The organism is Bacillus sp. REN3 (assembly GCF_017912555.1).
Lineage (GTDB): Bacteria > Bacillota > Bacilli > Bacillales > Cytobacillaceae > Mesobacillus.
In genome coordinates, this window is the sequence record NZ_JAERSD010000020.1 from 1 (window position 1) to 57,671 (window position 57,671).

A 57,671-nucleotide genomic window follows, 5' to 3' on the forward strand; every position below is an offset into this window, starting at 1 on the left:
TAATCGTTAAAAAGGGATGTTGGCAAGTAGCTACATTTTTAACTGCCAAATCATACATTTCCCGCTTGCCAAATACAATGATATGCAGGTTTGTTAAGATAAGCCAAATTATTACATGATCAATTCACTCCTCATAGGCGTGCTTACCAATTTAATAGCGGTGAATAATATTGTTTATCAAGCATCTGATCGGTATTCCAGAACTCCAATCCGTTACATTGATGGCGATGATGGAGTTATTTTCGCGAAAGATAAATAGGGTGTTAATCAGCATTTTTCCAAAGTCACCTATATATAGATATAAATGTTTAAAACCCAATAATAAATGGATACACAAGGAATGGAGGGATGAAGATGAAAATACTTATTATTGGTGGAGATGCGGCGGGTATGAGTGCTGCGATGCAAATGGTACGGAACAGCTCTGGGCATGAGATCACTGTGTTAGAAAAGGGTGGCGTGTATTCGTACGGACAATGCGGCCTGCCTTATGTGATCAGTGGGAAGGTTGAGTCTACAGATCGGTTAATCGCGCGATCTCAGTCTACTTTTAAAGAGAAGTATGGCATTGATGCACGTGTATTTCATGAAGTCCAGAAGGTAGACGTAGAAAATAAGATGGTAAGCGGAATGAACCATAGTAATGGTGAAACGTTCAATCTTCCATATGACCGCCTTCTGATTGCGACTGGTGTAAGCCCTGTCATTCCGAAGTGGGAGGGTGTGACACTTCCTGGTGTTTTTTCATTAAAGACCATCCCTGACGCTAAAGCAATCATGGATTACCTGGAAAAGGATGTAAAGAATGTGACGGTGATTGGCGGCGGATACATTGGGCTTGAGATGGCCGAAAGTTTTGCGGAGCTCGGCAAGAAGGTAACGATCATTGAAAGAAATGAGCAATTGGCCAAGATATTTGATAGAGACATGGCAGAACTGATTCATGATGAAGCAGAAAAGCATAACATTGTGTTGAAAATGGGTGAATCCGTGGAGTCATTCGGTGGAAGTGACCATGTGGAATCTGTGAAGACCGATAGAGGAGAGTATGAAACGGATTTGATGCTGGTCGCTGTAGGTGTGAAGCCGAATACTTCTTTTATAGAAGGAACAGGGATTGAAACCATTGCAAATGGTGCGATCAAAGTAAATGCCTATATGCAAACCAATGTGGAGGATATTTACGCGGCGGGGGATTGTGCCACGCAATATCACCGGGTAAAAGAAAAGGATGATCATGTCCCGCTGGGAACTCATGCCAATAAGCAAGGGCAAATCGCCGGATTGAACATGGTGGATGTACATAGGACCTTTAAAGGAATTGTGGGCACATCCATTATTAAGTTTTTCAATTTAACCCTGGGGAGAACAGGGGTATCAGAAACAGAGGCAGACAGGCTGAACATCCCCTGCGGCTCTGTAACCATTACAGCAACTGATATCGCAGGTTATTATCCCGATGATAAAAAAATGAAATTGAAACTGCTCTATCATAAAGAGACACATAAAGTCCTTGGCGGGCAAATTATCGGGGAAAATGGAGTAGATAAACGAATCGATGTCCTAGCGACAGCCATCTTCCATTCCATGACGACCGAAGAACTGCTTGACTTAGACCTGGCATATGCACCCCCGTATAATGGAGTATGGGACCCGATTCAGCAGGCGGCTAGGAGAGTGTAGAAACAGAGGGGCGGTTCTGGTGTTTAGGTGAAATAGTAGACCTCTGTTTTGTCTGTTTCTAAGCTTCCAGGAAATTTTTCTGGCATTTTAGAAAGCATTGGCTCTAGAATGGTGGTATATAGAGCTGCAAGGGAGTGTGCAATGGTGGAAATGCCTTTTAAGCGTGTGGTGGAGGCTACGTATTTGTCGACGGAAAAGAGTGATAAGTACCGGGCTATTCTTCGGTTTTTTTATACGCAGCATGAACGGCTGCGGGAGTTTTTGTTTCCTGAGGAAGTGTATGCTCATTTGAAAGAGTATCCGTTTTTTTCGGACTATGAGTTGGATGAGCTGCATAATGACTTGTCTTCTCTGGTTAAATGGGGGAATCTGCGCGCCCAGCAGGAGAGCGGGAAGGTGAGGACGGTCGAGGAGTTTAAGAAGCGTCGATACCGATATCAAATCACTCCTTACACCGTCGAATTTGAACGGATGCTGATCCATTTTGAGCAGGAGAGCGAAACGTTTGGAGGCTCTCTGGAGAAAACTCAATTTGAAAGACTGTACCAGGCGCTCGAGAGAATCAATGGTTCAACGGACGAATCACCAGAGGAGTGCGCGCAACATTGGGATGACTTGCTTACATATTTCAAGAAAATCACGCAAAACACGTCTGATTATTTCGCCTACTTAAGGAGTGAAGAAGCTTCTGAACAAATGAAGTCGGAAGCTTTCCTGCTATATAAGGATCAATTCACTCTATATTTGCGAGAGTTCATTATTGCTCTGCAGCGGACCGCAACAGGCATCCAGGATGCAATGCTTTCATTAAGCCGCGATAAAATGAGGGAGTTTTTCAAAAAGGTGGCCGAACATCAGGAAAAAGTGTTCCGATTCGAAAAACTAATCCAGGATGAGGACCAGCTTACCGAGCTTGAAGAAACATGGTTTAACGTGAAGGCGTGGTTTCTTGGTGACAGGAACGGTGAGAGCCAGTACGAAAATGTGCAGAGGCAAACGAATGATGCAATTAGGAGAATTACCCGGCTGGTTCAGCGGCTTGGAGAAAGAAGCCAGCTCCATCGCAGCAGGAAGGCGGATTATTTGCATCTTGCCAATTGGTTTTTGACCCTGCCTTCCCTTGAGGAAGCCCACAAACTGTCATCCGTCGTTTTCGGTGTGACCCATACAAAGCACATTTATTCTGATGACATTCCCACAGATGACATTTATACCGATGTTTGGGATGAAGCCCCGATGAGCCATGAGCGGGTTCCTAAAATCAGGGAATACCGCGAAAAGACAAAGGCATCTGCCCTTGAGGATCATACTGAGCTGAAAGAACAAGCAATGCGCGAACACCTGGAGCAGCGCTTAATGGAACGGAAAGTGATCAACAGCTACCGAACTGGAAGGGATATTGTTTTAGAAAATTTGCCAGTGGTCGATTCATTTGTTCGGAAAGTATTTTTATCCTGGATTGGCAAAGCGATGGCACGGGCCGATCATACAATCAAGACTGAATATGGCGATCAAGTTCAAGTGCTGCTTGATCCTTCAAAACGAATTACCCTGAAATCGCAGGACGGCGAATTGTCGATGCCTGCCGTGACATTCCGCTACTTGGGAAAGGAGGATGAGCATGAGCGAACGGGAACTGGAGTTTGATGAAAACACCGTTGAAGCCCTCGGAAGGCTTTTTGAGCAATTTTGGATCTTGCGTGATGAGGAGCCCGAGGCCTACCTTCTTGTCCGGAATAGGGAACAGATTTTGAAAAGATATTTGCAGGAAAAGTTCGGGCTCGAATTGATTATCCACCAGCATTTTGCCAAGCTTGAGAAAATACCAGTGGAGCCGGAAAGCTGGATGGGAATCGAATCGTTCCAGGGACCGATGGATTATGCGATTTTTTGCTGTGCCCTGGCCTATATGGAACAAAAGGGGATTGACGAACAGTTTTTACTGTCTGACCTGGCTGAAAAAATCCAGGAACTGTACCCAGGTGAAATGCCGCTTGACTGGAAAAATTACCAGCATCGGCGGGCACTTGTCAGAGCTTTAAAGCAGGTGCTTGAGCTGCGCCTGATTAAAACCATAGATGGAAACCTGGAGCAATTCCAGTTGAACGACGACGAAGAAGTGCTCTACGAGGTGACCATCTATTCCCGATACTTCATGAGGTCTTACCCGGATGATTTATACCAATTTGACTCAATGGAAGAGTTGCTCATGCAGGAGTGGAACAGGCAGCCGGACGACCAAAGGCGGAAACGGGTATACCGTAAATTGATTTTGACCCCATTTGTGTATCGGAAAAATGAAGAGGACCAGGACTTTGCTTACATCAGGAATTACCGGAACAGGCTCAGGGACGATTTTGAACAACATACTCCCTTCCGGCTTGAGGTGTTTAAAAACGCAGCAATGCTCTCGCTTCCTGATCCGAAAAAAAGATATACCTTGTTCCCTGATACAAAAGGAATCACGGATGCTGCTCTTCATACGATGGCAGTGATTCGGGAAAATAAGGAAGCACTCGACATTACAGAGTTTGGTACAGTCAGGATTCCGCGCGCTTCTTTTGACATGCTGGTCAGGCAAACAAAAGAAAAGTACGGTCATGGCTGGAGCAAAAAGCATCGGGAGGAAACACCAGAGGAGACGGCAGGCCAAATTATTAAGGTATGGGAAGAATGGAATATGGCTGTATGGGATGACGAAGCAAGGATGCTGACCATCCTTCCTGGAGCAGCAAGGCTGACTGCGTTTTACCCGGCGGATTATGAAAAGTAATGGAGGAGCAAACGGCATGGCAGAAAAGTGGAAAATGAACAGGGCGGGCCTGTTGAATTTTTGGTACTACGATGATGAAGTATTTGATTTTGAAGACGGAAAGCTGCTGCTCCGCGGAACGAATGGTTCAGGGAAGTCTGTCACGATGCAAAGCTTTCTTCCGGTTCTGTTAGACGGAAAGAAATCACCCGACAGGCTCGATCCGTTCGGTTCTAAATCCCGGAGGATGGCCGACTACCTTTTGGGCGAAAAGGAAATTTCAAATCGTGATGAACGGACAGGTTATTTGTATATTGAATATAAAAAAGAGGACACAGAACAATATCTGACCACAGGGATTGGCATGCAGGCAAAGCGGAACCAGCCTTTAAAGTCATGGGGGTTTGCGTTGACTGATAACCGGAGAATCGGCAAAGGTCTCCAACTGTTTAAATGGGTAAACCGGGAAGGGAAAAAAGAGAAATTCCCGCTTTCCCAGACAGAACTTGAAACCGTTATCGGATCAGGTGGCGAAGTGGTCAGCTCCAACAAAGAATATATGGCACTCGTCAATAAGCATATATTTGGGTTTGAAACGCTAGAAGCCTATGACGACTTGATCAAACTGCTGATCCAGCTGCGCAGCCCTAAACTTTCAAAGGACTTTAAACCAACCGTTATTTACGAGATTCTTGAGGAGGCCTTGCCACCGCTTACTGATGAAGATCTCCGTTATCTCTCCGATTCTATTGAACAGATGGACGAGACGAAGCAGCAAATAGAGCAGCTGGAGCGGGAAGTAAAGGCGCTGGCAAAGCTGAAGGATGCTTATGATCAATACAATATAAGGATACTTGCTGATCTATTTACCGAGTGGGCGCAGGCAAGAGAAAGAAGGAATAAAGACGAACAAGAGGTTCTTCGGCTTGAGGAAGAAATCCGGAATCTTTTAATGGAAATAGAAGACCAGGTGGATCAGCAACGAAAATTGTCCATTAATGAGGAAACCCTGGCCGAAAGTAAGGACAGGCTTTCCAGCCACGAAGCTTTTCGGTTGGAAAAGGAATTAAAGGAGAAGAAAAGTTCGCTTTCAGATTTGAAAACGGAAGTGGACAGACGTCAAAGTAGACTGGATGGACTTTTGAAAAAGGAGCGGGAAACAAGGCGCAGTCTGGATGAACTGGACCAGGCTATTTCCGAGCAGGAAAAAAACTTAAGAGAGTCGGCTGAAGATTTGTTTTTTGAAGCGGAAGAAAGTGCTTTTAGCCAACACGACCAGAATGTGGCGGACTTTTATCGCAATCTGGGTAGCGACTTCTCTTTTGGCCTTTGGAAACAGGAGATTCAGAAGCACGCTAAGAAATTGGATTTGGCATTGAAAGAAATCCAAAAAAGAGATGCTATAAAACAGAAGATCCAGGAGAAGAATTTCGAACTTGCCAATATGGAAAAAGACCGGGATCTGGCCCAGGATGAGGAACAGAAGTGGCAGGAGACGATGGAAGAGGACAAGCGGAAATTGATTCATGATATTCATCTGTGGTCGGAAACCCATTCGTATTACGATATTCAATCAAATACGCTCCAGGAAATGGCGAGACACATTGATGAGTTGTTTTCCGTGGTTGAGTACGAGCAAGTAAAGGACCTTTTTGCTCCATATGTCCATCGGTATGAGGACGGAATCAGGTTTGAACAGTCAACCGTCAAGTCCCGTGAAAAAATGATAGAGGAAGAGTTGACCAAGCTAAAAGAAGAGTGGATGAGGATGAAAGCCCAACAGGATCCAGAACCTGAGCGGGATGTTGCCACCATTGAGGCAAGAAAGCTTCTCGATGAGCAATCCATTCCATATGCCCCTTTTTATGAAGTCGTTGAGTTCTTGCCTGATGTAGAGCCGGAAATGCAAAAACGAATAGAAAGTGCATTGACGGAAATGGGAGTGCTCGACGCCCTGATTGTCAATGGGGAAGCAGAGCTTAAGCATGACCGTATTTTAACGGCTGACCCAAAGTTTCTGTCATACACTCTGGCAGATTATTTGCGTCCGGATTCTGCGCAGGACAAGATTCCCCCAAAGCACGTGCAGGATATATTGCAAAGTATTGAGATGGACGGTGAAGCACAGGTAAATCTCAAGGAAGATGGTTCTTATCAGCTAGGCAATCTCAGCGGCCATGCAGTTCCACTTGAGGAAATCCGATTCATTGGAAGGGAAGCACGGAAGCGTTACCGGGAAGAGTTGCTTCAAAACCTGGTTCAGAACATGGATTTGCTAAGGATTGAACTTGCGAACAGGCAAATGGACTATCGCCGTCTTGAAGATCAATTGAGGCAATCAAGGGAGAGGTGGTCTGCTTTCCCGGCCAGTACGGATGTAAGGTTTTCTTTTAATGAAATGCAAACAGCAGGGGAGAAGGTGAAATTTTTCCTTGAGAGGATTAAAGCCATTTCCGGGCAAGTTCAAGTGTTGGATCGGGAGTTGCAGCAGCTAAAGACCGCTTTGTTCCACCTGACTGAAGAGCTGGCTCTTCCGCAAACAGCAGAAGCATACTCAAAGGCAATAGAGCAAGGACGCAATTATGAGAACCAGCTTAATGATCTGCATCGGAAACATGATGGATTCATTCGCTCGATCCATGAGCTTGCCTCTCAAAAAGACCGACTGCAGGATCTTGAGGCAGAGATTGAAGTATACAGCGGAGAATTGAACGTTAAAAGGGATCAGCAGGAAAAGGTAGAAAAAGATATTTTTCATATTGAGGACCAACTAAAGCTGGTTGGTGCTGAGGAGGTACGGCGCGCTATTCGCGAGGTTACGGAAGAGTTGGAAAGAGTAAAACTTTCATTGAAGAAAGTAAATGAGAGTTTGCCTGCGTTAAAGGAGAAAAACCGCAATCACGCCGAAAAATTGGCTGAGCAAAAAGAATCGCTCAAATTCTGGACCCAAATCGAGCAAGAGTGGGACGAGGCACTCAGGAAGGAATGGAAGCGTGGAACTCATGGTGGCGAGATGGGGGCTTTTGACTACGCTCTTGTTAAGGAATTTTTAAAAGGGAAACCACAGAAAGAAAGATCTCCACTTGAAGGGCATTTAACCAACCAATTCCATACCCTCCAACCTGATCTGATTGAACACAAGATGCGGATGTTTTCCTATGTGCCGGATACCCCGGTATGGATGGGCCAGGTTCTTAAGGAAGAATGGAAGCCAGTGGTGGACCAATGGAAGACCAAGAATACCCGGAATATCGTCGAGTTCGACCAGCGGGGAGTGAAGATTTCACCGGCTGACTTGCATGACACTGTCTCCAGGGAATGGTCCTTGCAAGAGAACAGGCTTGATGAAATGGACAAAAAGCTTTACGAAGAAATTCTTTTGAACTCAGTTGGCCATAAACTTCGCGGCAGGATTCATAGGGCTGAGAAGTGGACTGAACAGATGAAGGAATTGATGGAGAGCCGGGACACATCTTCGGGATTGAAGTTTTCAATTAAATGGAGGCCGAGGACAGCTGATGCTGAACAAGAAATCGATACAAAGGAATTAATCGAGTTGCTTAAAAGTGATGCGAAGCTTTTAAGTGACCATGATCTTGAACGAATCACCAATCATTTCCGTTCCAAAATCAAAGCAGCTAAAACATGGCTTGAGGAGAAAGGGGAAGGCCAGACACTGCTTCAGGTATTAAAAATGGTATTGGATTACCGGAAGTGGTTTTCCTTCGTGCTTTATTTTGAAAGGCCGAATGAACCAAGGCGTGAATTGACAAACCATAATTTTTTCAAATTCAGTGGCGGGGAAAAGGCGATGGCCATGTATATTCCACTTTTTACAGCGTGCTATTCCAGGTACAAGGAAGCAGCAGCTCATGCGCCGTTCATTATTTCTCTGGATGAAGCCTTCGCGGGTGTCGATGAGAATAATATAAATGAAATGTTCGAGATTGTGGAACAGCTTCATTTTAATTACATCATGAATTCCCAGGTGCTTTGGGGAGACTATGAAACTGTTAAGTCTTTGTCAGTCTGTGAGCTGGTGAGGCCGAAAAATGCCAATTATGTCACGGTCATTCGCTACAAATGGGATGGACTGGCTATGCAGGTCAAATTGCCGGAAGGGAGCGTGACAGGTTGAGTGTTGAGTTGAAGGAGGCGATGGATTACTTTAAGTCGAAAAAAGGGTTTAAAGTCCTTTTTCAGCTATTTCGCTCAAAATACGAGTCCTTGGGCCGCATTGCCGGGAATGTGAAACTGGACGGTTTTTCATCGGAGGAGGTGGAGGAGATTGCGCTTTTTATGGGTGTCTCCCCCCATCATCTTGCCAGAAAAGGGACTGTTTCGCTTAAAGAATTTGAATCCCGCCTTTTTAAGACCCGTTTTTCGACATTCTCATTGATCGAATTGCTCGAAGCGTTTTTCAGAGAACCGATCCGGTCCAAGCGCGAAGTGAAGGAAGAACTGGAGTTTTTGCAAAGAAACTTGTTTGCACGTTTTAAGATCGAGTATGAAGGCATCTCGGCCTGGTTTGATTATTTGGAAAAGAAAACGCCAGATACGTTATGGATTTGGCGGATGTTAATTGATCCGGGATTTGAGGAAGATGTTCATCTGTTATGCAAGGCATATACGTCTTTGCCTGACAAAGTGGAACGATATCCGGTGTTCAGCCAGCGGGTAAGCGGGAATCCGCATACCCTGGATTTGTCTACGGTTAAGGGGAAGCTCTGGATTCATTTGCTGCATGTCATGAAGGGAGGGGAAGGGCCTCCTCCTTCACAAACGGAAGCGATTAATGATCTTTTGCTCTCCTATCAATTGCTGAGGGATGACATCGCCAATTTTGTCACAGCCGCCAATCTTATTGCCTATTCGGGAGGCGTGCCTCATCCAGTATTCCAGGCTGCAGCCGAGACTGGGTCGGTTTTAAATGTCCCGCTTCGAGAATTGTTAAAAATGGATAAGGTGAAAACCTTTTCAGGGGTGAAGAAAGTTTATATCGTGGAAAACTCGGGAGTTTTTTCGGCACTGATGGATGCAGTGGCCGATGCGCCATTAATTTGCACCCATGGGCAATTTAAACTGGCGGGACTGAAGCTGATGGACTTGCTGTCAGCTTCCGGCCATCACCTGTACTACAGCGGGGATTTCGACCCGGAAGGAATCGGCATGGCTGTAAGATTTAAAGAACGCTATGGAGAACAAGGACATTTGTGGAGAATGACGGCGCTTGATTACGAAGCTTCCAAGCCAACGGGAGGAATAGAAGACAGACATGGAAAACTTCTAACCTTGCAAAACTCCATTTTAGGGGAGCTGGTAACAGTAGTCATGCAACATAAAAAATTTGGCTACCAGGAAGGCATTCTTCAACTTCTTATACAAGATTTGAAGAATTAAGGGGGTATGGCTCTAGCAAAGCACAGAGCGATGGTTTTTAAAAGGGTTCAATCGGAAGTTTTGTGCTTTTTACTTTCTCGTATTTAGGCCAGACAGCGCAAAATTTTTGATTGCCCGAGAAAAATGAAGTTGCGGCCCTGGCCTATGGCAAACGTGTAGAACACACGGATTCCTGAAATGTAGTTATTGATCGTACCTGTCGAAAGACAGCGTTCATTTTTAAGGTATAAGATATATTGCTGGATATCCTTTTCACTCATCTCATAAAATAAAAGTATGTTTCTATGGATTTGTTTTCTTTGGCGATTAAACAATACCATATGAAACATACTTTTTCTTCGTTTATGCACTATTTTTGTCTGGGTGGGCTGTTTTTGAGCCATCGCGTAGCGATTTCGTTTTCCTGCTGGCAACCTTTGTATTGCGGTTGCTAAAGGGAACTGCCGGGTTGTCACGAGGACCGTCTTCTTTTATCAATAAGAATTGTATTTCCATTCCCTTTGTTTTTACAACTTCTTGCTATCTTCTCTCTTTTCTGCAAGTAATAAAAGTAATGTTGCTAAAGGACCTAATAGAAGAGAGAGCAAAAACCAATTTAATCCGGTTCTATTCTTACCTTGTGCAAGTCCAGCATTAATTAATGCCAAGGTGCCCCAACCAACAAAATATTGATTATCCATTATCTTCTGCCTCCATTCCACTACCATTTATAAAAATGCAGCGAAATAATTAGTCGTAATTAAATATTCTTCTTTATATATAACAATTATACTATCAATCATTTAATAATTGAGAATAAAAGCGGGAAATGTTGAAAAGTAAGGTGAACGTGGGGGAGGTTCTGCTGACAACCTTGGTATTGAGGTTGCTAAAAAGAACTGCTGGTTGTCACGAGTACCGTCCATATGAAAACTAAATGTGAACTTTTTGTAGACAAGCTGTCCAGATGGCCACAATTTTATTTCATTATTGGATATTGTTTCTTCAATATTCTGATATAATGAATTTGCCTCCTTTGTGTATCCTTCATAATAATCCTCGAAAGTATCCTCTAATAGAAAAGGTGATGTATGGATGAAGAAGCTTGTTTTATGTGAGTGTGGAAGCGGAAAATTCAAGGAAGAGTGCTGTCCGACTAGTATTCGGGCATGGGCTCAGCCAATTGCTGGTCCGGAAGATCGTAAAAAGATTCTTGAAATGCTTTTGATAGGCTCCGAGTTTGAAATGAGGAACCGCGGCTTGATGCATTATTATGGAAAGGATTTCATCGACTACAAACGGGAGCGGCCTAAGGATCAGCGGCGCAACTATTTCTTGATGGTCATCTCCAAATACATGACAGATTATCTTGAAGATGATTTTCCCCCTTCCTGGCAGGAATGTGATCAGTACTTTTGGGAGGAATTCCTGTTAGCACAGTATCCATATCACCTCCAAATCTCCAGGGAACAAAATGAACTCGAAAAATTTTCAAAAGAACTGAAGAAATTCACCAGTTGGCTGGATTCCCGTTATCAGACTCGCCACACCGACATCGTAAAAGAACTCATTGACACACATTTCGATGAGCTGAAGACTTGCGAATCCACACTTAATGTCCTCTTCGAACACACATTTCCCAATATACTGGACAGGAAAGCAAATCTCCAGGCTGACATGCTCGAAAACCTCAGCTCACTGGATCAATTCGATGAAACAACCTTTACACTGCTAAAAGTGATAAATATAAATGGCCCGATTGTCCACGCAACAGACATGGTCACGAATCAATCGATCCAAATCATTGATGTGCCAATGAAGGCGATTTTGCCAGGAGTGATCCTCGGCGGCACAATTGGCAAGACCAAAGGCAGTTGGCTTTGGACATGGCACTCTCCGTCAGTCGTATTTCCTTCCAAAGCGGAAAAACACCTGGAAAATGTGCTGTTTTATTGTTGATTCTTCATGGGTGAGCATAAGGACGGTTCTCGTGGCAACCTTGCTTTTACGCTTGGTTGTAGAGAGTTTTAGGTGTGAACAGGACCATCCCTGTGACACATAAGAAGTCATCGGCAATGTATTTACTGATTTTGGTATACTTAAGGTAAGATATTACTTTAGGGAGTGATCAATAATTGAACCCTAATCAGGAAGATACCATCAATTCAAAACTCTCCTCCAAACAACGCCTAATAAAATTGCAGGAACTCCTAAGAAAACACACAGATGAAGATAACCAACTAAAACTGGATGAAATCCTTGATCTTTTTTACGAGGAATACAAAATTCATGCGGGTAAGAAAGCGATTCGGGATGATTTGAAGGCGCTGGAGGAGTCGGGGATATTTGATGTGATGGTCAACCAGGAAAAGGATGGGGTGGAGAAGTATTATAGCCACCAGCAGCGGGTTTTTGAGATTCATGAGCTTCGCTTGCTGATTGATGCGGTTTCGTCTGCCAAGTTTATTTCCACGAAGGAAACGGAGGATCTAGTGGACAAGATCAAGCAGCTGGCGAGTATCCATCAGGCGAAGCAGCTGGGGAACCGGATGATCCTATCCGAAAGTTCGAAGAATGAAAACACCAAAATCAAGTATTCCATCCATACGCTTCATACGGCGATCCTCTCCAGCCAGTATATCCAGTTCAAGTATGGCCGGTATAACTTGCAGAAGAAGTTTAAGTTGAGCAACAATGGCGATTTTTATCAGCTGAAGCCGTATGCGTTGGTGTGGCATAATAACTTCTATTATTTGATTGGTGAATACCTGCCGACGGAGGAAATCCGCCATTATCGGGTTGACCGGATGAGGGATGTTGCGGCTCTTGACGAAACTTTTGTCCGTGATCCAGGGTTTGATGTCTCCAAGTATACTGAAAAATTATTTCACATGTATTCGGGAGAAGAAGCGCTGGTTGAAATTGAATTTAACGCAGATTTAATCAATGTCGTGATTGACCGGTTCGGACGGGGAGTGAACATCCGTCCAATTGGGGAAGAAAAGTTTGGGATTTCCACGCAGGCCATCCTTAGTGACGGGCTTGTCAGATGGCTGATGACCTGGGGCAGTGATGCCAAAGTGTTGACCCCTCCGTCATTAGTGGAAAGGATTAAAGAAGAAGCTGAGAAGTTTTATAGAGTTTACGAGTAACACCTGCGCTTATGCAGGTGTTTTTCTGTATGCTTCATACCCTTCCCATTTTTGGAAAGGATGAGAAAAAGAAACGATGTACAATGGTCCTATAAAATAATAAACGATTTTAATCAAGGAGGGCATAACAATGAAAAAAATGCTATTGGTTTTGGGATCAATTTTCCTGATGGTGCTGTTAGCTGCCTGCGGGGCTGATTCGGCAACGGAAGAGCTGGAAAAGAATGATACGAACAAGGCAGAAGCCAAGACAGGGGACAAGGCAGCAAAAGCTGAAGAGGATTCTAAGCCGGAGGAAGAAGAGAAGCCGGAAGATATTTGGACGTATTACGACAATGCCAAGTGGTCGGACAATTATAATGGGTTGAAACTTGAGGTTCAGAAGGTTGTTGTGAGTGATAAAGCTCCAACGATGGAAGATGAGAATGCTAAAGCTTCTGCTGTCGGAGTGAAGTTTAAAATGGAAAATACGACAGAGGGCAAGTTTACATTTTATCCGGACCAGGCGGTGCTGGTCACAAGTACTGGTGAACAGATCGATATGCCAGATATGTGGGTGTCTGATGATCTTGGTGGAGAAATCGACAAAGGTGTCATCAAGGAAGGAAATATTATTTGGTTACTGGAACGAGGAAATGCTGAAGCGATTGAATGGATCAAGATGAGTTTCACCGGTCATCAGGGTGACGAAGACAATTTTGACGCCGAGACTAAGGAATACGAATTCGAAATTAAATTGAAGTAAGAAATTCCATCAGGAGGGGATCCGCATGAAAAAACTAGTCGTTGTTTTACTTATAACCTTAATGGCGTTGCTTACTGCCTGTTCATCAGACGAAAAAGCGGGTAATAATGCAAATAAAAAAGCAGAGAGTAGCCAAGAGGATCAAAGCAAATCAAAAGATGAAGGTTCGGTGGAAGTGGATAAAGGCCTTTTTAACGTGGAAGTGACGCTGCCAGCATCCTTATTTGAGGGGGGAGACATTGATAAAGCGATTGAAGAGGCAAAAGCTGAAGGCGTTAAGGAAGTGATCAAAAATGATGATGGTTCAGTCACTTACAAGATGTCCAAGTCTGACCATAAAAAAATGATGAAGGAGCTCGAAACAAGCATCCAGGAATCACTTGAAGAAATGAAGACAAGTGGGGACTTTGCCTCGATTAAGGATATAACCCACAACAAGTCCTTTACAGAGTTTACTTTGGGAGTGGATCAACAAGCCTATGAAAATAGCATGGATGGCTTTGCTGTATTTGGCCTGGGAATTTCAGGCGCTTATTATCAGCTATTCAATGGTGCTGACAAGGATGATTATAAAGTGACGATCTTTATAAAGGATCAGGCGACCGGTAAGGAAATCGAACAGATTGTTTTCCCGGATGATATGGAGGAGAATGAGTGAATTCATAAAATCTCGTTCGCTGTTTTCTGAATACTTCATTTGTACTGCATTTTTGAATGGAGGTGCCATGTATGAAGCAATATTTGAAGATTTTAGTCCATACAGAGATGAATCGGGTGAACCGGCTCCTTGAGGAGGGCTGGGAGCTGATCGAAACCAGTAAAGTCCTTTTTTCAGTTGGAGGTGAAGTGGTGGAATACCATCTCGGCCTTCCTGCGGAAACGAGGATCAAGCAGTTAGAGGAGATTATCCGGACTTACGAAAAATACCATCTTAAGACCACTCTGATCCACGACTTAGCCGAAGCCAACAAGGAAGACATTCTCGAATATACAACAGAACCGGGGCTTCCCCTGTCGGAAACCACTGTCACTAAGTTCCTTAAGATGTACGAAGAGGCGGTCAACGGGAAAACAGTGAATTATTATAAAAGGGAAGTCCATCCGTTTGAGGATCCGGATTTGAATCGGTATGATACCGATTTGGATTATGAATAATAGTTTTTGCCCCTAACTGGGTACAAGCGATGAACCCGAACAATGCTTTGGTATCTCTTTAGTTCTGTTTTGATGAAGTGCCTGCTGTCCCTAAAGGATAGCGGGCGTTTTTGAGTCTTTTTACTCTGAAAATCCTAAAAGGAATATTTGGATATTTGTGGAATTATATAATAGTTATGTCTAAATATGTAGGAGTGGTTATGAATAGACTGAGAGTACTTCATTTGATGACTTGTTTCTTGCGGCAATTGAGGAGCCTTCAAACCGGTTTCTTTTTTATAAAAAGTTGATTGAACTTGAACTGTACGCCATCGGAACGGTTGAAGATGATGAGACTTTGAACTTATAGTACATCGAAGAGGATGGGGAGCCTGTGCTGCCGGTTTTTACGAGCTAAGAGAAGTTCGATGAAATCAACAGGTCAGAGTATCCATATGTAAAAAATATCGGTGGAACCGCTGTTAGAGATGGCGGGGACGGACAATCCCTGGGTTTTGAACCCATTTACCGGCTTGAGCAAGAAAATAATCCGGGAAGAGCTTGAAACTTTGAGGGATGGCCGGATTTTGCGAACAGCTTAAAGACGAGGAGAAAGAACGAATCTTGACTGAACAACTGGAAGAACTTCCTGGAGAGGCAATGGATGTGCTGCGTACATGTCTAAAGAAGTTCCTTTCTGTTAAAAAAGCCTACCTGGTAAACTTGTTTAATCCTGCGGCTGCTGGTCCGGCTTTCCCGCTGATGGCAGTGGAAGTGGATGCCGTGGAAGAAGGTCTGGACGGAGAACTGTTCGGCACTATCGATCATCAGGCAAAGCCGCAAATCGAAGTAATGATACTCGCTGAGACGTTCCCGCTGGCCAACTCTATTGTCGAGCAGGCCACGCCCTTTTATTTTCGTGAATCGGTTGATGAGTTAAGGACAATGTTTGATTAGGAGGTCAACGGGTGTCAAAGATTGAAATTAAAATAAATCAGGTAAAGGCGGCGAACCGGGATTTAGTCCATCTGTCCTCACGCGTGGAGAATGAGGAGAACCGGATTTCTTCCCTTAGGGGGCAGGTTGATGGCAGGATCGCAAGCCGGCGGAACATCGGAAGGAACTTGAGTGAGGCAGCCGCAAAGGCAAGGGTGATTGAGAGAAAGCTGAATAAACTGAATCAATTCGTTGATGCCTCGATGGATTTGTATGTGAAGGCCGATAAGAAGGCGGACCGATTCCGAGAGCCCGAAAAGAAATCGATCTGGGAGAAGACCGCAGGGGGTTTTAAGACAGCGAATGATATAAGGAAAGGGTTCCGCAAGGGAGTGGCAGGGGCCCTTTTTTCAACCGTTGAAGGAATTTGGAACGCCGTCACCCATCCAATCAAGACCGCAAATGGGATCGTCTATGCCATCGGCCATCCCGTGGAAACCGCCAAAAGCATATGGAAATCCATATCCGACTCCTGGAAGAACGACGTCATAAACGGCGATGCCAAAAGCCGTTCTGAATGGTTTGGCCGCGCCGTCGGGGAAGCCGCCCTTGCGATTGTCGGGACCAAAGGCGTCGACAAGGCCGTGAAGGTGGCCAAAGGTGCCAGGGTTGTGAAGGAGGATGGGGGAGCTAGGGTTGTTAGGCCGGAGACTATTGAGAAGAAGGAAAGCGAGAGCAGGGATGGAAAACCTGTGACTCCTGAGAGGAGAGACAGCGGAGCTAGGGTTGAAAAGCGGGAGGTTCCTCAGAGGATAGACGGGAATGGGGGAATTGGGGATAATAGTGGTAAGGATACGGGTAAAAATTCAGAAATTGTGAAATTTACAGAAGAACAACTATCTACCAAACCATCATATTCTAGAGATCCTGAAAAGTGGCAGAAAAAAGGTGGGAAAATCGAAATTAGCGAGGATGGAATATGGACTTATATTGATTGGGAAGTTCCTCCGAATCGAGTTTCTTATCCTGGAGGTTTTCCTGATTTTAAATCTGCGGGGTTGGTAAGACAAGAAGTTCCGATAGGTGAATTTAAAAGATATGACATTGACTTTGCTAAGGCTGACGAATTAGCTCCAAATGGGCCGAAATTAGATGAAAATACGTGGCACCATTATCAAGATTTAACAACAATGCAAGAAATAAATAAAGAGATGCACAGAAGATTTCGACATATGGGTGGAATGTCATTAACTAAGAAGATTAAATAGGAGTGAAAAATATGAATTTAGATGCTTTTGGTAGGGCAACTGAGGAATCGATTGAAGAATTAGAAGAATTAATAGGATTCCCACTTCCAGATGAATATAAAAAGTTTTTGAGTGAATATAACGGAGGAACTTCGAAAGTTAGATATAGTAAATTTTTTGTTGAAGAATTGAATCAGGAAATTCCTTTAGATGTTTTGTATGGTATAGATGTTAAAAGGACTTTTGATTTGAGTGTATGTTTTGAAGAGTTTGAAGAAGATTTATTACCAAATAGTTTAATAATAGGAGATGATCCTGGTTCAGGATTAATTGTACTTATTACAGATGCTGAAAACTATGGTGTATATTATTGGGACCACTCTTTTTATTTTCCGCAATCTAGTGAAGAAGAAAATACGTATAAAATAGCTGATAGTTTTAAGGATTTTATTAATGGATTGAACAATCCGTAATATGCTAAATTTAGTATATTTAAGATAAAAATACAGGGTATAAGAAAATACAAAAAACGTTGGTTAAAGAATAATATTTGCATGTTCAAGATACCCTAAAGCTAAAATTGCCAGAAAGTTAAGAGTGTTTTTTATATAATTATGGGCTGGTTTATATGGTGTAGATATTTTAGGAGTGGCTAAGTCTGATATTGCTACTGTTGTTATTGAAACGGAGAGTTATAGGGATTTAGGAATGGGTGAGAATTTAATAGTTATTGAAGATATAGATGAATATGCCTATTGTTTAGATACAAGCAATATGGTGAATAATGAGTGCCCAGTAATTGCGTGGAATAAGCAAGGAGGACTTGATGACTACAATACGGCAGAAAATTTTTATGAGTTTTTTATCACAAAGGTTATTAGATGCAAAAGAAGCTAGGGAAGAAGATTTTTACGATAGATAAATAGAAAGAAACTCTAAATGAGATTAAAGAAAACCAAAAACTCTTGATGGTTGTACCATCAAGAGTTTTTATTATGATATTTGGGACCAAAGGCATCGACAAGGCTACTAGAAACCCAGCAACACAATTGGAAGTTGGGCGAGAATATAGAGGGTTTGCACGGGGACGGTTCTCCTGGCAACCTCGCTGTCGCGGTTGGCTAAGGGAACAGTAGGGTTGTCACGAGAACCGTCCCTATGAAAACCTCAAACTTAGGAGTGGTTATGATTTATGAGTGTTTCTTTTGATGAGCTTTTGGCTGCGGCTATTGAGAGGGCTTCTGGTCGTTTTCTTTTTTATAGGGCGTTGGTGGAGCTTGAGCTGTTCGTCATTGGTTCTGCGGAGGATGAGGAGACTTTGAACTTGAAGTACATGGAGGAGGATGGGGAGCTGGTGCTGCCTGTTTTTACGAGCCGGGAGAAGTTCGAGGAGACTTTCAAGTCTGAGTATCGATATGTAAGGATTCCGACGGAACTGCTGTTGGAGATGGCAGGGACGGCCATTCCATGGCTGGTGAATCCTTTTACCGGGGTGAGCAAGAAAATCATCCGGGAAGAGCTTGAAACTTTAAAGGATGGCCGGATTTTGCATTATTTTTTCGAATCTGTAAAAAAAGCCTACCTGATAAACCTGTTTGATCCTTGCTGGTCCGGCTTTCCCACTGCTGGCAGTGGAGGTGGAAGCTGTGGAAGAAGGTCTGGTCGGTGAACTGTTCGGCGCTATCGATCATCAGGAAAAGCCGCAGATCGAAGCCATGATTCTCGACGAGGTGTTCCCGCTGGCTAGCTCCATTGTCGAGCATACCAGGCCATTTTATTTTCGTGAGTCGGTTGATGAGTTAAGGACAATGTTTGATTAGGAGGTCGACGGGTGTCAAAAATTGATATTAAAATAAATCAGGTCAAGGCGGCGAACAGGGATTTAGTCCATCTCTCCTCACGGGTGGAGAATGAGGAGAACCGGATTTCTTCCCTTAGAGGGCAGGTTGATGGCAGGATCGCAAGCCGGCCGAACATCGGAAGGAACTTGAGTGAGGCAGCCGCAAAGGCAAGGGTGATTGAGAGAAAGCTGAATAAACTGAATCAATTCGTTGATGCCTCGATGGATTTGTATGTGAAGGCCAATAAGAAGACGGACCGATTCCGAGAGCCCGAAAAGAAATCGATCTGGGAGAAGATCGCAGACGGTTTTAAGACAGCGAATGATATAAGGAAGGGATTCAGGAAGGGAGTTGTAGAGGCTCTTTTTTCAAAAGTTGAAGGTATTTGGAACGCCGTCACCCATCCGGTCAAGACCGCCAAAGGGATTGTCTATGCCATAGGCCATCCCGGGGAAACCGCCAAAAGCATATGGAAATCCATCTCCGACTCCTGGAAGAACGATGTCATCAACGGCGATGCCAAAAGCCGATCCGAATGGTTCGGCCGCTCCGTCGGGGAAGCCGCCCTTGCGATCGTCGGGACCAAAGGCGTTGACAAGGCCGTGAAGATGGCCAAAGGGGCAAGGGTTGTGAAGGAGGATGGCGGAGCTAGGGTCGTCAGGCCGGAGACAATTGAGAAGAAGGATGGCGGGGGCAGGGATGGAAAACCTGTGACTCCTGAGAGGAGAGACAGCGGAGAAAGGGTTGAAAGGCGGGAGGTTCCTCGGATCATAGACGGGAATGGCGGAAATGGGGATAATATCTATAAGGGTCCGGGTAATGATGTACCTCCTTATGGAAGAAAGTCAGTCCCTATAGGGACTCACCGTGAAGTAAATGGTTATCCAGTAAAAGTGAAACCAGGTGCTCAAGAGAAACATATTCCAAATACTCCGAATTACAAACAAGAGCTAGCGAGTGGGAAAAAACAAAAGTATCATCTATGGCGATAATAAAACAGCACAAGAATTGCTTGATAAGTTTTCCGGGAAAGGTCAATTACTACCAAACGGTAAAAAAGAAAGAATAGACTTTGGTAAACCAATTGGAAAATACTTTGATCGGGATACTGGTGAATATCTTGAAACAACAAGAGGAATTATTCATTATGGAAAAGACGGTGCGCACATAGTGCCATCAGAACCATTAAAGAAATAAAAAAAGAGGAGGATGTATATATGGAATACGATCCTTTAATAAAAGCATTAAAAAAGTATAAAAATAATGACCTGATTATAGAGTGGGATAGCGGATTAAGGATTATTGGTGAACCAGACACACTATTTGAAACAGACAATGGATTAGATGATGATGATGTAAATTATTTTGAATATTATGCAGTTACATTTCAAGTAATTGATATTTTAGCACATCCTATTAGTGAAGAAAGTAAATTATATAATTGGCTAATACAAGGGAAAGGTTCATTAGTTGAAATTTCTCTTTATGATGAACCTCCAAGCGACGTTTTTTTATCCGACGGAAAGAGAGTATGGGAAAGGAAAAATTAATACTAGTGCCTATTAATTTATACTTCGACCTTGATTGGCTAGTATGCCTTTCAAGGTTTTTGATTAGAACTTTGCCACCACAGATTGCATATGAGGCTGTAGTATTTTTAAGGAAGGGGCTTTTAAATGAATTTTTATGTAGATGTTCTTAAACAAAATCAATTAATGTACGATTGGAAAACCTTATATGTTGGCTTGAAACTTGGTTTAGTGAATTTTAGTGAAATAACTAATCATGCAATTGAATTTTTAACTAACCATAGTAAGACAAAACCAGCTGGTATAATATTTCCAAGGTGTCCTCATTGTGCATATTTAATAGATGGTTTTTGAATTTATTACGGAGGTTCCCAATAATGACAAATGAGATTTTAACTAAAGATTATGTTATACAGAATGGGATTGATTTTGAAGAAGAATTAGGGTTTGGAGGACCATTTGATCAAGGAATTGTAGAATATACTGATTCTGGTGAAGAAAGATTATTCACTGGCTTAGCTTATGAGTTGTATAAAAACGGTAATATTGAGAGTTACTTTTTTGTAGAAAATGGAGTGAAACAGGGTATCAATGTTACATTTTATCCAAGTGGCAATATAAAAAGAATAAGTAATATGGACAAAGGTGCAGCACATGGATACCAAGTTGAATATTTCGAGAATAAGCTAATAAAATATGAGTCAGAATGTGTTGCTGGGCGTGAAATGAAATATATAAAGTATGATGAAAAAGGAAATATAGTGAAAAAAAGGAACCAAATGAATCAGATCTGAAATATTCAAAAAGATATGAGTAAGAAGTCAAATGAATATAGAAAATTTACAGGCCATACAGAATGAGTTAAAGATTAATATTCAATTAAAGAATGTATTTCAATTGAGCGAAATAACTCTAGTTGCAGGGGTTGAACTCGCTTATTGGAGTGAAGATAAAATTGAATACTGTGTTTGTTGTATTGTAGTTATAGATTATAGAACCAAAGAAATTATTGAGCAGGTCGAGTATACAGGTGAAGTTGATTTTCCATATATCCCCGGATATTTGGCTTTCCGTGAATTGCCATTTATTATAAAAGCGGTTGAACAATTAAAAAACATTTCCGACTTATATATGTTTGATGGAAATGGTTATTTGCATAGCCGTCATATGGGGATTGCAACACATGCTTCGTTTCACTTAGAAAAGCCTACCATAGGGGTTGCAAAGACATATTTAAAGGTAGGAAATATTGATTTTACGATGCCACAAAATATAGTAGGAGCGTATACCGATATTGTTTTAAATGGAGAAGTTTATGGGCGAGCCTTAAGGACAAGAGAGAGTGTTAAACCTATTTTCGTTTCATGTGGAAATTGGATTGATATAGATACTGCGACTCATATAACTATGCATTTTGTAGAGAAAGATAGCCGCCTGCCTATTACTATAAGATATGCAGATTTAGCCACACATGAAGCAAGAAGAAAATATAAAAAGTGAATTTAATATGAACTTGTTTGATCCTGCGGCTGCTGGTCCGGCTTTCCCGCTGATGGCAGTGGAAGTGGATGCAGTGGAAGATGGGGTGGTTCGAGAGTTGTTTGACGCAATAAATCAACATGCCGAGCAGCAAATCGAAGTAATGATACTCGATGAGACGTTCCCGCTGGCCAACTCCATTGTCGAGCACGCCACGCTCTTTTATTTTCGTGAGTCGGTTGATGAGTTAAGGACATTGTTTGATTAGGAGATCGACGGGTGTCAAAGATTGATATAAAAGTGAATCAGGTGAAGGCGGCGGAAATGGATTTGACCAATCTGTCCTCCCGGATTGATTCCCCTTGACAACCTTGACAAGAAATAGGTTTTAAATTATACTAAATTCAAGATATATTAATTCGAGATATTTGTTGAATGGAGGGATAGGGATGCTGGATATTCTAAAAAGGATCAATGAACTTTCTTATAAGAGAAAGAACGCAGGATTGACTGAGATCGAAGTGGGTGAAATGAACAGGTTGCGGAATACGTATCTGCAAATCTTTCGCGGGTCGATGGAGGAATTGCTTTTGAACACGACTGTTGTGGATCCAAAAGGGGCTGATGTAACCCCAAAAAAGTTAAGAAAAGAGCAAGCCAGGAATAGAAAGAAAGCAATCTGGTCGTGACCAGCACAAAGTGATTCCAATGATGGAAGTCACATTATTTTTGAATAAATATCTCGAATTCGAGATAAATAGAGGAGGAAAATTATAATGATGGATTTAGGTCTGTTGATCATAAGATTGGTTATTGGTGTTTTATTTTTTGGACATGGTGCGCAAAAGTTGTTTGGCTGGTTTGGCGGTTATGGTTTAAAGGGGACCGGCGGGTGGTTTGATTCTATCGGCATGAAGCCTGGTGTTACGATGGCACTTTTCGCCGGATTGGCTGAATTTATCGGGGGAATATTATTGGCAGCAGGATTCTTGACGCCGCTGGCGGCGGTCATGATTGCCGGAACGATGCTGATTGCCATCGTGAAAGTGCATGGCCCAAATGGTTTGTGGGCGACTTCCAATGGATATGAATATAACTTAACGTTGATGGCTGTAGCTGTTGGGCTCGCTTTAATTGGTCCTGGAAAATACGCGATAGACGCGATTTTATTCTAATTTATCTTGAAATCGAGGGATGGAGTGGAAACTATGGACAAAAAAACAATGGGAATTCACCATATTTCGGCAATCGTCGGCCATCCGCAGGAAAACGTCGATTTTTACGCAGGTGTATTGGGATTGCGTTTGGTCAAGCAAACGGTCAACTTCGATGATCCTGAAACGTATCACCTCTATTTTGGGAATGAAGGCGGCAGACCTGGAACCATCATCACCTTCTTTCCATGGGCAGGCGCTCGCCAGGGAGTCATTGGCGATGGACAGGTTGGCGTGACATCTTATGTCGTTCCAATGGGTGCAATGGATTTTTGGAAAAGGCGGTTGGAAAAATTCAATGTATCTTTTACGATGATGGAACGTTTTGGAGAACGATATTTGGAGTTTGATGATCCTCATGGTCTTCATCTGGAAATTGTTGAACGAGAAGAAGGGGAAATCAATGAGTGGAGTTTCGGCGAGGTAACACCTGAGGTTGCGATCAAAGGGTTCGGCGGAGCGATGCTTTTGTCGGCTCAGCCCGAAAAAACCGCTGATCTGCTTGAAAAAGTCATGGGCCTTGAACATGTAGGCAAAGAAGGAGACTTCATCCGTTTCCGGTCTCCCGCAGACATCGGAAATGTCATCGACCTGAAATTGACAACGATCGGACGCGGGGTGATGGGGGTTGGAACGGTGCATCACATTGCCTGGAGAGCTGCCGATGATGAGGACCAGTTGGAATGGCAGCAATATGTTGCATCCAATGGATATAGTGTCACACCTGTAAGGGACAGGAACTACTTCAATGCGGTATATTTTAGGGAGCATGGGGAAATCCTTTTCGAAATTGCGACCGATCCTCCAGGGTTTGCACATGACGAATCATCGGAAACCATGGGGGGAAAATTGATGCTGCCTGAGCAGTATGAGCATGATCGGGGACACATCGAAAGAGGATTGATCCCGATTGAAGTAAGAGAATTGGATTGATACGGAGCTTTTTCTGCAGTGGATTTTTGAAGAAGAAAGGGGGATGGAGGAATGCAAAGGACTCTAGGGATCCACCATATAACGGCCATGGTCAACGATGCGCAAAGGAATATTGATTTTTACGCTGGCGTTCTTGCGTTAAGGCTTGTGAAAAAAACGATAAATTTTGACCGTCCGGAAGTGTACCATCTTTATTTTGGCAACGAAACCGGAGATCCAGGTACCGCCATTACCTTTTTTCCCTGGCCAAATCTGCTGAAAGGGCGCATCGGAATCGGCCAGGTCGGGGTGACCAGTTATGTCATTCCAATGGGATCCATTCCCTTTTGGCAAGACCGGTTGAAAAGGTTTGGTGTCAGGTTCATTCAGAATGTCCGGTATGGCGAAAGCTATCTGCAGTTCCAGGATCCAGACGGACTGGAAATCGAGCTGGTCGAACGAAATGAGGGGCCCACGAATACATGGAGCTTTGGAGGGGTTACTCCTGACGTTGCGATCAAAGGCTTTAGCGGGGCCATTTTGATATCCGCCCAGCCCCATAAAACAGCGGAGATTCTCGAAGGAGTCCTCGGATTTGACACTATCGGCCAGGAAGAAAGCTTCCTTAGGTTCAAAGCAATGGCAGAAACCGGCAATACCATTGATATTAAGCTGTCTCCTTCCGTCCGTGGATTGATGGGTGCAGGAACGATTCACCATATCGCATGGAGAGCGAAGGATGACGAGGAGCATAAAAAGTGGAGAGAGCTTCTCGTGGAAAAAGGGTACTACCCAACAGAGATTCTCGACCGCAACTACTTCAAATCGCTGTATTTCCATGAGGGCGGAGGCATCCTTTTTGAAATAGCAACCGATTCACCGGGCTTTACCGTGGATGAATCAATGAATGGCCTCGGTAAAAAATTGATGCTACCATCATGGCTGGAATCAAAAAGAGAAGAATTAGAAGACAAACTGCCAAAGGTGGAAGCTCGGGTACTGGAGGGGGATAAAGAATGAAACATATTTTCAACAAGGGAAAAGGCGCGGAAAAACCGACGCTGTTATTGCTTCATGGCACTGGAGGCAATGAATTGGATCTGCTGCCACTTGCCGGAATGATCGATGATGAGGCATCTGTCTTAAGCGTCCGCGGGAATGTATTGGAAAATGGGATGCCAAGATTCTTCCGCAGATTAGCCGAAGGGGTATTCGATGAAGAAGACCTTATTTTCCGAACGAAGGAATTGAATGATTTCCTTGATGAAGCAGCAGGAAAGTACGGCTTTGATCGAAACAATGTGATGGCTATTGGCTATTCAAATGGAGCAAATATCGCAGCAAGCCTGCTATTCCATTATCCAAACGCCTTGAAAGGAGCGATCCTCCATCATCCCATGGTGCCGAGAAGAGGGATCGACCTGCCGGACCTGACAGGAACTTCCGTATTCATCGCGGCCGGAACAAACGATCCAATCTGTCCGCCACAGGAGTCCGAAGAACTGCAATCCCTGCTGGAAAAAGCAGGTGCAGATGCCGACCTTCATTGGGAAGATAAAGGGCACCAGCTGACACAACAGGAAGCAGAAGCAGCAGCAAAGTGGTACCAGGAAAGGCTTTAATTAATGGAGCATGGGGACGGTTCTTTTGCTTCACGAATTGCAGAAAGGCAATTTCGTGAAGTCGAGAGGGCTGTCTTTTTGTTTCCAAAATTTTTTTGAAATGCTGTTGAAGTAAAAGTTGATGGATTTGGAATAGCTTTATTCGCAACATCGATCATGTGAAGCAAAGGTTCGCCAAGGAACAGTTAAAGCAACCCTCTTTTCTATTTTCCCCTCCCAATGGGACGCAAGAACCGTCCCTGTGTCCCAGGAAAACTTTTTTTATCTTGAATCGTATGATAGATATCTATATTTCGGAGGAGGTTCATATGGAAAACGCAAGTAGCAATACTGAAAGATACATCCAAATTTATTCTGTACTAAAAGAAGAGTTTCGCTGGAAGGTTACCAATCATTCGGTGTTGATGATGGCGGCATCCCTGTATATTTCAACCAATCGCAACTTTGATATGGCAAGATTTGCTGAGCTTGCTGAGTATATAAAAAGCGAATCCCGACTGTTTTCGCCTTTACGGTCTGAATCCCGTTTTATGTTTGCAGCCATGCTCGATACAAGGTTTGAGAACCCTGAAGAGAAGTTTCCTGTCTTGATCAAGGCATATGACGAGCTAGTCTCAGGGGGATTCAGCAAAAATATTTATACTTATATTGCCGCCATGCTTCTGATCACCAAAAATACAGAAGAGATCCAGCTCTATTCAGGCCGGGCACGAGAAATTTACAAGAAGATGAAGGGGGAGCATTGGTTTTTGACAGGTCACAGCGATTATCCGCTTGCCGTCATGCTGGCTCAGGACCCGCGCCAGGCAGATGAACTGATTGCCCGTATGGAAGACCTGTACACCAAGCTTTCCCAAAATGGTTTCCGGAAAGGGAATGACCTGCAAAGCATGAGCCATATCCTCTCATTGCATGAAACCAGATCTGCAGATGACCTGGTGATGGGATCCGCGGAAATAAATGACCGCATGAAGGAAGAAGGAATTAAGCCAAAAACCATGTTCTATCCTCAAATTGCTCTGCTCACATTCATTGAAAGAGGCATCGACAACCTTGCCGAAATAAGAGAAGTATGGGAGCAATTGAATGCAGAGAAGCCATTCAAATGGAAAAAAGACATTAATTTCATGATGGCCGTTACCTTCGTGATCAATGATAAAATCGAGAATTCTCCCCTGCTGCAAGCAAATCTTACTACTACAATCGAAACAATGATACAGGCCCAGCAGGCAGCATCGATTGCAGCGATATCAGGTGCCGTTGCGGCAAATTCTTCAAGCGGGGGAGAATGATTGGTGGAAGAGGGGGCTTCGGGAAAGCCGGAGAAACCTGGTACTTCTGCTGTCTAAGCTTTAATTGAAAAATCTTTTGCTGAATTCATTATCAGATGTAATCCTGCCGCTGAAAAGCTATCATACAGTCGTACCAACATTGCCGTAAGCAGCCTGTTCATGGCATCTGACGACCCCCGCTTTGTGGATGGAGCAGTTATAACAGTTGATGGCAGGCTGGACAGCTGCATGTTAAATATTTGAAGCAGCCCGGGATGTATGGAAACCGTTCCGTTTTTAGGGTGCATATCCTACAATTGGCGAAGAAAGTGGCGTGTAAACTGACATCAGTTTGGCACGCCATTTTTCTGATTTAATGTTAGAAATGGAACGATCAATCTGAATTCATGGCCAAGATATCATGAAGGGGAATCAAAATGGTTATATGCGGCGAAAACTCAAGCAGAAAGAATCAAGGCTTCTGTTTTAAATATTTCGGTTCTCAAATGGTGCATGAGAATCTTCTCGTGTCCCGTAAATAAACGAGATGATAAATCGATAATAAAATATTAAAATAAATAAAATATTTATTGAAAAACGATAAATTTTCAATTAAAATCGGTTTGGAAGATATTTAAGTGAGGTGCTTTTTATGAAACGTGGTTCAACGCTCTTTTTAAAATTGGCTGTATTTTCCATTGGAACTCCAGTTCTCGCTTTGTGTGTGTTTTTATTGCCTAAAATAGCGGATGTCGCAATTCATGAGGCAATGAACGGGGCTTGGTTGGGTTATGTGATGTTAGGACTTCTATTACTTATGTATGGATCGGCTATCCCTTTCTACCTTGCGTTGTATCGGACATTTAAACTTTTAAGCTATATCGACAAGAACCAAGCGTTTTCAGAAATGTCCGTAGAAGCTTTAAAGAAAATAAAAGTCTATGCCATCATTATCAGCGGTTTGTATGTAGCTGCCCTGCCATGTATCTATATCATTGCACAGTGGGATGATGCCCCGGGTCTGGTTTTAATGGGGATGGTCATTATTGGCGCTTCAATAGTTATTGCGGTCTTTGCTGCTGTTCTGCAAAGACTTTTAAAGGAAGCTATTATGATAAAATCAGAAAATGATCTAACGGTCTGAGGTGGAAAAATGGTTATTATCATCAATATTGATGTGATGTTGGCGAAAAGGAAAATGAGTGTGACTGAATTATCAGAGAGGGTAGGAATCACAATGGCTAACCTTTCTATTTTAAAAAATGGAAAAGCGAAAGCAATCAGGTTATCCACTTTGGAGGCGATTTGTAAGGCTTTGGAATGTCAACCCGGGGATAGTTTGGAATACCGGCGTGATGATGGGACCAGCCAATGATCTTAGCGGCAATTGAGTAAAAAGGGGCGTTATGTATGGATTTTTCAATTAAACAGCAACATTCTCGGAAAAAACTTTTAAGGGCGCAAATAAGTGCTGTCATTAAACAGTTATTTCATTTTGGCTGGGAGCAAGCTTTATCATGTTTATTTCCTGTCGTTATTTTTGCCTCTTTGGCTATTACACAAAACATTCCCCTTCCGTTCCTGCCGAGGTATGACTGGCTGCTTATCATCTTCCTTTTGATGCAGTGGTGGTTGGTGCGGTCAGGTCTTGAAACAAAGGATGAACTAAAAGTCATCACACTGTTCCATTTTATTGGCCTTGCTCTTGAAATATTCAAGACACATATGGGATCCTGGTCTTACCCAGAGGAAGGATACTTAAAGCTTTTTGGAGTTCCCTTGTATAGTGGATTCATGTATGCGAGCGTTGCTAGTTATCTGTTTCAGGCGTGGAGAAGATTGAAAGTTGACCTGGTGAAGTGGCCGCCGTTTTTGATAGTGTTCCCGCTTGCTGCTGCGATTTATTTGAATTTCTTCATCCACCATTTTTGGATTGACGTTCGTTGGTGGTTAGCTGGTCTTGTGATGATCGTCTTCTGGCAATCATGGGTCATATTCGAGGTTAATGGAACACGTTACCGTATGCCACTCGCGCTTTCTTTCATGCTTATCGGATTTTTCATATGGATTGCTGAAAATATCGCCACGTTGTTAGGGGCCTGGAAATATCCGAACCAAATCGATGCATGGAGTCTAGTCCATCTTGGAAAGGTTAGTTCGTGGGTCTTATTGGTGATTGTCAGTTTTCTTATAGTGGCAACGTTAAAGCAGGTTAAAGTAAAATCCCCCGGTAGGAACTAAACGTCTCCTCTTCGCATATATTTATAGTTAATAACATTACCAGCATTTCAATCTAAAGCGAGGGGTGATGGCATCATGTTTTCTGTAACGGGAATGCAGGGGTTTCAGTTGTTTTCGGCAGAACACTTGATCACGCTGGGGATTTTCCTTGCAGCCTGTTTTGGCCTTGTTCTTTTTAGGAAGAAGCTGAAGCCACATCAAAAGATATTGAGATGGACGATCTTTTGGACTTTACCGGTATGTGAGGCTTCGGCTCAGTTATGGCTGATTCTAACGGATCAATGGTATGTCGGGAATCTGCCTTTGCATTTGTGTTCAATAAGTTCCTTTCTGGCTATGTACCTATTCTTGAGGAAGAGTGAGAAAGGGTTTTATGTCCTCTATTTTATCGGCACCCTGCCCCCGGTTTTGGCTATGGTTACACCTGAAATGCCATATGTTTTTCCTCATTTTCACTACATTGAATATTTCCTCCACCATTCAGCTATTCCGATTGCCGCCTTATATTTCATTCTCTTTGAGGGTTACCGAGTTCCCCGGAAAGCCATCCTATTCACTTACCTAACCATGAACATCCTCGCTGTTCCGATCTTTTTTCTGAATATCCTGCTTGGTACCAATTTCTTTTACCTGGCAAGTCCGACAGAATCCAAGACCATCCTATCCTTTTTTGGCACTGGGATCAGATATTACCTGAACCTTGAAATGGCTGCTCTGCTTGTATTTTGCATCACTTATGTCCCAATGTGGCAGCTGATCAAATGGGAGTACAAGAAGGGCTTATTAAGTATGTGAATATAGAGTTGTTTTTATAGGAAGGAACGCCATGAAGGGCATTTGATTAGTTGCTTGGGAAGGATTGCTTTCAGGTGATTTTTTCTTATTTCTTACCGTGAAATCAGTGGCATAGACGCATCCGTGCTTCCATGGAACCTTTGAGGTTGACGGCTGACCTAAAACTCCCGCACGTTTACTGGATTATTTTTCCGTATATAAGCCTTAGGGCTGATTGTAAATTAAAGCCTCAGCCTGTTAAGGGATTGTAGGTAATGGCTTATGCTTGATCTATAATCAATTGGAGGCGAAATAAAATGAAAAAAGCTGTGGGGGTCGGATTGGCAGCAATATCTGCTGTCTTATTACTGTCGGGATGCAATAATACGATTTTCGCTAATGGTGAAAGAAATGAAGAAATCGTTGTTAAGAAAGATGGAGCAAAAGAGCTTGAGATTGTTTTAGACTTAGGCGCCGGAAAAATGGACGTGGCAGGCGGTGCCGATGAGTGGGTAAAGGGGAACGCAATCTATAAACCAAAAAAGATTAAGCCTGAAGTTTCCTATAATCTTGACGGGAAAGTTGGCAAGGTGGAAATCGCACAGCAAGACCAAATAAAACTTGGTAAGATGAAGAATGAGTGGGATCTGAAAATAACCGAAGATGTTCCAGTAGACCTTGTCGTAAATGCTGGAGCTTCGGACACAGACCTTGATTTGAAAGGAATTGAGCTTACAAACCTCGAAGTGAACGCAGGTATTGGTGACATAACCGTAGATCTTGGGGGAGATTGGAAAGAAAGCTTTGATGTCCTGATCTCATCGGGAGTAGGAAAGATGGCCGTTATTCTTCCAAAAGATACAGGAGTAAGAATTAAGGCAGAAAAAGGAATCGGCTCGTCGTCCTTTGAAAATTTGATTTCAAAAGGAAATGGAGTATATGTAAATGAAGCCTACGAAGATGCAAAGGTACAGATTGACCTGGAGGCAGAAATAGGTGTAGGCGAAGTAACATTCAAGGCGGAAAAATAACTCCGGAATAAAGGGACGGTTCCAGCATCTTTGTGTAACGCTGGAACCGTCCCTCTGTCTTACACTACGCCTGTTTTTTATGAAATTGAGCTGGATTCGCCAGGGAAGTTTACTATAGGGAACACGGTAGGAAATCCCAATTAAAGAAATTTGATTTGATGATCAAACATCATAATCTTGTACTTTGGGATATTTAATCTCATACATTAATAGATAGATATTGAGTTAAATATAATTTAATTAAATCTAGTTGTATGGTGTGTGATAGTAAAATATTGGTATAATGAAATTGCCAATATATTACTTGAAGAGACAGTTAATCCAATCTCTTATGATTGAGGCATCTTAGAAAATGATTCAAGGTTTTTATAGCAAGAGATGTTAAATGGGAAAGATAATTCCTAACGGCCGATCTTCGAAATACTAAGTGCGAATATGAAGCTCACAAACTTTTACAGGAAGATTCGCACCAAAAAACATCTCCCGATAAAGAACAAATCTGTTATTTTGGCTATTTTTTATTACTTTTAAAATAAAATTATGTTTTTTGCTTAATTAAATGCTAATAGCAGATTGTTTTTAATCAATTAATAGCATAAAACCGCAGTCGCACTCTATGTGAGTGCGTGGATTGAAATTTAACCGCCTGGATAATCTGCGCCCCGTTTTCATCGTCGCACTCTATGTGAGTGCGTGGATTGAAATGCCACGGGCAGCACGGACAGACGGTTCATAGCCAGTCGCACTCTATGTGAGTGCGTGGATTGAAATGTTATCGATGAAAAAACACTTGGTCAATATACGGGGTCGCACTCTATGTGAGTGCGTGGATTGAAATACCTAAAATGCATAAACAACGCTCAAAAAAATGTGTCGCACTCTATGTGAGTGCGTGGATTGAAATATTTCTCGAATTTATTAAGAACATAGACTATTCGAGTCGCACTCTATGTGAGTGCGTGGATTGAAATACCTCTCTTTTATGCAGGTTTTTATGCACCAAATAGTCGCACTCTATGTGAGTGCGTGGATTGAAATAATAGACTCTGATCAGCTTTTAAAAGAGCTCGAGGTCGCACTCTATGTGAGTGCGTGGATTGAAATCGTACCGTGAATCAGCTACGCAAAGCTTTTACGAGTCGCACTCTATGTGAGTGCGTGGATTGAAATTGCCAATACTCTTTGCGACGATATAAACCTTATGGTCGCACTCTATGTGAGTGCGTGGATTGAAATAAAATCTTGACGGAAGCACCACTAGAAAAGCTATTGTCGCACTCTATGTGAGTGCGTGGATTGAAATGCTACGTAGAATTGGAACATTACGTGGCACGGAGTCGCACTCTATGTGAGTGCGTGGATTGAAATGTCACAATAGATAACACACCGATAACAGTACGGCGTCGCACTCTATGTGAGTGCGTGGATTGAAATCTATCGTGTTATCCCATCCCTCAATCACATCTGCGGTCGCACTCTATGTGAGTGCGTGGATTGAAATCATCGTATAGAATCCCGAGACGCCATCCCCGTCGTCGCACTCTATGTGAGTGCGTGGATTGAAATGTTATCGCCGGTACAGGTACGGCAGACTGCCGAATGTCGCACTCTATGTGAGTGCGTGGATTGAAATGATGAACACTATGAGAAAGCGATGCTGAATACAGGTCGCACTCTATGTGAGTGCGTGGATTGAAATATGGCAGCCTGTTTTGTAACATATCCCCTTGTCGGTCGCACTCTATGTGAGTGCGTGGATTGAAATTTTGATTAGGGTGCTGGAAATGGATGTCTTGTACGTCGCACTCTATGTGAGTGCGTGGATTGAAATCAAAGCTATGCAGGACGTCACTGCAGCCCTTCTTGGGTCGCACTCTATGTGAGTGCGTGGATTGAAATGACTTTGCCAGTTCCATTGCACTGGTAGTACCGTCGTCGCACTCTATGTGAGTGCGTGGATTGAAATAAAAAAAGCGCCATTAAAACCCTGGTGAACTTTAGTCGCACTCTATGTGAGTGCGTGGATTGAAATTCTGGATTATTTGTTTGGACGGTCAGAATTACCTGGTCGCACTCTATGTGAGTGCGTGGATTGAAATAATTGGAACAGCTTTGGGTTGTGACTTTTTAACAGTCGCACTCTATGTGAGTGCGTGGATTGAAATAGTAACTGCCATGTCTTTTTCATCTCCCTCATTTAGTCGCACTCTATGTGAGTGCGTGGATTGAAATTCTGATATAGGCTCAAATGTAAATGAATCATAACGTCGCACTCTATGTGAGTGCGTGGATTGAAATACGATTGCGGAATAGATCTAAAATGCGACATAAAGTCGCACTCTATGTGAGTGCGTGGATTGAAATATTGCCAAATGGAATTTACCTGATCCTCAACCAATGTTGCTAAGCACTCCTTAGGGTCCGTGAATTAAAAAAGTAAGAAACGTGAGAAGGGGAGAACAAAAATGTCTTATATCGCTCATATTCGTGCAAGCGATGGGAAGATTCAAACTGTCAAAGAGCATTTACTAGGGGTAATGACTCTTGCGGAATCTTTTGGAGAAAGCATTGGGATCAAGCATATCTCAGGGCTTGCTGGTTTGCTCCATGATTTAGGGAAGTATTCTGAGGAGTTTAGAGAGTACATCTTGGCAGCTGTTAACAATCCGGATGAAGCTCCTAGAAGGGGAAGTGTCGATCACTCTACGGCTGGAGGAAAACTACTGTATGATTTTTTTCATTCTGATTTATCGAATCCTTATAAGGTGATCTTGGCTGAAATTGTTGGAAATGCGATTATTTCTCATCATAGCTATTTGCAGGATTTTCTGAGTCCAGAATTGGAATCGAATTATTTAAAGAGGGTGAAGGATAAAGACATTCCTGGATTTAATACAACAGTTAATTTGTTTTTTGAACACGTTATGGATGAACAAGAATTCCACCTATATGTGGAAAAGGCTGTCTATGAACTTGAAGCGTACTTGCCCAAAAAGCGAATCGAAGAAGAATTAATGTTCTTGAGCAAATTCATTTTTAGCTCATTGATTGATGCAGATAGGACGAACACAAGACTTTTTGAGGAAAATCAATTGGTTGAAAATAAGAATGATCACCAGGATCTTTTCGAAACGTATTATTCTAGATTAATGGATAAAATAAAGACCTTTGATTCTAACCCGGGTTCCAACCATCCAATCAATCAACTTAGGAAGGAAATGTCTGCCCAATGTGATCTTTTTGCAGAGCGGCCGTCAGGCATTTACACATTGTCCATACCTACTGGAGGAGGCAAAACGCTTGCAAGCTTCAGATATGCGATAAAACATGCGAAATTATATAGAAAAAAGAGAATCGTTTATGTCATTCCCTTTACCACAATCATTGAACAAAATGCTGAAGAGATCAGAAGTATCACAAGAGACCCTTCAAATCTGTTAGAGCATCATTCTAATATCGTGGAGGATCTGGATGAAAATGATGAGTTATTAGATGGCGGGATGAGTACCCTGCAGAAATTGAAACTTGCTAAGGATAACTGGGATAGCCCAATTATTTTCACAACGATGGTTCAGTTTTTGAATGTATTTTACGCAAAAGGCAGCCGAAATATCAGAAGGCTTCATAACCTTAGTGAGACCGTCATTATTTTTGACGAAGTACAAAAAGTGCCTACAGCCTGTGTTTCTTTGTTTAACCAGGCTTTAAACTATCTGAAAACCCATGCAAAGTCGAGCATTGTACTCTGCACTGCCACGCAGCCAGCATTGGAGTATGTGGAACATAAATTAGAAATCAGCGCCGATCAAGAAATGATTCCTGAACTTGATTACATATTTGAATCGTTCAAGCGAGTTAACATTATTGATAAATCTACAAGAGAATCATTCAACACCGAAAAACTCACAGGTTTTATTATTGAAAAAATGAATGAAATCAATAGCATTCTGGTTGTTTTGAATACAAAAACGGTCGTTAAGGATTTATACAACTCCTTGAAGGAGCAGTTGGATAGCATTCCTGTATTCCATTTGAGCACAACGATGTGTGCAGCTCATCGAAAGGAGATTTTAACGCAAGTAAGAAAGCATTTGGCATTAGGAGAAAAGATTATTTGCGTGAGCACGCAGCTGATCGAAGCTGGTGTGGACGTCAGCTTTGAATGTGTGATCCGGTCACTTGCTGGGCTGGACTCTATTGCCCAGGCGGCTGGACGCTGCAACAGGCATGGAGAAAAACCGAAACAGAGAGTCTATCTCATTGACCATGAAGGTGAAAATCTGAAGCATTTAAATGAAATAAGATTAGGAAAAGAAATTTCTAAAAAAATCCTGGTCGATTTAGCACGGAATCCAAATGAATATGGAGGTAATATCCTTTCAAAACAGGCGATGGATAAATATTTCAGGGAGTTTTATAGTGAATTAAAATCAAATTTGAATTACAGTATTCCCAAGTTGAACACCAACATGACGGATCTCCTTACAGTTTCAAGGAATCAAAATACGTATCGGCATGCCTATTTTCATAAAAACGATAAAAGGGACATACCATTGTTCCTTGTAAACAGTTACAAAACCGCGGCAGAAAACTTTAAGGTAATTGATCAAATGACGACTTCTGTAATCGTACCTTTTGGAGAGGGTAAGGAGATTATTGCTGATTTTAACGGAAGTGAAAGGATAGAGGATTTATCTCTCTTACTTCGAAGATCTCAGCAATATACGATTAATTTGTTTGAGCATGAAAAAAGAAAATTAACTCAAAATCAAGGACTTATTTCATTGATGGAAGGGAAAGTATTGGCTTTGGCAGATAGTGCCTATAACCAAGAATATGGTCTTAACCTCGAGAATGACAATGATCTAAGCTTTAGCTTCATTTAAAAAACCTATCTTAAAGATAGGTTTTTTAATAATATAGTATATTTTTCAATCCGCGCGTTAGATAGCGACAATATATTATATCACATGAAATTTTAAAGTTCATATATTATATAATTATTGAAATAGCAAAAAAATACTAGTAAAATATAACTATGTAAATATTTCCAAATAAGGAGGTGAATTTCATGAGGAATGGAATCGAATTTGAGGTTTATGGGAAATATGCGCTTTTTACTGATCCATTAACAAAGTTGGGTGGGGAGAAGTTATCTTACCAAATTCCTACATATCAAGCGTTAAAGGGCATAGTGGAATCGATTTACTGGAAACCCACATTGTTGATGGTTGTAGATGAAGTAAGAGTTATGAATCCGATTCAAATGGAGTCAAAAGGGATTCGTCCAATTGAATATGGGGGCGGAAATACGCTTGCCAACTACACCTATTTAAAAGATGTTCGCTACCAGGTTAGAGCCCATTTTGAATTCAATCCGCACCGGACAGATATGGCTTTTGATCGCAATGAACATAAACATCATAACATTCTGAAGCGGTCGTTGAAGGCGGGAGGGAGAAGGGATATTTTCCTGGGAACGAGAGAGTGTCAGGCCTATGTTGAACCATGTGTGTTTGGAGAGGGAGAAGGGTTTTATGACCATTACTCCGGGGAAATCCATTTTGGCACAATGGTGCATGGCATTAATTATCCTGATGAAACAGGCAAAAAAGAAATGGAAGTACGGCTTTGGAACCCGGTTATGAAAAATGGAATGATTCAATTCATCAAACCGGATCAATGTTCGGTCCGAAAAGTAGGGAAAATGAATATGAAATATTTTGACCCTGCAAAGGTAGAGTCTGCAGATGACCTTTTAAGTCAGCTGGAAGCAAACGGGGGTGAGTGAGTTGAGCTGGCTATTAAACTTATATGAAACATATCAAGCCAACCTTGATCGAGTCGGCGAAATTGAAAGAAAGTATAACGGCCAGGAATACACGTTGCTTCCGATTTCGCACACGACTCAGAATGCACATATTGAGGTGTCAATAACAGAAGACGGAGAATTCCATTCAGCGAGACTGATAGAAAAAAACGATGCCAGTACCTTGATCCCATGTACGGAGGAGTCAGCCAGTCGAGCTGGTTCCAAAATTGCCCCATATCCTCTTCATGATAAGTTAAGCTATGTGGCAGGAGATTTTGTTTCCTATGGCGGGAAGATAAAAAACGAGGAACCTTTTTCTCATTATATTAGCCAACTGGAAAAGTGGGCAAAATCACCGTACGCTACTGAAAAAGTAAAAAGCATTTACGATTATTTAAAGAAGAGGACTTTAATAAGGGATCTCGTAAATTCAGGAATATTACAAGTCGATGTTAATAACAAGCTTATTGATAAATGGGACAAAAATTACGAAAAGGCACTGGGAGAGAAGCCAGCTATTTTTTCCTTGGTTGCGGGCGGGCAAGAAAGCGCTTTCATAAGGTTTGATGTGTATTCACCTAGCCTAATTACAGAGAAGGTATGGAAGGATAAAAGGATGTATGAATCTTTCATAAACTTCTATTCGGAGTTTTTAGGGGGCAAAGACCTTTGTTTTGTGAAAGGAGATTTATTGCCCGCAACAGACAGGCACGCCAACAAAATTCGGAACGCCGCAGATAAAGCCAAGCTGATCTCGGCCAATGATTCCAGTGGGTTCACTTTCAGAGGAAGATTCAATAAAGCAAGTGAAGCGAGCAGTATCAGTTATGAAGTTTCGCAAAAAGCCCACAATGCATTAAAATGGCTTATCAATTATCAGGGGAAGGTTGTTGATCAGCGGGTATTCCTGGTATGGGGAAATGAGAACACCGAAATAATCAACACGAATGAGGACAGCTTTTCCATCCTATATAACAGCATATCACCAGAATTGAAGAAGGAAATCAAGTCTTATACCCATGAGCGATTTGCACATGAAGTCTCGAAAGCAATTGATGGCTATCGGAATGAATTATCTACAAACGAAAATGTCAGTATCCTAGTACTTGATTCAGCGACAACCGGTAGAATGGCAGTCTTATATTACCGTAACATGGATAAGGAACAATACTTAAATCGGCTTAAGAGCTGGCATGCCACTTGTGCCTGGCTGCATCGGTACCGAAAAACAGCCGAAAATGAACCTGTGCAATTCTTTGGCGCTCCGGCGACGAAGGATATTGCTTTTGCTGCTTACGGTCCTAAGGCAAGCGATAAGGTAGTGAAAGGACTGATGGAACGGATTCTCCCGTGCATAATCGATGGGAAGCAGGTGCCGCTGGATATTGAGAGAAGTGCTTTTTCGCGTGCCACAAATCCTGTATCCATGGAAAAATGGGAATGGGAAAAAACGCTAAGTATCGCATGTGCATTAATAAATAAAAAATTAATAAATAAAGGGGAGGGCTATGGTGTGTCACTGGATGTTGAAAGCAAAGACAGAGATTATTTATTTGGCCGGTTATTGGCAATTGCGGATGTGTTGGAAAGGCGCGCTTTAGGAGTTGAGGAAACTCGCTCTACGAATGCCATTCGTTATATGAATTCATTTTCAAGGAGTCCTGCCCGAACCTGGAAAACGATTCAAGAGAGTCTCCAGCCTTATCAAGCTAGACTAGGTACAAAGGGTTTGTATTTATCCAAATTAATCGATGAAGTGGCTTCTCAATTGACATTGGAAGATTTCAACAACAGACCGCTATCTGGCAAATACCTTTTGGGGTTTTATAGCCAGCGCCATGAATTGTATCAAAAGAAAGATAAAAAAGATGCTGCAGTTGAAGCAGCTAACTAGAGGGGGAAATGAGGATGACTGTTTTAGATCACAAAATTGATTTTGCTGTTGTCTTATCTGTTAAAAAAGCAAATCCAAATGGAGATCCTTTGAATGGAAACCGTCCGAGACAAAATTATGATGGATATGGTGAGATTTCCGATGTAGCAATCAAGAGAAAGATTAGAAACCGCCTGCAGGATATGGGGGAGGCTATTTTTGTTCAGTCGAATGAACGGAATAATGATGATTTTAGAAGCTTACGGGAACGGGCTGAAGGCAATCAGGAACTTCAAAAAATATTGAAATCAAAGACTGTTTCAAGTGATGAATTTGCTGCTGTTGCCTGCAAGGAGTGGGTTGATGTTCGCAGTTTTGGACAAGTATTTGCATTCAAAGGCTCAGGCGCAACTGGTGTATCGGTTGGTGTCAGAGGACCTGTTTCTATTCATTCAGCAACGAGCATTGATCCGATTGATATTACAAGCATGCAAATCACGAAAAGTGTCAATTCAGAGCCTGGAAAGGAAAAGGGTTCAGATACTATGGGAATGAAGCATCGTGTTGACTATGGACTTTATGTATTTTACGGAAGTGTCAATACGCAATTAGCTGAAAAGACAGGATTCTCTCTCGAAGATGCTGAAAGACTAAAACAAGCACTGATTACTTTATTTGAAAATGATGCTTCAGCCGCAAGACCGGATGGAAGTATGGAAGTGCATAAGGTCTATTGGTGGGAGCATAACTCTAAACTCGGCCAATATTCTTCAGCAAAGGTCCATAGATCATTAATGATCGAGAGTAGGAGCGATGAGCCAAGAAGTTTTGAGGATTATTCAATTGAAGTCAACGAACTGGAAAATTTGAAGGTCGAGATCCTTGATGGATTATAATGAAGAAGATGACTATTTGATGCTCTCTGGCATTCAGCATTTCCAGTTTTGTAAACGACAGTGGGCTTTGATTCATATAGAGCAGCAATGGGAAGATAATGTGAAAACGGTTGAAGGCCATCATCTGCATCGGAACGCTGATCAACCATTTACCAGAGAAAAGCGACAGAGCAAACTGATAGTTCGTGCTATGCCTGTAAAGTCAAAAGAACTAAGAATCAGCGGTATTTGTGATGTTGTTGAGTTTATCTCTGATCCAAACGGAATAGAAATTTTCGGTTCAGGAGGAAAATTTTCTGTTTATCCGATTGAGTATAAGCGCGGTAAACCGAAGAAAAGTGATGAGGATATCCTTCAATTAACAGCACAGGCACTATGTCTAGAAGAGATGCTTCTATGCAAAATAGACACCGGCTTCTTATTTTATAATGAGATTAAACACCGTGTGGAAGTTCGTTTAACGGATGCTCACAAGATGAAAGTTAAATCCATCGTTTCAGAAATGTATGATTATTATAGGAGAAGATACACACCCAAAGTAAAGACAGGGACATTTTGCAAAAGCTGTTCCCTTCAAGAAATCTGCTTACCCAACTTGATGGCCAAACGTTCAGTTAAAAGCTATATTGAAGGGAAGTTAGCAGAATGAAGAAGCTTCTTAACACGTTATTTGTTACTCAGCCCGATGTGTATTTATCTTTAGACGGTGATAACATTGTCGTTTTAAAAGAACAGGAAAAGTTAGGGAGGCTTCCATTACATAATCTAGAATCAATCATCACATTTGGCTATACGGGAGCCAGTCCTTCTTTAATGGGTTACTGTGCAGACAGAAATATTGCATTAGTGTTTTTGACAATGAATGGTCGATTTTTAGCCCGAGTGATTGGCCAGAGTAAAGGGAATGTCATTTTAAGAAAAAGCCAATACAGAATATCGGATAGTGAAGAGTTTTCTGCAAAAATTGCCCGCAATTTTATCATTGGAAAAGTCTTCAATAATAAATGGGTTATCGAACGAATGACACGAGATTATCCTTTGCGGATCGATGTTGAACGATTTAAAGAGGTGTCAAGGCAATTAAGCCTGCTTCTTCAGGAAATAAAGAACTGTGAAGACTTAGAAAGATTAAGAGGTTTAGAAGGGCAGGCAGCTATCCTTTACAATAGATTGTTCGATAGTATGATTCTGCAGCAAAAAAAGGATTTTCACTTTCATGCCCGGTCACGAAGGCCACCTCTGGATAACGTAAACGCGATGCTTTCATTTGCCTACACTTTACTGGCGAATGATATGACATCTGCGCTTGAGGGGGTGGGTTTAGATGCATATGTTGGTTTTCTGCATCGCGACCGTCCTGGAAGAGCATCGTTAGCCTTAGACGTCATGGAAGAACTTCGAGGTATATATGCAGATCGATTTGTCTTATCTTTAATCAATAAGAAAGTGATTGATCGAGATGGATTTATAAAAAAGGAAAACGGCGCTGTTATTATGACGGATGAAGCCCGTAAGAAATTCTTATCCGCTTGGCAAAATAAGAAGCAAGAAAAGATTACTCATCCTTATTTAGGAGAAAAGATTCAATGGGGCCTAGTTCCCTATGCGCAAGCTTTATTATTGGCAAGGTATTTGCGAAACGATCTAGATCAATATCCGCCATTCTTATGGAAGTAGGTGAACCATTTGTTGATTCTCATCACTTACGATGTAAGCACAGCAAGCAGTGGAGGGCAGAAGAGATTGAGAAAAGTAGCAAAAATCTGCCAAAACTACGGCCAGCGGGTTCAAAACTCTGTTTTTGAATGTATAGTTGATTCTACACAATTCGCTTCTTTGAAAATTGAACTTTTGAACATCATTGACGAAAATCAAGATAGCCTGAGGTTCTATCAATTGGGAAACAACTTTAAGAATAAAGTTGAGCATGTTGGTGTGAAAGAATCAGTGGATTTAGAAGGTCCGCTTATTCTTTAGTGCGAATATCAAGCGCACATAAAATTCCCGGGGGATTCGCACCAGTTTTCTTGTAAGTTATTGTCGAATTAGAATATCTGTTCCTCTCATTTTTGAAATAATTCAAAAGAAAATAGCGTTTTTTAACTTCTTTGTGTTGGAAAGTAAAGCTTTTTTGTTAAAAAGCGCTGTCGCACTCTTCGTGAGTGCGTGGATTGAAATACACCCATGTTAGCGAACGCATCCTTGATTTTGTCGTCGCACTCTTCGTGAGTGCGTGGATTGAAATTGCAAAAGGGACTTTAACTGTTGAAAGGGATGACGTCGCACTCTTCGTGAGTGCGTGGATTGAAATTTCCCTATCGGCACTTCCCACTTACCAGGCTGTAGTCGCACTCTTCGTGAGTGCGTGGATTGAAATTCCTACCGTGCTTGCATCGGGATTTAGGATTTTAGTCGCACTCTTCGTGAGTGCGTGGATTGAAATTTCGGTAAAGCGGGCGGTCTGATGGGCAAAGCGGGTCGCACTCTTCGTGAGTGCGTGGATTGAAATCATCATGGATGCTGCAAATGAGAAAAAAGAAGAAAGTCGCACTCTTCGTGAGTGCGTGGATTGAAATCTGTGTGCCTAATAGAGTAGTCCACGCAACCTTAGTCGCACTCTTCGTGAGTGCGTGGATTGAAATAACATATGGCATGGGACGGGGCCAGAAGGATACAGTCGCACTCTTCGTGAGTGCGTGGATTGAAATATCACCACCTAAATAACTCATTCCAATAATCCCTGTCGCACTCTTCGTGAGTGCGTGGATTGAAATAGTATTGGGTAAGGCGAAGAGAGACTGATTTAACGTCGCACTCTTCGTGAGTGCGTGGATTGAAATTTTCGGTATGATACGGAACAACCCGACATACTCGTCGCACTCTTCGTGAGTGCGTGGATTGAAATTTTGACTTGTTCCCTGTTCATTAAATATCCTCCCGTCGCACTCTTCGTGAGTGCGTGGATTGAAATATCATTCTGTGTCCAGTCGATAAGGTACTTGATGGTCGCACTCTTCGTGAGTGCGTGGATTGAAATCCTTCGGCCGTCTCTGCCACCTGTTCGGCGTATGTCGCACTCTTCGTGAGTGCGTGGATTGAAATCAGTGTGGTAAATCGGGTTAGGCAGGATTGGCATGTCGCACTCTTCGTGAGTGCGTGGATTGAAATCACACTGTTGTTCCGTATTCCTTAATGCCATTAGGTCGCACTCTTCGTGAGTGCGTGGATTGAAATCTGTTGATGAATGGGAAATTATCGGAAATGTTTACGGTCGCACTCTTCGTGAGTGCGTGGATTGAAATACGTTTAAACGTATAGCTAGGTACCTAAAATTCCAGTCGCACTCTTCGTGAGTGCGTGGATTGAAATAGGGCTTACAAGGGATAAAGACATTACCCTTGAAGTCGCACTCTTCGTGAGTGCGTGGATTGAAATCTGTATGCTTGTTTGCCTGCATAGCAGATAATGCTGTCGCACTCTTCGTGAGTGCGTGGATTGAAATTCTGGATGATTTATTTTTTTAACCGCTTGGTTGAGTCGCACTCTTCGTGAGTGCGTGGATTGAAATACATTTAAATACACAATGATTACCAACGATGCGGAGTCGCACTCTTCGTGAGTGCGTGGATTGAAATACCTTGCCAGTTGTCTACAGCTCTTACAAGGTCGTCGCACTCTTCGTGAGTGCGTGGATTGAAATATTTGTCCGGGGATCGTTGTAAATATTCCTCACCGTCGCACTCTTCGTGAGTGCGTGGATTGAAATTTACCATGGGTCTTGGCGCGTTGGCCGCGGCTGAAGTCGCACTCTTCGTGAGTGCGTGGATTGAAATAAGAAAACTTTGAAAGAAATTGAGAAGGCTCCTAGTCGCACTCTTCGTGAGTGCGTGGATTGAAATATTTGGTTCGGCTTTATAAATTCAATCAAAAACAGTCGCACTCTTCGTGAGTGCGTGGATTGAAATCTCCACTACTGCTTGCTCACTGTGTAAATGAGCAGGTCGCACTCTTCGTGAGTGCGTGGATTGAAATTCTGGTTTATGTGCGACAAAGGGCACGGCAAACCGTCGCACTCTTCGTGAGTGCGTGGATTGAAATAACACCGGGAGTAACAGGTTTTCAAAGATTCCCCAGTCGCACTCTTCGTGAGTGCGTGGATTGAAATACGTCAACATTGTATCTCTGGACAGAAAAAGGAGCAGTCGCACTCTTCGTGAGTGCGTGGATTGAAATAAGGCAAGCAGCTCACCTACACGCATTCCGGTAAAGTCGCACTCTTCGTGAGTGCGTGGATTGAAATATTGATTAAATCAGCTAAATTATATTGCCACATTGTCGCACTCTTCGTGAGTGCGTGGATTGAAATACACCATCCACATAAACGTTATAGCCTTGAATATCGTCGCACTCTTCGTGAGTGCGTGGATTGAAATGTGATACATTTTGTAAACTTCGCCATCTGAGGTAGTCGCACTCTTCGTGAGTGCGTGGATTGAAATACCAATTCGGTTGACACAGGGGCATATGTAAGGGTGTCGCACTCTTCGTGAGTGCGTGGATTGAAATTTAAACAGCAGCAATCTGGCCGTTTTGGTGCGGAAGTCGCACTCTTCGTGAGTGCGTGGATTGAAATATTGAATAAGATCGTGTGGGCGGATGACAATCAAGGTCGCACTCTTCGTGAGTGCGTGGATTGAAATAACAAAATGATGCATGGATTAGGTTACAGCCGAAGGTCGCACTCTTCGTGAGTGCGTGGATTGAAATTGATGCAGATAAAATTAAACGATACGAATTTGCTTGTCGCACTCTTCGTGAGTGCGTGGATTGAAATTCCAACGAATCGGATTCCCTAGCAGCTTGTCCGGTGTCGCACTCTTCGTGAGTGCGTGGATTGAAATAGAAAGGCATGCCAATGGGTAAGCTTGCAAACGGGTCGCACTCTTCGTGAGTGCGTGGATTGAAATAGAATGTTCAAGTGATGATATGCATGAAGCTGGGTCGCACTCTTCGTGAGTGCGTGGATTGAAATTAAAACAGCAACAATCTGGACGTTTTGGTGCCGATAGTCGCACTCTTCGTGAGTGCGTGGATTGAAATAGACCAAAAGCCAGTATTGAGTGGATCTGACCTTGTCGCACTCTTCGTGAGTGCGTGGATTGAAATTTGTGAAGGGAACACAGCGTATAACAGACGAAGAGCGTCGCACTCTTCGTGAGTGCGTGGATTGAAATGCATCTTCAAATGATTTATCATAAAAAGCTGCAGCAGTCGCACTCTTCGTGAGTGCGTGGATTGAAATACACATACAGGAGGACGCGGTTAGTGCGGTGGATCGTCGCACTCTTCGTGAGTGCGTGGATTGAAATTCATATTATGGAGTCACCGTCACTTTCGGCATGTAGTCGCACTCTTCGTGAGTGCGTGGATTGAAATCCTTGCCATTGGACAAGGTTTTCGATTTGCTGGGTCGCACTCTTCGTGAGTGCGTGGATTGAAATCCTTCTTCAAGACCAATGACCTGATAAAAGTTGTTGTCGCACTCTTCGTGAGTGCGTGGATTGAAATAGAATCTAAGTCTTGTTCATGATTTTTTTCATACGTCGCACTCTTCGTGAGTGCGTGGATTGAAATCTCAATAAGCGTAGCCAATTCCTCGAAATCGAGTTGTCGCACTCTTCGTGAGTGCGTGGATTGAAATAAAGATGCCCCAGGCTGTTTTAACTACATTTTTAAGTCGCACTCTTCGTGAGTGCGTGGATTGAAATACTACTCAACTGAACCTTTTATTACCATAGCACCCAGTCGCACTCTTCGTGAGTGCGTGGATTGAAATTCGTTATGTAATAACCTATCGACGGAAAAGGAGAGTCGCACTCTTCGTGAGTGCGTGGATTGAAATTTGTCGTAAAAATCACGATTTACAATTCTTCGAAGTCGCACTCTTCGTGAGTGCGTGGATTGAAATTCTGCTTCGATGGCTGACAAATACTTGCCCATGATGTCGCACTCTTCGTGAGTGCGTGGATTGAAATAAAAACAATCTATTGCCAATATTCGCCTCTGTATAGTCGCACTCTTCGTGAGTGCGTGGATTGAAATCTGCTTCGATGGCTGACAAATACTTGCCCATGATGTCGCACTCTTCGTGAGTGCGTGGATTGAAATGGTCAACCAGTTAAACTTAATATTCAACGTACCCGTCGCACTCTTCGTGAGTGCGTGGATTGAAATTACTGTTCTGCCAAACGCCAACAGATTTAGATCAAGGTCGCACTCTTCGTGAGTGCGTGGATTGAAATTCCCTTGAAATGCCAGCCAGAAGCTTAACAGACAGTCGCACTCTTCGTGAGTGCGTGGATTGAAATACCACTTCCACCACTAGGAATAACAAGAGGATATGTCGCACTCTTCGTGAGTGCGTGGATTGAAATCTTCTAGAGTGGATCAAAGAGCAGCCGACTCATTGTCGCACTCTTCGTGAGTGCGTGGATTGAAATAGTATTGGGTAAGGCGAAGAGAGACTGATTTAAGTCGCACTCTTCGTGAGTGCGTGGATTGAAATCGTTTGGCATGATTGATTATGACAAGTATGAGCTGTCGCACTCTTCGTGAGTGCGTGGATTGAAATCTGTTGTTGGAGAGGATGCAGTAGGCAATGAAAACGTCGCACTCTTCGTGAGTGCGTGGATTGAAATCTTCAGGTGACCCGGAGATTGACAAGGTTCTAGGGTCGCACTCTTCGTGAGTGCGTGGATTGAAATCACAACCTAAACACTCGAAAAACTGGGCAACTGACGTCGCACTCTTCGTGAGTGCGTGGATTGAAATTCCACGATGTAGTTGATTGCGAAAGTATCTTTTCGTCGCACTCTTCGTGAGAGCGTGGATTGAAATCTCTCAACAGTAGACGTTGACTTCAACGTGATGAGGTCGCACTCTTCGTGAGTGCGTGGATTGAAATATCAAGAGGATCGTCGGGCTGACAGGAACACCAGGTCGCACTCTTCGTGAGTGCGTGGATTGAAATATCCTTGAAGAAATGCAAATAAGTCCAATTGTCTTGTCGCACTCTTCGTGAGTGCGTGGATTGAAATTAATCGGTGACATTGCCGATGTAACCGAGACTGACGTCGCACTCTTCGTGAGTGCGTGGATTGAAATTTTCTGCTGGCGTCATATAAGGAAATGCGTGATGAAGTCGCACTCTTCGTGAGTGCGTGGATTGAAATTAGTAAACAGCAAGAAGCGCTGTCCCTTTTAGCGTCGCACTCTTCGTGAGTGCGTGGATTGAAATTGGACATCGTTTCAGAAAACGGCTACATGAGGATGTCGCACTCTTCGTGAGTGCGTGGATTGAAATTTAATCATGGTGAATAGTTTAGGCATCGACACCGCGTCGCACTCTTCGTGAGTGCGTGGATTGAAATATCCACTTGAACTAAAAGACCATGAACACGCTCTGGTCGCACTCTTCGTGAGTGCGTGGATTGAAATTTCCGGTCTGCAAAGGCTCCGACTTGTACCTTATAGTCGCACTCTTCGTGAGTGCGTGGATTGAAATAAAGGTAAGGATATTTTCTTCGTCGACCATATTGTAGTCGCACTCTTCGTGAGTGCGTGGATTGAAATTCCACCGTCATGTTGCACATGGTTATGGAAGAAGCGTCGCACTCTTCGTGAGTGCGTGGATTGAAATCGGTTTTATCAACTGTGTATTCAATGCCTTCATGGGTCGCACTCTTCGTGAGTGCGTGGATTGAAATGCCTTTAAATCGGCAGCCAGGCGGTCTGCGTTCTTGTCGCACTCTTCGTGAGTGCGTGGATTGAAATATGGATACATCGGGCCCAAAGTAGACATAAGGCAGTCGCACTCTTCGTGAGTGCGTGGATTGAAATATATCCTCCGAAGTCAAGCCCTGCCCTATTTGCCGTCGCACTCTTCGTGAGTGCGTGGATTGAAATATATACAGTGATAAAGATGCGTTAGAATTTAACAGTCGCACTCTTCGTGAGTGCGTGGATTGAAATTAACCCCTTTTGCAGTAAAGCCAGCCGGTTGTCGGTCGCACTCTTCGTGAGTGCGTGGATTGAAATCCATATAAATAAATCTAATAATTTTGTATCCAAGTCGCACTCTTCGTGAGTGCGTGGATTGAAATGTGCTATTGAAATTGACGGAGTAAAAGGGCGTGTGTCGCACTCTTCGTGAGTGCGTGGATTGAAATTAAATTATTGATGTGGAGTGATGTGAAATGTTGAGTCGCACTCTTCGTGAGTGCGTGGATTGAAATTCTGTATTTCCTGTCTTTCAGCTTCCCGGCATTCGTCGCACTCTTCGTGAGTGCGTGGATTGAAATGAGAAAAAGGTGATTAGATGGGAGGGGCATTTCAGGTCGCACTCTTCGTGAGTGCGTGGATTGAAATATTTCTTGAATAAAATGTACAAGGTCAATCGTTTCGTCGCACTCTTCGTGAGTGCGTGGATTGAAATTTGGTTGCGACATGATTGATTTGTATGATTGGGTTGTCGCACTCTTCGTGAGTGCGTGGATTGAAATCACATCATCCAGTGTACTGAGTGATCTAGTCAAAGTCGCACTCTTCGTGAGTGCGTGGATTGAAATAAGAACTTAGACACTCACGTTTGGAATATCGTTGTCGCACTCTTCGTGAGTGCGTGGATTGAAATATGAAAGAAGGTGAATAAATGGAACTTTTCAAGCTGTCGCACTCTTCGTGAGTGCGTGGATTGAAATCTCCCTTTATCTTGTTAACCACATGCCAACAATTGTCGCACTCTTCGTGAGTGCGTGGATTGAAATGGTCATAGTGCATTAATACGAGCGGTGACAGAAGGTCGCACTCTTCGTGAGTGCGTGGATTGAAATTTTTATACTATAAAACACTTGTCGGTTGGTCTTAGTCGCACTCTTCGTGAGTGCGTGGATTGAAATTTTTAGCATCGATTTCAGCAGCAAGCTCTTCGGCGTCGCACTCTTCGTGAGTGCGTGGATTGAAATTCCCATTTGCGAATCTGTAACCTCCCTGTAATGCCGTCGCACTCTTCGTGAGTGCGTGGATTGAAATTTCACGCTACATTGGGAGAAACAGCGTGGAATGGTCGCACTCTTCGTGAGTGCGTGGATTGAAATATTTCCGGCGATGCCACACTATTAGGATTATAGTCGTCGCACTCTTCGTGAGTGCGTGGATTGAAATAAAGTGCTTGAGAGTGACTTGGAATTAATAAACGGTCGCACTCTTCGTGAGTGCGTGGATTGAAATCACCTAATTTTTATTATGTGGACTATACGCCAGGAGTCGCACTCTTCGTGAGTGCGTGGATTGAAATTACCGCAGAATCTTCTATCACGCAGAATGCCGGGTCGCACTCTTCGTGAGTGCGTGGATTGAAATCTCATGCCGCCCCTCGGGTTTTTGATGAACCAATGTCGCACTCTTCGTGAGTGCGTGGATTGAAATTCTGTACAGAGTGGAATAGTCGCCCAAGCGAGTCGGAGTGCTGCAGGCAAGCGTAATTGCCAATTCAGCGATGGAAGCTGAAACAGCTGCGAAAATCCTGTGCATTCTCCCATATGAGGATGCCAAAGCATTGCTGTACAGGAAACTCCCGTGTATTGCTTACTTTGTTTACTTTGAAAATGACCAGATTGCCATAGGCGGAGATCCGAAGTTTTATCAACGATTGGAGGCAGCGAAATGAATTGGATCTGGATTGCCATTCGCGCAACAGGGTTGACAGGGTATTTTTTGCTGACAATCTCACTATTATTGGGCATATACAGCCATATTCCGCGTAAAAAAGGTTCGATCCTTGCTTTCCATCAAATCATTGGCCAGGTAGCCCTCTTATTTATTGGCATCCATGCCTACCTGCTAATCTTTGACAACTATGAGCCTTATTCCATAAAGGCGCTCCTCATCCCTTTTACTGCAGCGTATGAACCGATTTTATCCGGATTGGGAACGATTGCTGCTTATTTATTGATTATCGTTCTATTAACCTCAGACTTCATGAAAAAAGTTGGCCGCTCGGTTTGGAAAAAGACCCATTATCTCGTTTTTCCACTTTGGTTCCTTTCTGTTATTCACGGCCTTTTTCTCGGGACAGATACCAAATCGATATGGGCGGAAGCTTTATATGGAGGAACTGTATTAATGGTAAGCATGGCAACCATTTTTCTGGTTTTTAAAAAGTATAGCAATAAGAGGAAGGGGAGGCCGGTTGCATCTTGATTCTTCAACTATTTCTGGACAAAGGACAGGGCTAGTGTTTATCGGAGTGTTCAGGTGAAAGGTCTTTTGCACTGGTCAATCAGTAAGGAAAGTTCACAAAAAGCGGTCTACATATACCATATTTTGAAAACAGCGCTAATTAAATTTTATTAAAAGAATAAAATTGGAGGAATACTGAAAGCTAAAAATTTTTTCGGGAAGAAATAGCTACTCGGCATCCTCCTATGTTTGGCAATTGTCGACAAAGAGAAACGAGTTAACACGAACTTGCCCGTCCACCTAAAGAGTTTACGGCAATCTGAAAACACTTACTGATAATTGGAAGGGAATGCTTCGAAAGCTGGAAGGATTGGGAACTATTAATGTATCTGCGTCGTTTTTGTATGATGGGATTATCACATCGACTAGCTGTAAAAAGATTTGATAATCGCTGGAGATGAAAAAAATTTCCCAATTCCGTGGATTCTTTCACCACATAGGAAAATATTTCATTTTTAGTTAAAATGATGATAAGAATCTTTTAAATGAAGGCTCTGTTAAACCTGGGTGTTGATTTCCACTTCAGGGACATGCTTTCCGCGGGGCGTCAGTGGAGCTGGTCCAGCTTCAGCGCTTAGCCCCTCGAGTCGCTTCGCTCCTGCCAATGAAGTCAAAGAACGACTTCACTGTCAGGCCCTTCGACGGACAGGACGTCCTAGTGCCGACGTTGCCGCAGGACGCGGCGGTCTTAGTCGGCCAGCGCTTGTCGGGGCTGGCCAAAGCGCTTCAGCTTCCCTATCTCCTCGGCGCTTGGCGCCTGCGGGGTCTTCACCTTGCCGCCGCATCCCGCAGGACACTGAATGGCTCCGACGAATTCGCCCACGCACGAAGGAAATGCATTAGCATTTTCGAGGAGTCAGTCCCTTCCGTTCCAATCAACTCTTTAAAAAACAACATTCAGCTTTAACACAGCCTAAATGAAAGGAAAGCGATGAATGGTAGAAAACAACTTAAAGAATTTGGGGGAAACCATCAATTCTATTAGGATGAAGTTGGATATCAATCAAAAGCAACTCGCTGAAGGCATCTGCAGCCAATCTCAAATCAGTAAGATCGAGAGCGGGGAAATCAGTCCTTACATTCATACGCTAATAAAAATATCAAAGAAGCTAGGCATCAACCCCAGCTATTTCATCAATCAGGTGTATAAAGACCAATTTGAATTCATCGCACATTCAAAGGAATTGGTAAGGGAGGCGATCAGGAAAAAGGATTACAAGGAAGTGAAACGGCTGATCGGAAAGTTCGAAAAGCATAAATGCTTCCAGGAAATAGAGGAAGTCCAGTTCCTTGAATGGCATAAAGGGATTGTCACATACTATCTTGATCAAAACTTTACCCGTTCAATCGAAATATTAGAAGATACCTTCCAATTGAAGGATTCGATACAGCACACGGAACAGGATATCCAAATCCTGAATAGCCTGGCGATTATCTATTCCGAGGAACAACAGTGGGAGAATGCAAAGCATACCTTCATAGAGGCTATTGCAGTCTATAAGAAATCCATTTTCATTACCGATACGTCCATCCTCGTCCGGCTTTACTATAATCTTGGCAAGTTGTTATACGAGGCGGAGGAATATAAGGAAAGCCTTGTTTATTGTGATAAGGGAATCGCTCATTGCAAACAGTATCATTCCAATTATTTATTTGGAGAGCTATTATATCAAAAAGGGATGAACCTGTTAAAGCTGGATGGCCAGTCTGCTGGCCAGGTGTTTCTGGAGGAATCCTTGTTCCTGTTTAAATTGCTCGATAAGGAACAAAACTATGAATTTGTTAAGGAAAAAATAGCAAGCCTCTCTTAATGATTACGTCAAAAGCGTCCCTGGTGATCAGGGACGTTTTTTCTTCTATAGTTGAACTTGAGTTGATCTTTTAATGTTCATATGGCAATTCGCCGGGCTTAGGTGCATGCTCGTAAGGCAAGAGGTCATCTCCCGCGAGGTTGACCGATCCAGTCTGGCTGGATACCCCAATGCTCAATAGTAATACTGCGAATACTGTCAATACAATCAGTTTTAATTTTTTCATTTTCCATCCCTCCCAAAATCAATATAGCATAATAAGCTTCGGGGCAATTCCGTAATTTTACAGCTTGAGTCCCTTCTTTTTAGAAGAATAATAGGAAATTCTTTCAAATCCGTGTTTTGATATTCTTATTGGAATATGTTTAAATTTTCAGAAAATGTTGCGAAAAAGTCGTTTTTTCGATAAAAAATGCGGTATTTCTCTAATTTATCACGCCCATTATTCTTATTGGAATATAGATAAGATTTATGAAATTTCCGTGATATCCTTGGCTTGTACCAAAATCTGAGAAAAGGAAGTGTTTAAATGGGCTTGAAGAAAAAGGTAGGTTCATTGGTTTTATGTGCTGCAATTCTAGGAACAGGTACTGCTGCGCTTGCATCAACAGCATACGTTGATGGCGGAGTGGCAAAATGGGACTACGGAACAGGCGGAGGAAAGGTTTGGTCGAACCTTCACCACCCGTACAAAACCCATAAAACATCCGTTCAAGGCGCTTATTACTATGATTCCGGATGGATTGGCGCTGGTAAAACATCTTATGCTTCTGCAACTGACAGATGGTACGCAGTAGATCATTCTTATTGGGATGTAAAATAAGCAATCATCATGTAAATTCTTTCAATCCCATTCCCGGATGATTACCCAATCATCTGGGAATTCGTTTTTTAAAGGGTTGCATTCTTGTTTTAAAAGGGGGATTGCCATGAAGAAAATCTTGTTAGCTTTGATTGTGATCGCTTGCGCCATCGTTTCCTTTCTGTTTAATAAGTATTTCGAAATGAATGAAGTTATCCAGGTTCTATATGAGGATAAGCAGACAATCAATGTGTTGGATTGGAATAAGGACAACAGACCGGAAGAGAAGCTAAAGCAAATAGAGGCAATTGCCGCGGAACAGAAGGTCAATATTTATAAAGTGGCTTATAAACCGCTTGAGAGCTCGCAAAAACAAAAAATTATCCTTTATGCAGCTTTAAGCGATGAACAGAGGTTTTACAAGCAAATAACTTTGGAATCAGGAAAAAGGCTGACTCGAAAGGATCCTGTTGATCACTATCTATCTTCAAGGAATGAACGTGACACCAGCCAGGTAGGAAGGATTGAGCTTTTCTCCCCTGATAACCTCATTGAAATCCGTCCGCTTATGGCAGCCGAATCTGTCAATTTAAGAGGGAACTATGTTATTGATACACAAGACTCCGGGAAAGCCGAAGCAATTAAACAGAAGCTGCAAACGGATGTGGGATTTCAGGTGGAAGACCAGGAGCCCCTCAGCACACTCAGTTCCCTGAAGGGACAAAAGGCCACCGTATACCTTATACCTGTTCTAATTATCATTCTTATTTTTATATCTTTAAGCTTTTTATATTATATTCTCTTAAACTTCAAGGGTCTCGCTGTCAGGAAATTATTGGGCTTTTCTGATGAAGAGCTTATTTTCAAAGTTTTAATGAAAGATAATCTCAACTTACATTTCACCGCCTTTGCCGTCATCTTCGTTGGCCAGGTGATTTATTTGTTTCAGTACAATGGCTTGAATAAGTTTTGGCAATGGGGAAGCGAATGGTTTGCATGGCAGTCGCTGTTCATGCTTCTTTCGCTGGCTGTCTGCCTGTTCCCCTTTTTCATCGTCTATCATATCAACATTGGGGATATGCTGAAAAATAAAAAACCAATCAAGCTGGTTCAATTCCTTAATTATACGTCAAAAGGGCTATTTTCTTTATTATTGGTGGTGTTATTGGTCAACATTGTCCATCAGTACAAGGAATACTCAACACAGGAGGCTAATTCTGATAAGTGGAATTCTGCAAAATATTACGGTTTCTATGAATTTCAGAATACGAACCTGGGAGCGGATCAGGAAGAATGGGCTTATGAGACAGGTTTAAAGAGCCAGAAGCTTTTTGGCCTTGCAAACGAAAAGGGCGCTATCCTGGTAAAACCTTCAGATGGGCTGATCCATAAGGAAGCCATTGCACAGCAGGCGGCCAAAGGGGGGCTGGTACCAGAACCCTATGATCCGCAAGAAGGAAATACTCTTCAGGTTAATGTAAATTATTTAAATGTAAACCCTGTTTATGACCTGGATGGGAACAAAGTGAGCATTGAAGACTCATTTGGTGACCGGCTGCTTGTGCTAGTTCCTGAGATGTATCGCGGAAAAGAGGCAGAAATCCGGAATGCGTATAAGGAATGGTATCAGTTCAAGCGGTATATCGATGTTGACATATATAGGGAGCATAAGGGGATGGATGCAGAAAGGCACAAAGACGTAGAAGTGGAATTTCGGTTCATCCGGAATGATCAGAAGCATTTCCTGTACAATCCGACGATTGAAAGGGAGACGGGCAATTTCAGCGTCAATTCGATCCTTATGGTCGTCAATTCCCAGAACATGGGCGGGGACAGTTATCTTAACTTCCTGACGAGCGGCTATTTTTTCCCGAAGGTTGGCAATCCGGAAAACACATATGAAGAATTGGAAGTGGATATTTCCAAAGCCGGTCTGGGAAACATTATTTTATCGGCGCCGTCTCTATATAGTGTGATTGGTGATTACATGCACCAGCTGCAAAATGATTTGAAAATCAGTTCGCTCGTTGCGGTTGTCCTTTTGATTATCCAAATGGTCATCACTATTTTCACCATCCTTAACTATCTGGAAAAGAATAAGATCATCCATTCCGTCAAAAAGATCAATGGTTTTTCATTTTTAAGGAGGCATTATCATTTCATGATTTTATCGATAGCGACCTGGCTGTTGATCGGCCTGGCGGTAATGGCGGCAAGATTGATGCAGCCTGGCCTGTTCCTCTCAGTCCTGCCAATCTTCCTGGGAATGGAAATCATCCTGATGCTGTCGATTTTTAAAGCCACGGAATTGAAAAAGACAAAAGACGTTCTAAAGGGGGCGTAAACAATGGATATCCAGTTAAGGAATGTCAGCAAGAAATTTGAAAACAAGCCGATTTTGCAGGATTTTAACTTGAATGTCGAGAAAGGCGACATGATTGCGATCACTGGCCAGAGCGGGACAGGGAAATCCACTTTGCTGAATATCATCGGCCTTCTCGACAAGCCGGATTCCGGTGAGGTAATCATTCAGGGAACCGTGAATGCCTTCAGCAAAGAAAAGAAAACAACGATGCTGCTTCGGAATACCATTGGCTATCTTTTTCAAAACTATGCCTTGATTGAACAGGAGACAGTCAGCAGGAATCTGGATATCGCCCTTGCCTATACGAAATCTGCAGACAAAAGAAAGCTGAAGAGGCTGGCACTGGAAAGGGTTGGCTTGCTCGATAAAATGAATAATAAAGTCTACCAGCTTAGCGGCGGAGAACAGCAGCGTGTAGCCCTCGCAAGGTTGATGTTGAAGAAAAACGACATCATTCTTGCTGATGAACCCACTGGATCGCTCGATGAACTCAATCGAAATCATATCCTTGAGATTTTGCGAGGATTGAATGAGGAGCAAAAAACGATCATCATTGTCACGCATGATCCTGAAGTAGCCAGACAATGCAAGCGGGTCATCAACTTATAGTTTTTTCCAATTATCAGCGTTTTAATAGTATACTGACTGTAAGATTCTTTTTGACAACGGGGAGGGACGCAAGCTTGAAGAAGAATTGGGGAAAATTCATGATTTTCACTCTAGTCGTTGGCTTGATAGTGGGGTATGTCTCGACTGTTTCTGATAATCTCCCGTATCTTGGCGATGGGGTGACCTTTACTGAATTCATCATTTCCTATGTGGCGGTCATGGTCAATTCGCTGCCAGTCTGGTTCATGCTCGCGATGCTGGCTGGTTATCTGTTTGCGGGAAACAAGAAGGAAGCGGCCTTATTTGGCGGGATTTACACGATAGCAGCGATAACGTTTTACTTTCTATTGGGTAACTTGAATGGGGAGACTGCAGTAGAAATTCCGCTGAAAGAACAGCTCGGCGTCTTTGCCTTCTGGTACGGAGCCTCTGCAGTCGGCGGCATCCTCGGTGGCGGCGCAGGCTTTTTACTGAAAAAAACACCGATGATCCTGCTAGCCCTACTCGCAGGACTCATCCTCCAGCTAATCGTAAACGGAACAAACAGCTGGAACGACATCGTCGGCATCGCCCAGAACATCACCTTTTCACTCCTAGCCCTAAGCATCATCATTTACCTGGCGATGAAGCAGAGGGACGGTTCTCGTGCTTCATTTTCAGAACGGGGGTGAAGCAGGGGGACGGTTCTCGTGCTTCATTTTCAGAACGAGGATGAAGCAGAGTGGCAGTTCTCATAGTGGACAATCGGAAGTTTTGCGCGGAAAAAGGCGCGATGAGCGATAGTAACTGCTCATCGCGCCTTTTTCTTTTTGAGAGGTTGACTCCACATACGCAAAATTTTTGATTGCAGGAAAAGAATGAAGTCGCGTTTCTGGCCAAAATGTTTCGTATGGTTTCCCATTGATGGGCGAAGCGCAGAGATGGATCCTGAGTATCGTTTTTCTTAGAAGCTTGCAATGGATGGCTACAGCTTGATAAAGAGAAACAAATGGAACATCCCTTACATGAACCCCCTGTACCATTCATCCCAATCCATCCCGATTGAATAAGACACGGATCTTTCATCAAATCGATTCTGACTTTTTATCCCTGTACCGCCGAGGATAACCTTAAGGGAAGGTTCTGATTTTAGCTGTTCTTCAATCCAGTTTTCCAACTCGTCCAATGGTCTTGGATTGGATAAGGAAACAGCGATTAACGAAACGTGTTTCATCTTCATCAATTCGGATAAGCCGTCTAGAGGCGTATTGGGTCCCAAGTAGATGACTTCATGGCCTTTTTTCCTTAAAAACAAGCTGAACATCATCAGGCCGATGTGGTGAAGTTCTCCTTCAGGGCAAAACGCGAGGACCTTCGGGAGTGCGGGATTGACCGGAAAGATCCTGAAGAACTGAGTGCATCGGTTCATGATGAATTGTGAAGCGAAGTGCTCCTGCCCGACGGTGATGATGCCATTTTCCCATTCACCCCCAATCTTATACAAAACCTTCACTAATATATGGTGAAAGACTTCTTCGTAGTCGTACAAAGAGAAAGCAAGATCCGTCATTCTGTTTGCTTCTTGCGCATCAAGGTTCATGAGTGCTTGATACAGCTCGTCAATCAACCCTTCGTAGCCCTTAGAAGGTGGGAAAGGAGCTGCAGGTGCCTGTTCAGTTGATCTTCTATGGAGACGGACTGCATCGCTGATTTTCATGTTGTGTTCATCCAGCTGCTTCTTGATCCACTTCAGTGTTTCAATGTCTTTATTGCTATATAAACGGTGTCCACCCTCCGTGCGGGTTGGTGTCACGATCTTGTAGCGATTTTCCCATGCCCTTATTGTGACAGCAGGAATATCCAGTAGCTCCGATACTTGCTTGATGCTATACAACGGTCTCACCTCGATTTTATTATAAGCAAATTATACATTAATTACACAAAAAATACGGAAAAATAAAGGGATGAAGCTGTTTTAATAAAAATTTGTAAAAATAATTGCTTAACTTGTATAAGTTTTGTATAATGATTTCGAAAGATTATACAAATATTATACAGGGATGGTGCTGAAATGAAAACTTTAAATTTGGTCTCATTAGTTTTACTCATTGTGGGCGGTTTGAATTGGCTGCTGGTTGGTTTGTTCGAGTGGGATCTTGTCGGAGGGATTTTCGGCGGAATGGACAGCCCGATTGCTAAAATCGTTTACATCCTTGTCGGACTCGCGGCCATTTACAGCATGACACTAGTATCAAAAGTAAATAAATAAAAGAAAAGTGCCTG

General features: G+C 42.8%; 49 protein-coding genes, 3 pseudogenes and 2 CRISPR repeat arrays. Of the genes and pseudogenes, 48 read left to right on the plus strand and 4 right to left on the minus strand.

Annotation, left to right across the window (positions count from 1 at the left end):
* Nucleotides 1-354: 354 nt before the first annotated feature.
* From JJQ88_RS15940 to JJQ88_RS15960, 5 genes are all read left to right on the plus strand, one after another.
* The gene (locus JJQ88_RS15940; protein WP_210367035.1) at nt 355-1,683 is read left to right on the plus strand and encodes a CoA-disulfide reductase; all 1,329 of its coding nucleotides are present in this window, start codon (nt 355-357) and stop codon (nt 1,681-1,683) included.
* A gap of 150 nt (nt 1,684-1,833) precedes the next feature.
* A complete protein-coding gene (locus JJQ88_RS15945) occupies nt 1,834-3,330 on the plus strand; it encodes a TIGR02677 family protein (protein ID WP_246861231.1) in 1,497 nt (498 codons plus the stop codon).
* Nucleotides 3,305-4,456: a TIGR02678 family protein gene (locus JJQ88_RS15950; protein WP_210367037.1), complete on the plus strand. Its 1,152-nt coding sequence runs from the start codon at nt 3,305-3,307 to the stop codon at nt 4,454-4,456. Before JJQ88_RS15945 ends, JJQ88_RS15950 begins: the two co-directional genes overlap by 26 nt.
* A 16-nt stretch (nt 4,457-4,472) precedes the next feature.
* Entirely contained in the window at nt 4,473-8,573 is a 4,101-nt protein-coding gene (locus tag JJQ88_RS15955) for a TIGR02680 family protein (protein ID WP_210367038.1), read from the plus strand.
* Entirely contained in the window at nt 8,570-9,835 is a 1,266-nt protein-coding gene (locus JJQ88_RS15960) for a TIGR02679 family protein (protein WP_210367039.1), read from the plus strand. The genes JJQ88_RS15955 and JJQ88_RS15960 overlap by 4 nt, the downstream gene beginning before the upstream one ends.
* Nucleotides 9,836-9,918: 83 nt before the next feature.
* On the opposite strand, the gene JJQ88_RS15965 is transcribed toward JJQ88_RS15960, so the two are convergent.
* A complete protein-coding gene (locus JJQ88_RS15965; protein WP_210367093.1) occupies nt 9,919-10,218 on the minus strand; it encodes a phage integrase N-terminal SAM-like domain-containing protein in 300 nt (99 codons plus the stop codon).
* A gap of 123 nt (nt 10,219-10,341) precedes the next feature.
* On the minus strand, nt 10,342-10,515 hold the full coding sequence (locus JJQ88_RS15970; protein WP_210367040.1) for a hypothetical protein: 174 nt from the start codon (nt 10,513-10,515) through the stop codon (nt 10,342-10,344).
* A gap of 394 nt (nt 10,516-10,909) precedes the next feature.
* On the opposite strand from JJQ88_RS15970, the gene JJQ88_RS15975 reads away from it, so the two are divergent.
* From JJQ88_RS15975 to JJQ88_RS16160, 38 genes and pseudogenes are all read left to right on the plus strand, one after another.
* Nucleotides 10,910-11,773, plus strand: a complete 864-nt coding sequence (locus tag JJQ88_RS15975; protein WP_210367041.1) for a hypothetical protein — start codon at nt 10,910-10,912, stop codon at nt 11,771-11,773.
* A 176-nt stretch (nt 11,774-11,949) separates the two neighbouring features.
* Nucleotides 11,950-12,966 (plus strand): helix-turn-helix transcriptional regulator, encoded by a 1,017-nt coding sequence (locus JJQ88_RS15980; protein WP_246861225.1) that lies wholly within the window; start codon nt 11,950-11,952, stop codon nt 12,964-12,966.
* 130 nt (nt 12,967-13,096) lie between these two features.
* On the plus strand, nt 13,097-13,711 hold the full coding sequence (locus JJQ88_RS15985) for a hypothetical protein (RefSeq protein WP_210367042.1): 615 nt from the start codon (nt 13,097-13,099) through the stop codon (nt 13,709-13,711).
* 25 nt (nt 13,712-13,736) lie between these two features.
* Nucleotides 13,737-14,369 (plus strand): hypothetical protein, encoded by a 633-nt coding sequence (locus JJQ88_RS15990; RefSeq protein ID WP_210367043.1) that lies wholly within the window; start codon nt 13,737-13,739, stop codon nt 14,367-14,369.
* A gap of 71 nt (nt 14,370-14,440) precedes the next feature.
* The gene (locus JJQ88_RS15995) at nt 14,441-14,866 is read left to right on the plus strand and encodes a hypothetical protein (protein ID WP_210367044.1); all 426 of its coding nucleotides are present in this window, start codon (nt 14,441-14,443) and stop codon (nt 14,864-14,866) included.
* Between the two features lie 603 nt (nt 14,867-15,469).
* A complete protein-coding gene (locus JJQ88_RS16000; protein WP_210367045.1) occupies nt 15,470-15,802 on the plus strand; it encodes an enhanced serine sensitivity protein SseB C-terminal domain-containing protein in 333 nt (110 codons plus the stop codon).
* A gap of 854 nt (nt 15,803-16,656) precedes the next feature.
* Nucleotides 16,657-17,049, plus strand: coding sequence for an HNH endonuclease (locus JJQ88_RS21705; protein ID WP_210367095.1), 393 nt, complete (start codon nt 16,657-16,659; stop codon nt 17,047-17,049).
* 11 nt (nt 17,050-17,060) lie between these two features.
* The gene (locus tag JJQ88_RS16010; protein WP_210367046.1) at nt 17,061-17,501 is read left to right on the plus strand and encodes an SMI1/KNR4 family protein; all 441 of its coding nucleotides are present in this window, start codon (nt 17,061-17,063) and stop codon (nt 17,499-17,501) included.
* A gap of 80 nt (nt 17,502-17,581) precedes the next feature.
* A pseudogene (locus tag JJQ88_RS21710) lies at nt 17,582-17,950 on the plus strand (SMI1/KNR4 family protein); the annotation flags it as partial.
* Nucleotides 17,951-18,220: 270 nt separating this feature from the next.
* Nucleotides 18,221-18,697, plus strand: coding sequence for an SseB family protein (locus JJQ88_RS16020; RefSeq protein WP_210367047.1), 477 nt, complete (start codon nt 18,221-18,223; stop codon nt 18,695-18,697).
* Entirely contained in the window at nt 18,675-18,848 is a 174-nt protein-coding gene (locus JJQ88_RS16025) for a hypothetical protein (RefSeq protein ID WP_210367048.1), read from the plus strand. Before JJQ88_RS16020 ends, JJQ88_RS16025 begins: the two co-directional genes overlap by 23 nt.
* An 818-nt stretch (nt 18,849-19,666) precedes the next feature.
* A pseudogene (locus tag JJQ88_RS21715) lies at nt 19,667-20,066 on the plus strand (polymorphic toxin type 50 domain-containing protein); the annotation flags it as partial.
* A 20-nt stretch (nt 20,067-20,086) separates the two neighbouring features.
* Nucleotides 20,087-20,419, plus strand: coding sequence for a hypothetical protein (locus JJQ88_RS16035; RefSeq protein WP_210367049.1), 333 nt, complete (start codon nt 20,087-20,089; stop codon nt 20,417-20,419).
* 126 nt (nt 20,420-20,545) lie between these two features.
* On the plus strand, nt 20,546-20,752 hold the full coding sequence (locus tag JJQ88_RS16040; RefSeq protein ID WP_210367050.1) for a DUF2247 family protein: 207 nt from the start codon (nt 20,546-20,548) through the stop codon (nt 20,750-20,752).
* Between the two features lie 23 nt (nt 20,753-20,775).
* A pseudogene (locus tag JJQ88_RS16045) lies at nt 20,776-21,215 on the plus strand (toxin-antitoxin system YwqK family antitoxin).
* A gap of 8 nt (nt 21,216-21,223) precedes the next feature.
* The gene (locus JJQ88_RS16050; protein WP_210367051.1) at nt 21,224-21,898 is read left to right on the plus strand and encodes an endonuclease V; all 675 of its coding nucleotides are present in this window, start codon (nt 21,224-21,226) and stop codon (nt 21,896-21,898) included.
* On the plus strand, nt 21,870-22,145 hold the full coding sequence (locus tag JJQ88_RS16055) for an enhanced serine sensitivity protein SseB C-terminal domain-containing protein (protein WP_210367052.1): 276 nt from the start codon (nt 21,870-21,872) through the stop codon (nt 22,143-22,145). Before JJQ88_RS16050 ends, JJQ88_RS16055 begins: the two co-directional genes overlap by 29 nt.
* A gap of 181 nt (nt 22,146-22,326) precedes the next feature.
* A complete protein-coding gene (locus tag JJQ88_RS16060; protein ID WP_210367053.1) occupies nt 22,327-22,566 on the plus strand; it encodes a DUF896 domain-containing protein in 240 nt (79 codons plus the stop codon).
* Nucleotides 22,567-22,653: 87 nt separating this feature from the next.
* Complete coding sequence (locus JJQ88_RS16065; protein ID WP_210367054.1) at nt 22,654-23,052, plus strand: DoxX family protein; 399 nt, start codon at nt 22,654-22,656, stop codon at nt 23,050-23,052.
* Nucleotides 23,053-23,085: 33 nt separating this feature from the next.
* Nucleotides 23,086-24,024, plus strand: coding sequence for a ring-cleaving dioxygenase (locus tag JJQ88_RS16070; protein WP_210367055.1), 939 nt, complete (start codon nt 23,086-23,088; stop codon nt 24,022-24,024).
* 51 nt (nt 24,025-24,075) lie between these two features.
* Nucleotides 24,076-25,023, plus strand: a complete 948-nt coding sequence (locus tag JJQ88_RS16075; RefSeq protein WP_210367056.1) for a ring-cleaving dioxygenase — start codon at nt 24,076-24,078, stop codon at nt 25,021-25,023.
* Nucleotides 25,020-25,625 (plus strand): alpha/beta hydrolase, encoded by a 606-nt coding sequence (locus JJQ88_RS16080; protein WP_210367057.1) that lies wholly within the window; start codon nt 25,020-25,022, stop codon nt 25,623-25,625. Before JJQ88_RS16075 ends, JJQ88_RS16080 begins: the two co-directional genes overlap by 4 nt.
* Nucleotides 25,626-25,933: 308 nt before the next feature.
* A complete protein-coding gene (locus JJQ88_RS16085; RefSeq protein WP_210367058.1) occupies nt 25,934-26,917 on the plus strand; it encodes a DUF4003 family protein in 984 nt (327 codons plus the stop codon).
* A 631-nt stretch (nt 26,918-27,548) separates the two neighbouring features.
* On the plus strand, nt 27,549-28,040 hold the full coding sequence (locus JJQ88_RS16090; RefSeq protein WP_210367059.1) for a DUF2975 domain-containing protein: 492 nt from the start codon (nt 27,549-27,551) through the stop codon (nt 28,038-28,040).
* Nucleotides 28,041-28,049: 9 nt separating this feature from the next.
* Nucleotides 28,050-28,271 carry a helix-turn-helix domain-containing protein gene (locus JJQ88_RS16095; protein ID WP_210367060.1) on the plus strand — a complete coding sequence of 74 codons (222 nt, stop codon included), beginning with the start codon at nt 28,050-28,052 and terminating at the stop codon, nt 28,269-28,271.
* Nucleotides 28,272-28,306: 35 nt separating this feature from the next.
* Nucleotides 28,307-29,137, plus strand: coding sequence for a DUF817 domain-containing protein (locus JJQ88_RS16100; RefSeq protein WP_210367061.1), 831 nt, complete (start codon nt 28,307-28,309; stop codon nt 29,135-29,137).
* 75 nt (nt 29,138-29,212) lie between these two features.
* On the plus strand, nt 29,213-29,932 hold the full coding sequence (locus JJQ88_RS16105) for a YwaF family protein (protein WP_210367062.1): 720 nt from the start codon (nt 29,213-29,215) through the stop codon (nt 29,930-29,932).
* A gap of 296 nt (nt 29,933-30,228) precedes the next feature.
* The gene (locus JJQ88_RS16110; RefSeq protein WP_210367063.1) at nt 30,229-30,942 is read left to right on the plus strand and encodes a toast rack family protein; all 714 of its coding nucleotides are present in this window, start codon (nt 30,229-30,231) and stop codon (nt 30,940-30,942) included.
* Between the two features lie 606 nt (nt 30,943-31,548).
* Nucleotides 31,549-33,306: a CRISPR direct-repeat array (repeat unit 32 nt; unit sequence GTCGCACTCTATGTGAGTGCGTGGATTGAAAT).
* Nucleotides 33,307-33,407: 101 nt separating this feature from the next.
* Nucleotides 33,408-35,828: a CRISPR-associated helicase Cas3' gene (gene cas3 / locus JJQ88_RS16115; protein ID WP_210367064.1), complete on the plus strand. Its 2,421-nt coding sequence runs from the start codon at nt 33,408-33,410 to the stop codon at nt 35,826-35,828.
* Between the two features lie 185 nt (nt 35,829-36,013).
* Entirely contained in the window at nt 36,014-36,733 is a 720-nt protein-coding gene (cas5c, locus tag JJQ88_RS16120) for a type I-C CRISPR-associated protein Cas5c (protein ID WP_210367065.1), read from the plus strand.
* A gap of 1 nt (nt 36,734) precedes the next feature.
* Entirely contained in the window at nt 36,735-38,648 is a 1,914-nt protein-coding gene (gene cas8c, locus JJQ88_RS16125; protein ID WP_210367066.1) for a type I-C CRISPR-associated protein Cas8c/Csd1, read from the plus strand.
* 14 nt (nt 38,649-38,662) lie between these two features.
* The gene (cas7c, locus tag JJQ88_RS16130; RefSeq protein ID WP_210367067.1) at nt 38,663-39,523 is read left to right on the plus strand and encodes a type I-C CRISPR-associated protein Cas7/Csd2; all 861 of its coding nucleotides are present in this window, start codon (nt 38,663-38,665) and stop codon (nt 39,521-39,523) included.
* Nucleotides 39,513-40,172 carry a CRISPR-associated protein Cas4 gene (gene cas4 / locus JJQ88_RS16135; protein WP_210367068.1) on the plus strand — a complete coding sequence of 220 codons (660 nt, stop codon included), beginning with the start codon at nt 39,513-39,515 and terminating at the stop codon, nt 40,170-40,172. The genes cas7c and cas4 overlap by 11 nt, the downstream gene beginning before the upstream one ends.
* A complete protein-coding gene (gene cas1c, locus JJQ88_RS16140; RefSeq protein WP_210367069.1) occupies nt 40,169-41,200 on the plus strand; it encodes a type I-C CRISPR-associated endonuclease Cas1c in 1,032 nt (343 codons plus the stop codon). The genes cas4 and cas1c overlap by 4 nt, the downstream gene beginning before the upstream one ends.
* A gap of 9 nt (nt 41,201-41,209) precedes the next feature.
* On the plus strand, nt 41,210-41,500 hold the full coding sequence (gene cas2 / locus JJQ88_RS16145) for a CRISPR-associated endonuclease Cas2 (protein ID WP_210367070.1): 291 nt from the start codon (nt 41,210-41,212) through the stop codon (nt 41,498-41,500).
* 169 nt (nt 41,501-41,669) lie between these two features.
* A CRISPR array of direct repeats spans nt 41,670-49,009; the repeat unit is 32 nt; unit sequence GTCGCACTCTTCGTGAGTGCGTGGATTGAAAT.
* Between the two features lie 37 nt (nt 49,010-49,046).
* Nucleotides 49,047-49,250 (plus strand): hypothetical protein, encoded by a 204-nt coding sequence (locus JJQ88_RS16150; RefSeq protein WP_210367071.1) that lies wholly within the window; start codon nt 49,047-49,049, stop codon nt 49,248-49,250.
* On the plus strand, nt 49,247-49,783 hold the full coding sequence (locus tag JJQ88_RS16155; protein ID WP_210367072.1) for a ferric reductase-like transmembrane domain-containing protein: 537 nt from the start codon (nt 49,247-49,249) through the stop codon (nt 49,781-49,783). Before JJQ88_RS16150 ends, JJQ88_RS16155 begins: the two co-directional genes overlap by 4 nt.
* Before the next feature lie 974 nt (nt 49,784-50,757).
* The gene (locus tag JJQ88_RS16160; RefSeq protein WP_210367073.1) at nt 50,758-51,633 is read left to right on the plus strand and encodes a helix-turn-helix domain-containing protein; all 876 of its coding nucleotides are present in this window, start codon (nt 50,758-50,760) and stop codon (nt 51,631-51,633) included.
* A 70-nt stretch (nt 51,634-51,703) separates the two neighbouring features.
* Here the strand turns inward: JJQ88_RS16160 and JJQ88_RS16165 are convergent, their stop codons facing one another.
* Nucleotides 51,704-51,859, minus strand: a complete 156-nt coding sequence (locus JJQ88_RS16165) for a hypothetical protein (RefSeq protein WP_210367074.1) — start codon at nt 51,857-51,859, stop codon at nt 51,704-51,706.
* A gap of 303 nt (nt 51,860-52,162) precedes the next feature.
* Here JJQ88_RS16165 and JJQ88_RS16170 point away from each other — a divergent pair, with 303 nt between their 5' ends.
* The 4 genes from JJQ88_RS16170 to JJQ88_RS16185 all read left to right on the plus strand — a co-directional run bounded on the left by JJQ88_RS16170 (nt 52,163) and on the right by JJQ88_RS16185 (nt 56,080).
* A complete protein-coding gene (locus tag JJQ88_RS16170; RefSeq protein ID WP_210367075.1) occupies nt 52,163-52,456 on the plus strand; it encodes a lactococcin 972 family bacteriocin in 294 nt (97 codons plus the stop codon).
* Nucleotides 52,457-52,562: 106 nt separating this feature from the next.
* Nucleotides 52,563-54,779, plus strand: a complete 2,217-nt coding sequence (locus JJQ88_RS16175) for a DUF1430 domain-containing protein (RefSeq protein WP_210367076.1) — start codon at nt 52,563-52,565, stop codon at nt 54,777-54,779.
* A 3-nt stretch (nt 54,780-54,782) separates the two neighbouring features.
* A complete protein-coding gene (locus JJQ88_RS16180) occupies nt 54,783-55,409 on the plus strand; it encodes an ABC transporter ATP-binding protein (protein WP_210367077.1) in 627 nt (208 codons plus the stop codon).
* Nucleotides 55,410-55,483: 74 nt separating this feature from the next.
* Entirely contained in the window at nt 55,484-56,080 is a 597-nt protein-coding gene (locus JJQ88_RS16185) for a hypothetical protein (protein ID WP_246861228.1), read from the plus strand.
* A 329-nt stretch (nt 56,081-56,409) separates the two neighbouring features.
* On the opposite strand, the gene JJQ88_RS16190 is transcribed toward JJQ88_RS16185, so the two are convergent.
* Complete coding sequence (locus JJQ88_RS16190; RefSeq protein ID WP_210367078.1) at nt 56,410-57,282, minus strand: MerR family transcriptional regulator; 873 nt, start codon at nt 57,280-57,282, stop codon at nt 56,410-56,412.
* 177 nt (nt 57,283-57,459) lie between these two features.
* On the opposite strand from JJQ88_RS16190, the gene JJQ88_RS16195 reads away from it, so the two are divergent.
* Complete coding sequence (locus JJQ88_RS16195) at nt 57,460-57,657, plus strand: DUF378 domain-containing protein (RefSeq protein ID WP_210367079.1); 198 nt, start codon at nt 57,460-57,462, stop codon at nt 57,655-57,657.
* Nucleotides 57,658-57,671 lie beyond the last annotated feature (14 nt).

Excerpts from the sequence above, each read along its gene's own strand:
- JJQ88_RS15940 (WP_210367035.1), top strand. The coding sequence starts at position 355 with ATGAAAATACTTATTATTGGTGGAGATGCGGCGGGTATGAGTGCTGCG.
- JJQ88_RS15945 (WP_246861231.1), top strand. The coding sequence starts at position 1,834 with ATGCCTTTTAAGCGTGTGGTGGAGGCTACGTATTTGTCGACGGAAAAG.
- JJQ88_RS15950 (WP_210367037.1), top strand. The coding sequence starts at position 3,305 with ATGAGCGAACGGGAACTGGAGTTTGATGAAAACACCGTTGAAGCCCTC.
- JJQ88_RS15955 (WP_210367038.1), top strand. The coding sequence starts at position 4,473 with ATGGCAGAAAAGTGGAAAATGAACAGGGCGGGCCTGTTGAATTTTTGG.
- JJQ88_RS15965 (WP_210367093.1), bottom strand. The coding sequence starts at position 10,218 with ATGGCTCAAAAACAGCCCACCCAGACAAAAATAGTGCATAAACGAAGA.
- JJQ88_RS15970 (WP_210367040.1), bottom strand. The coding sequence starts at position 10,515 with ATGGATAATCAATATTTTGTTGGTTGGGGCACCTTGGCATTAATTAAT.
- JJQ88_RS15975 (WP_210367041.1), top strand. The coding sequence starts at position 10,910 with ATGAAGAAGCTTGTTTTATGTGAGTGTGGAAGCGGAAAATTCAAGGAA.
- JJQ88_RS15985 (WP_210367042.1), top strand. The coding sequence starts at position 13,097 with ATGAAAAAAATGCTATTGGTTTTGGGATCAATTTTCCTGATGGTGCTG.
- JJQ88_RS15990 (WP_210367043.1), top strand. The coding sequence starts at position 13,737 with ATGAAAAAACTAGTCGTTGTTTTACTTATAACCTTAATGGCGTTGCTT.
- JJQ88_RS15995 (WP_210367044.1), top strand. The coding sequence starts at position 14,441 with ATGAAGCAATATTTGAAGATTTTAGTCCATACAGAGATGAATCGGGTG.
- JJQ88_RS16010 (WP_210367046.1), top strand. The coding sequence starts at position 17,061 with ATGAATTTAGATGCTTTTGGTAGGGCAACTGAGGAATCGATTGAAGAA.
- JJQ88_RS16020 (WP_210367047.1), top strand. The coding sequence starts at position 18,221 with ATGAGTGTTTCTTTTGATGAGCTTTTGGCTGCGGCTATTGAGAGGGCT.
- JJQ88_RS16035 (WP_210367049.1), top strand. The coding sequence starts at position 20,087 with ATGGAATACGATCCTTTAATAAAAGCATTAAAAAAGTATAAAAATAAT.
- JJQ88_RS16040 (WP_210367050.1), top strand. The coding sequence starts at position 20,546 with ATGAATTTTTATGTAGATGTTCTTAAACAAAATCAATTAATGTACGAT.
- JJQ88_RS16050 (WP_210367051.1), top strand. The coding sequence starts at position 21,224 with ATGAATATAGAAAATTTACAGGCCATACAGAATGAGTTAAAGATTAAT.
- JJQ88_RS16055 (WP_210367052.1), top strand. The coding sequence starts at position 21,870 with ATGAAGCAAGAAGAAAATATAAAAAGTGAATTTAATATGAACTTGTTT.
- JJQ88_RS16060 (WP_210367053.1), top strand. The coding sequence starts at position 22,327 with ATGCTGGATATTCTAAAAAGGATCAATGAACTTTCTTATAAGAGAAAG.
- JJQ88_RS16065 (WP_210367054.1), top strand. The coding sequence starts at position 22,654 with ATGATGGATTTAGGTCTGTTGATCATAAGATTGGTTATTGGTGTTTTA.
- JJQ88_RS16070 (WP_210367055.1), top strand. The coding sequence starts at position 23,086 with ATGGACAAAAAAACAATGGGAATTCACCATATTTCGGCAATCGTCGGC.
- JJQ88_RS16075 (WP_210367056.1), top strand. The coding sequence starts at position 24,076 with ATGCAAAGGACTCTAGGGATCCACCATATAACGGCCATGGTCAACGAT.
- JJQ88_RS16080 (WP_210367057.1), top strand. The coding sequence starts at position 25,020 with ATGAAACATATTTTCAACAAGGGAAAAGGCGCGGAAAAACCGACGCTG.
- JJQ88_RS16085 (WP_210367058.1), top strand. The coding sequence starts at position 25,934 with ATGGAAAACGCAAGTAGCAATACTGAAAGATACATCCAAATTTATTCT.
- JJQ88_RS16090 (WP_210367059.1), top strand. The coding sequence starts at position 27,549 with ATGAAACGTGGTTCAACGCTCTTTTTAAAATTGGCTGTATTTTCCATT.
- JJQ88_RS16095 (WP_210367060.1), top strand. The coding sequence starts at position 28,050 with ATGGTTATTATCATCAATATTGATGTGATGTTGGCGAAAAGGAAAATG.
- JJQ88_RS16100 (WP_210367061.1), top strand. The coding sequence starts at position 28,307 with ATGGATTTTTCAATTAAACAGCAACATTCTCGGAAAAAACTTTTAAGG.
- JJQ88_RS16105 (WP_210367062.1), top strand. The coding sequence starts at position 29,213 with ATGTTTTCTGTAACGGGAATGCAGGGGTTTCAGTTGTTTTCGGCAGAA.
- JJQ88_RS16110 (WP_210367063.1), top strand. The coding sequence starts at position 30,229 with ATGAAAAAAGCTGTGGGGGTCGGATTGGCAGCAATATCTGCTGTCTTA.
- cas3 (WP_210367064.1), top strand. The coding sequence starts at position 33,408 with ATGTCTTATATCGCTCATATTCGTGCAAGCGATGGGAAGATTCAAACT.
- cas5c (WP_210367065.1), top strand. The coding sequence starts at position 36,014 with ATGAGGAATGGAATCGAATTTGAGGTTTATGGGAAATATGCGCTTTTT.
- cas7c (WP_210367067.1), top strand. The coding sequence starts at position 38,663 with ATGACTGTTTTAGATCACAAAATTGATTTTGCTGTTGTCTTATCTGTT.
- cas4 (WP_210367068.1), top strand. The coding sequence starts at position 39,513 with ATGGATTATAATGAAGAAGATGACTATTTGATGCTCTCTGGCATTCAG.
- cas1c (WP_210367069.1), top strand. The coding sequence starts at position 40,169 with ATGAAGAAGCTTCTTAACACGTTATTTGTTACTCAGCCCGATGTGTAT.
- JJQ88_RS16155 (WP_210367072.1), top strand. The coding sequence starts at position 49,247 with ATGAATTGGATCTGGATTGCCATTCGCGCAACAGGGTTGACAGGGTAT.
- JJQ88_RS16160 (WP_210367073.1), top strand. The coding sequence starts at position 50,758 with ATGGTAGAAAACAACTTAAAGAATTTGGGGGAAACCATCAATTCTATT.
- JJQ88_RS16165 (WP_210367074.1), bottom strand. The coding sequence starts at position 51,859 with ATGAAAAAATTAAAACTGATTGTATTGACAGTATTCGCAGTATTACTA.
- JJQ88_RS16170 (WP_210367075.1), top strand. The coding sequence starts at position 52,163 with ATGGGCTTGAAGAAAAAGGTAGGTTCATTGGTTTTATGTGCTGCAATT.
- JJQ88_RS16175 (WP_210367076.1), top strand. The coding sequence starts at position 52,563 with ATGAAGAAAATCTTGTTAGCTTTGATTGTGATCGCTTGCGCCATCGTT.
- JJQ88_RS16180 (WP_210367077.1), top strand. The coding sequence starts at position 54,783 with ATGGATATCCAGTTAAGGAATGTCAGCAAGAAATTTGAAAACAAGCCG.
- JJQ88_RS16195 (WP_210367079.1), top strand. The coding sequence starts at position 57,460 with ATGAAAACTTTAAATTTGGTCTCATTAGTTTTACTCATTGTGGGCGGT.